Annotated in this window: 51 protein-coding genes and 1 rRNA gene (1 of these 52 running past the window's edge); 29 read left to right on the top strand and 23 right to left on the bottom strand. The window is 69.0% G+C overall.

Annotation, left to right across the window (positions count from 1 at the left end):
• The 7 genes from ACFVY3_RS16110 to ACFVY3_RS16080 form a co-directional block, all read right to left on the bottom strand.
• Positions 1–550: the 5' portion of an ABC transporter ATP-binding protein gene (locus tag ACFVY3_RS16110; RefSeq protein ID WP_400160482.1), read on the bottom strand. 1,046 nt of this gene lie to the left of the window's left edge; 550 of the gene's 1,596 nt are visible here — the first part of the coding sequence; its start codon is at positions 548–550; the stop codon falls past the left edge of the window.
• Positions 551–778: 228 nt separating this feature from the next.
• Entirely contained in the window at positions 779–1,891 is a 1,113-nt protein-coding gene (locus ACFVY3_RS16105; protein WP_290258855.1) for a BMP family protein, read from the bottom strand.
• Between the two features lie 332 nt (positions 1,892–2,223).
• Positions 2,224–3,249, bottom strand: coding sequence for an NADP-dependent oxidoreductase (locus ACFVY3_RS16100; protein ID WP_400160481.1), 1,026 nt, complete (start codon positions 3,247–3,249; stop codon positions 2,224–2,226).
• Positions 3,246–3,677 (bottom strand): organic hydroperoxide resistance protein, encoded by a 432-nt coding sequence (locus tag ACFVY3_RS16095; RefSeq protein ID WP_400160480.1) that lies wholly within the window; start codon positions 3,675–3,677, stop codon positions 3,246–3,248. The genes ACFVY3_RS16100 and ACFVY3_RS16095 overlap by 4 nt, the downstream gene beginning before the upstream one ends.
• Before the next feature lie 64 nt (positions 3,678–3,741).
• Positions 3,742–4,227, bottom strand: a complete 486-nt coding sequence (locus tag ACFVY3_RS16090; RefSeq protein WP_400160479.1) for a MarR family winged helix-turn-helix transcriptional regulator — start codon at positions 4,225–4,227, stop codon at positions 3,742–3,744.
• 199 nt (positions 4,228–4,426) lie between these two features.
• Complete coding sequence (locus tag ACFVY3_RS16085; protein WP_400160478.1) at positions 4,427–5,635, bottom strand: amidohydrolase; 1,209 nt, start codon at positions 5,633–5,635, stop codon at positions 4,427–4,429.
• A 130-nt stretch (positions 5,636–5,765) separates the two neighbouring features.
• Positions 5,766–6,920 carry a mannose-1-phosphate guanylyltransferase gene (locus tag ACFVY3_RS16080; protein WP_400160477.1) on the bottom strand — a complete coding sequence of 385 codons (1,155 nt, stop codon included), beginning with the start codon at positions 6,918–6,920 and terminating at the stop codon, positions 5,766–5,768.
• 257 nt (positions 6,921–7,177) lie between these two features.
• Here ACFVY3_RS16080 and sdhC point away from each other — a divergent pair, with 257 nt between their 5' ends.
• The 5 genes from sdhC (at position 7,178) to ACFVY3_RS16055 (ending at position 11,637) form a co-directional block, all read left to right on the top strand.
• On the top strand, positions 7,178–7,558 hold the full coding sequence (gene sdhC / locus ACFVY3_RS16075) for a succinate dehydrogenase, cytochrome b556 subunit (protein WP_290258849.1): 381 nt from the start codon (positions 7,178–7,180) through the stop codon (positions 7,556–7,558).
• 2 nt (positions 7,559–7,560) lie between these two features.
• On the top strand, positions 7,561–8,043 hold the full coding sequence (locus ACFVY3_RS16070) for a succinate dehydrogenase hydrophobic membrane anchor subunit (RefSeq protein ID WP_400160476.1): 483 nt from the start codon (positions 7,561–7,563) through the stop codon (positions 8,041–8,043).
• 117 nt (positions 8,044–8,160) lie between these two features.
• Complete coding sequence (gene sdhA / locus ACFVY3_RS16065) at positions 8,161–9,960, top strand: succinate dehydrogenase flavoprotein subunit (protein WP_290258847.1); 1,800 nt, start codon at positions 8,161–8,163, stop codon at positions 9,958–9,960.
• A gap of 1 nt (position 9,961) precedes the next feature.
• Positions 9,962–10,744, top strand: a complete 783-nt coding sequence (locus ACFVY3_RS16060; protein ID WP_290258846.1) for a succinate dehydrogenase iron-sulfur subunit — start codon at positions 9,962–9,964, stop codon at positions 10,742–10,744.
• Positions 10,745–10,866: 122 nt separating this feature from the next.
• The gene (locus ACFVY3_RS16055; protein WP_400160475.1) at positions 10,867–11,637 is read left to right on the top strand and encodes an alpha/beta hydrolase family protein; all 771 of its coding nucleotides are present in this window, start codon (positions 10,867–10,869) and stop codon (positions 11,635–11,637) included.
• Here the strand turns inward: ACFVY3_RS16055 and ACFVY3_RS16050 are convergent.
• The 10 genes from ACFVY3_RS16050 to glyA all read right to left on the bottom strand — a co-directional run bounded on the left by ACFVY3_RS16050 (position 11,594) and on the right by glyA (position 21,115).
• Complete coding sequence (locus tag ACFVY3_RS16050) at positions 11,594–12,748, bottom strand: YihY/virulence factor BrkB family protein (RefSeq protein WP_400160474.1); 1,155 nt, start codon at positions 12,746–12,748, stop codon at positions 11,594–11,596. The genes ACFVY3_RS16055 and ACFVY3_RS16050 overlap by 44 nt on opposite strands.
• Complete coding sequence (locus ACFVY3_RS16045; RefSeq protein WP_400160473.1) at positions 12,693–13,370, bottom strand: 2'-5' RNA ligase family protein; 678 nt, start codon at positions 13,368–13,370, stop codon at positions 12,693–12,695. The genes ACFVY3_RS16050 and ACFVY3_RS16045 overlap by 56 nt, the downstream gene beginning before the upstream one ends.
• Positions 13,371–13,374: 4 nt before the next feature.
• Positions 13,375–14,472, bottom strand: coding sequence for a tryptophan--tRNA ligase (trpS, locus tag ACFVY3_RS16040; protein WP_290258843.1), 1,098 nt, complete (start codon positions 14,470–14,472; stop codon positions 13,375–13,377).
• Between the two features lie 16 nt (positions 14,473–14,488).
• A complete protein-coding gene (locus ACFVY3_RS16035) occupies positions 14,489–15,322 on the bottom strand; it encodes an exodeoxyribonuclease III (protein ID WP_400160472.1) in 834 nt (277 codons plus the stop codon).
• A 10-nt stretch (positions 15,323–15,332) separates the two neighbouring features.
• A complete protein-coding gene (locus ACFVY3_RS16030; RefSeq protein ID WP_290258841.1) occupies positions 15,333–15,902 on the bottom strand; it encodes a hypothetical protein in 570 nt (189 codons plus the stop codon).
• A 111-nt stretch (positions 15,903–16,013) separates the two neighbouring features.
• Complete coding sequence (locus tag ACFVY3_RS16025) at positions 16,014–16,865, bottom strand: ABC transporter permease (protein WP_400160471.1); 852 nt, start codon at positions 16,863–16,865, stop codon at positions 16,014–16,016.
• Complete coding sequence (locus tag ACFVY3_RS16020) at positions 16,862–17,734, bottom strand: ABC transporter permease (RefSeq protein WP_400160495.1); 873 nt, start codon at positions 17,732–17,734, stop codon at positions 16,862–16,864. The genes ACFVY3_RS16025 and ACFVY3_RS16020 overlap by 4 nt, the downstream gene beginning before the upstream one ends.
• Before the next feature lie 40 nt (positions 17,735–17,774).
• Complete coding sequence (locus ACFVY3_RS16015; protein ID WP_290258869.1) at positions 17,775–18,650, bottom strand: ABC transporter ATP-binding protein; 876 nt, start codon at positions 18,648–18,650, stop codon at positions 17,775–17,777.
• Positions 18,651–18,902: 252 nt separating this feature from the next.
• A complete protein-coding gene (locus ACFVY3_RS16010; RefSeq protein ID WP_400160470.1) occupies positions 18,903–19,796 on the bottom strand; it encodes a bifunctional methylenetetrahydrofolate dehydrogenase/methenyltetrahydrofolate cyclohydrolase in 894 nt (297 codons plus the stop codon).
• Between the two features lie 17 nt (positions 19,797–19,813).
• The gene (gene glyA / locus ACFVY3_RS16005) at positions 19,814–21,115 is read right to left on the bottom strand and encodes a serine hydroxymethyltransferase (RefSeq protein WP_364136760.1); all 1,302 of its coding nucleotides are present in this window, start codon (positions 21,113–21,115) and stop codon (positions 19,814–19,816) included.
• A gap of 242 nt (positions 21,116–21,357) precedes the next feature.
• Here glyA and purU point away from each other — a divergent pair, with 242 nt between their 5' ends.
• The 12 genes from purU to ACFVY3_RS15945 all read left to right on the top strand — a co-directional run bounded on the left by purU (position 21,358) and on the right by ACFVY3_RS15945 (position 34,586).
• Entirely contained in the window at positions 21,358–22,218 is an 861-nt protein-coding gene (purU, locus tag ACFVY3_RS16000; protein WP_364136758.1) for a formyltetrahydrofolate deformylase, read from the top strand.
• A 54-nt stretch (positions 22,219–22,272) separates the two neighbouring features.
• Positions 22,273–22,710 (top strand): methyltransferase domain-containing protein, encoded by a 438-nt coding sequence (locus tag ACFVY3_RS15995; RefSeq protein ID WP_400160469.1) that lies wholly within the window; start codon positions 22,273–22,275, stop codon positions 22,708–22,710.
• Between the two features lie 64 nt (positions 22,711–22,774).
• The gene (locus ACFVY3_RS15990) at positions 22,775–23,293 is read left to right on the top strand and encodes a gamma carbonic anhydrase family protein (protein ID WP_400160468.1); all 519 of its coding nucleotides are present in this window, start codon (positions 22,775–22,777) and stop codon (positions 23,291–23,293) included.
• Positions 23,294–23,379: 86 nt separating this feature from the next.
• Positions 23,380–24,570 (top strand): ROK family transcriptional regulator, encoded by a 1,191-nt coding sequence (locus ACFVY3_RS15985; RefSeq protein ID WP_290258833.1) that lies wholly within the window; start codon positions 23,380–23,382, stop codon positions 24,568–24,570.
• A gap of 130 nt (positions 24,571–24,700) precedes the next feature.
• Positions 24,701–26,257: a multiple monosaccharide ABC transporter ATP-binding protein gene (gene mmsA / locus ACFVY3_RS15980; protein WP_290258832.1), complete on the top strand. Its 1,557-nt coding sequence runs from the start codon at positions 24,701–24,703 to the stop codon at positions 26,255–26,257.
• A gap of 43 nt (positions 26,258–26,300) precedes the next feature.
• Positions 26,301–27,569, top strand: a complete 1,269-nt coding sequence (mmsB, locus tag ACFVY3_RS15975; RefSeq protein WP_290258831.1) for a multiple monosaccharide ABC transporter permease — start codon at positions 26,301–26,303, stop codon at positions 27,567–27,569.
• Between the two features lie 63 nt (positions 27,570–27,632).
• Positions 27,633–28,733: a sugar-binding protein gene (locus tag ACFVY3_RS15970; protein WP_290258830.1), complete on the top strand. Its 1,101-nt coding sequence runs from the start codon at positions 27,633–27,635 to the stop codon at positions 28,731–28,733.
• Positions 28,734–28,987: 254 nt separating this feature from the next.
• Positions 28,988–30,064 (top strand): Gfo/Idh/MocA family protein, encoded by a 1,077-nt coding sequence (locus ACFVY3_RS15965; RefSeq protein WP_400160467.1) that lies wholly within the window; start codon positions 28,988–28,990, stop codon positions 30,062–30,064.
• A gap of 143 nt (positions 30,065–30,207) precedes the next feature.
• Positions 30,208–31,479, top strand: coding sequence for a hypothetical protein (locus tag ACFVY3_RS15960; RefSeq protein ID WP_400160466.1), 1,272 nt, complete (start codon positions 30,208–30,210; stop codon positions 31,477–31,479).
• Between the two features lie 535 nt (positions 31,480–32,014).
• A complete protein-coding gene (locus ACFVY3_RS15955) occupies positions 32,015–33,307 on the top strand; it encodes a serine/threonine-protein kinase (protein ID WP_400160465.1) in 1,293 nt (430 codons plus the stop codon).
• Complete coding sequence (locus tag ACFVY3_RS15950) at positions 33,304–33,840, top strand: mucin-associated surface protein (protein WP_400160464.1); 537 nt, start codon at positions 33,304–33,306, stop codon at positions 33,838–33,840. Before ACFVY3_RS15955 ends, ACFVY3_RS15950 begins: the two co-directional genes overlap by 4 nt.
• A 128-nt stretch (positions 33,841–33,968) precedes the next feature.
• Positions 33,969–34,586: an SRPBCC family protein gene (locus ACFVY3_RS15945; protein ID WP_400160463.1), complete on the top strand. Its 618-nt coding sequence runs from the start codon at positions 33,969–33,971 to the stop codon at positions 34,584–34,586.
• A 125-nt stretch (positions 34,587–34,711) separates the two neighbouring features.
• Here the strand turns inward: ACFVY3_RS15945 and ACFVY3_RS15940 are convergent, their stop codons facing one another.
• Positions 34,712–36,931, bottom strand: coding sequence for an NADP-dependent isocitrate dehydrogenase (locus ACFVY3_RS15940; protein ID WP_400160462.1), 2,220 nt, complete (start codon positions 36,929–36,931; stop codon positions 34,712–34,714).
• A gap of 261 nt (positions 36,932–37,192) precedes the next feature.
• Here ACFVY3_RS15940 and ACFVY3_RS15935 point away from each other — a divergent pair, with 261 nt between their 5' ends.
• The gene (locus ACFVY3_RS15935; RefSeq protein ID WP_400160461.1) at positions 37,193–38,191 is read left to right on the top strand and encodes a trypsin-like serine peptidase; all 999 of its coding nucleotides are present in this window, start codon (positions 37,193–37,195) and stop codon (positions 38,189–38,191) included.
• Positions 38,192–38,430: 239 nt separating this feature from the next.
• Here ACFVY3_RS15935 and purH read toward each other — a convergent pair whose 3' ends face one another.
• Positions 38,431–40,116, bottom strand: coding sequence for a bifunctional phosphoribosylaminoimidazolecarboxamide formyltransferase/IMP cyclohydrolase (gene purH, locus ACFVY3_RS15930; protein ID WP_290258822.1), 1,686 nt, complete (start codon positions 40,114–40,116; stop codon positions 38,431–38,433).
• Positions 40,117–40,305: 189 nt separating this feature from the next.
• Between purH and ACFVY3_RS15925 the strand changes: the two genes are divergently transcribed.
• A complete protein-coding gene (locus ACFVY3_RS15925; protein WP_400160460.1) occupies positions 40,306–41,658 on the top strand; it encodes an MFS transporter in 1,353 nt (450 codons plus the stop codon).
• A gap of 69 nt (positions 41,659–41,727) precedes the next feature.
• Here the strand turns inward: ACFVY3_RS15925 and purN are convergent, their stop codons facing one another.
• On the bottom strand, positions 41,728–42,300 hold the full coding sequence (purN, locus tag ACFVY3_RS15920) for a phosphoribosylglycinamide formyltransferase (RefSeq protein ID WP_400160459.1): 573 nt from the start codon (positions 42,298–42,300) through the stop codon (positions 41,728–41,730).
• A gap of 39 nt (positions 42,301–42,339) precedes the next feature.
• Between purN and ACFVY3_RS15915 the strand changes: the two genes are divergently transcribed.
• On the top strand, positions 42,340–42,732 hold the full coding sequence (locus ACFVY3_RS15915; protein WP_400160458.1) for a hypothetical protein: 393 nt from the start codon (positions 42,340–42,342) through the stop codon (positions 42,730–42,732).
• Between the two features lie 17 nt (positions 42,733–42,749).
• On the opposite strand, the gene ACFVY3_RS15910 is transcribed toward ACFVY3_RS15915, so the two are convergent.
• A complete protein-coding gene (locus ACFVY3_RS15910; RefSeq protein WP_364136726.1) occupies positions 42,750–44,093 on the bottom strand; it encodes a DUF6350 family protein in 1,344 nt (447 codons plus the stop codon).
• Between the two features lie 131 nt (positions 44,094–44,224).
• On the opposite strand from ACFVY3_RS15910, the gene ACFVY3_RS15905 reads away from it, so the two are divergent.
• The 8 genes from ACFVY3_RS15905 to ACFVY3_RS15870 all read left to right on the top strand — a co-directional run bounded on the left by ACFVY3_RS15905 (position 44,225) and on the right by ACFVY3_RS15870 (position 55,287).
• Complete coding sequence (locus tag ACFVY3_RS15905; RefSeq protein WP_400160457.1) at positions 44,225–44,692, top strand: DUF4383 domain-containing protein; 468 nt, start codon at positions 44,225–44,227, stop codon at positions 44,690–44,692.
• 186 nt (positions 44,693–44,878) lie between these two features.
• Positions 44,879–46,366: a flotillin family protein gene (locus ACFVY3_RS15900; RefSeq protein ID WP_400160456.1), complete on the top strand. Its 1,488-nt coding sequence runs from the start codon at positions 44,879–44,881 to the stop codon at positions 46,364–46,366.
• A gap of 9 nt (positions 46,367–46,375) precedes the next feature.
• On the top strand, positions 46,376–46,624 hold the full coding sequence (locus tag ACFVY3_RS15895; RefSeq protein WP_290258814.1) for a hypothetical protein: 249 nt from the start codon (positions 46,376–46,378) through the stop codon (positions 46,622–46,624).
• A gap of 81 nt (positions 46,625–46,705) precedes the next feature.
• A complete protein-coding gene (locus tag ACFVY3_RS15890; RefSeq protein WP_400160455.1) occupies positions 46,706–47,875 on the top strand; it encodes a glycosyltransferase family 4 protein in 1,170 nt (389 codons plus the stop codon).
• Positions 47,872–49,242, top strand: coding sequence for a UDP-glucose dehydrogenase family protein (locus ACFVY3_RS15885; protein WP_400160454.1), 1,371 nt, complete (start codon positions 47,872–47,874; stop codon positions 49,240–49,242). The genes ACFVY3_RS15890 and ACFVY3_RS15885 overlap by 4 nt, the downstream gene beginning before the upstream one ends.
• 90 nt (positions 49,243–49,332) lie before the next feature.
• Positions 49,333–51,120, top strand: coding sequence for a putative bifunctional diguanylate cyclase/phosphodiesterase (locus tag ACFVY3_RS15880; RefSeq protein ID WP_400160453.1), 1,788 nt, complete (start codon positions 49,333–49,335; stop codon positions 51,118–51,120).
• Positions 51,121–51,212: 92 nt separating this feature from the next.
• Positions 51,213–53,312, top strand: a complete 2,100-nt coding sequence (locus ACFVY3_RS15875) for an EAL domain-containing protein (protein WP_400160452.1) — start codon at positions 51,213–51,215, stop codon at positions 53,310–53,312.
• Between the two features lie 154 nt (positions 53,313–53,466).
• Entirely contained in the window at positions 53,467–55,287 is a 1,821-nt protein-coding gene (locus tag ACFVY3_RS15870) for a putative bifunctional diguanylate cyclase/phosphodiesterase (protein WP_400160451.1), read from the top strand.
• Positions 55,288–55,350: 63 nt separating this feature from the next.
• Here ACFVY3_RS15870 and ACFVY3_RS15865 read toward each other — a convergent pair whose 3' ends face one another.
• Positions 55,351–56,181: an SDR family NAD(P)-dependent oxidoreductase gene (locus ACFVY3_RS15865; RefSeq protein ID WP_400160494.1), complete on the bottom strand. Its 831-nt coding sequence runs from the start codon at positions 56,179–56,181 to the stop codon at positions 55,351–55,353.
• A 326-nt stretch (positions 56,182–56,507) separates the two neighbouring features.
• Here ACFVY3_RS15865 and ACFVY3_RS15860 point away from each other — a divergent pair, with 326 nt between their 5' ends.
• Complete coding sequence (locus ACFVY3_RS15860; RefSeq protein WP_400160450.1) at positions 56,508–57,458, top strand: family 16 glycosylhydrolase; 951 nt, start codon at positions 56,508–56,510, stop codon at positions 57,456–57,458.
• Between the two features lie 96 nt (positions 57,459–57,554).
• Here the strand turns inward: ACFVY3_RS15860 and rrf are convergent.
• Positions 57,555–57,671 (bottom strand): 5S ribosomal RNA (gene rrf, locus ACFVY3_RS15855).

The raw sequence follows: 57,671 nt of genomic DNA, 5'->3' as shown, positions 1-57,671 counted from the left end.
GCCGGATGATGTCCAGGAGTTCGTCCGTTTCCTGCGGGGTGAGCACGGCGGTGGGCTCGTCCAGGATCAGGACCTCGGCGTCGCGGACCAGGGCCTTGATAATCTCGACGCGCTGCTGGACGCCGACGGGGAGGTCCTCGACCATCGCGTCGGGGTCGACGTCGAAGCCGTACTGGTCCGAGATCTGCCGGATCTTCTCGCGGGTGGCGTCGAGGTTCAGCAGCCCGGCGGCCTTGGTGGTCTCGTTGCCGAGGGCCACGTTCTCGGCCACGGTGAAGACCGGGATGAGCATGAAGTGCTGGTGGACCATGCCGATGCCGGCGGCCATCGCCTCGCCCGGATCCTTGAAGACCACGGGCTTGTCGTCCACCAGGATCTCGCCCTCGGTCGGGTCGTAGAGACCGTAGAGGACGTTCATCAGGGTGGACTTGCCGGCGCCGTTTTCTCCCAGCAGGCAGTGCACCTGCCCGGGTTCGACGACCAGGTCAATGTGGTCATTGGCTACCAGGGATCCGAAGCGCTTCGTGATCCCCTTCAGTTCGAGTTTCAAAACCCCAACCAATCTGTCTGTGTAAATGGACTGCTCCGGCGCCGTGGTGGGCGGCAGCGCAGCGGGTGATCCCAGCCTAGTGTCACGGGTGGTTGCTGGGCAGGGTGGTGGCCGGGCGGGCTTCCCCAGAGGCGGCCCGGCGGGGTGCCGGGAGGTCCCGGCAAAACAGAACGCGCTGCCCTTCGGCCGGGTGACGGCGGAAGGGCACCCCGCCCCGCGGTGTGCTGCTTACTTGGTCGGGCTGGACTTCGACTCGACCTTGACGGTGCCGGAGATGATGTCCTTCTTCAGCTGGTCCAGCTCGCTCTTGAGGTCGGCCGGAACAGCGGAATCCAGGTCGTGGAACGGGGCCAGGGCCACGCCGCCGTTCTCCAGGGTGCCAATGTACGGGGCGGCGTCGAACTTGCCGTCCTTGTCGTCCTTGATGACGGATTCGACGGCGGTGGACATGGTCTTCTGCACGGAGGACAGGATCACGGACTTGTACTCGGCGGCGGTCAGGTAGCCGTCGGAGTCAACCCAGATGAGCTTGGCGTCCTTGCCCTTGGACTTGGCGTCCAGGATGGCGCTGCCGGCGCCGCCGCCGACCGGGCCGGCGACGGGCAGGACGATGTCCGCGCCCTGGTCCAGGAAGCCCTGGGTCAGGACCTTGCCCTTGTCGACCTGCTTGAAGTCACCGACGAAGGTGCCGTCCTGCTTGTCCTTGTCCCAGCCGAGGAGCTGGACGTTCTTGCTCTTCTTCTGGTTGTAGTACTTCACGCCGTCGGCGAAGCCGTCCATGAAGATGGTGACGGTGGGGATGTTGATGCCGCCGAAGGTGGCGACCTTGCCGGTCTTGGAAGTTCCGGCGGCCAGGTAGCCGGCCAGGAACGCGGCCTGGGCCGTGTCGTAGACGATCGGCTTGACGTTCTTCGGGAAGGTCGGGTCGTTGTAGTCGATGATCGCGAAGTGGTTGTTCGGGTTGGCCGTCGCGATGGACTTGGTGGCGTCGCCGAGGAGGAAGCCGACGGTCACGGTGAGCTTGCAGCCCTGCTGGACCATGGAGCGGAGGTTCGGGTCGTAGTCCGTGTCAGCCTTGGACTGGACGTGCTTCTCGTTGATGCCGAGGTCCTTGGCGGCGTTCTGCAGGCCCTCGTAGCCGGACTGGTTGAACGACTTGTCATCGAACCCGCCGGAGTCGGACACCATGCAGGCGGTGTAGTCGGACTTGGTGGCCGAACCTGAGGCGTTGGACGAGGACGGGGCGGCGCCGCAGCCGGTCAGCAGCAGGGCGGCCGCACCCGCGGTGGCGACGCCGGCCATGGAACCGCGCTTGAGAGTTGCGCGCAGTGAGTTCTTCAAAGTTCCTCCAGGAAGGGGTAGGCGATGCGACGGGTGTTCAATGACTGTCCGCTTACGGTGTTGCTCCCGAAACACTGTTGTCACTGAGGCGTTCGCAGCGCTGCGCCGAGGCGCACTGATGCCAGCTACTTTAGTGGCCTGCAACACGTCGAGTAACACAGTTCACAGCGGTTTCCCAGATTGTTGAGAAGTTGTTACCAACGCGCTCCCCTAGCCTGCCCCGTCCCTGCCCCACCCCCTGCCCACGGGGCGCAAAAGGCCCCGGACTGTGAGTCCGGGGCCTTTCGGAGCCGCAACCGGTGTGCGGGTCGGCTGTCTGCCTGGAGGCTTGCTTAGAGGCGGACGAGCATCTTGCCGGTGTTGGCGCCGTCGAGCAGGTCCATGAAGGCCTGCGGGGCGTTCTCCAGGCCGTCCACGATCGTCTCGTCGTAGCGGATGGTGCCGTCGGCAATCCAGCCGGAGACCTTCTCGACGAACTCGCCCATGTACTGCCAGTAGCCGCCCACCAGGAAGCCCTTGAGGGTCAGCTGCTTGCCGATGGCCAGCATCAGGTTCCGCGGGGCCGGGGTCGGCTCGGTGGAGTTGTACTGCGCGATGGCGCCGCACATGGCGACGCGGCCGCCGACGTTCATCACCGAGAGCGCGGCCTCGAGGTGCTCGCCGCCGACGTTGTCGAAGTAGACGTCGATGCCCTTCTCCCCCGCTGCGTCCTTGAGCAGGTCGCGGACCGGGCCATCGTGGTAGTTGAACGCGGCGTCGAAGCCAAGCTCGAGCAGGCGGGCGACCTTCTCCGGGGTGCCGGCGCTGCCGATGACCCGGGAGGCGCCCATGGCCTTGGCGATCTGGCCCACCAGGGAGCCGACCGCGCCGGCGGCACCGGAGACGAACACGGCGTCGCCGGGCTTGAAGTCGGCAACCTTCAGCAGGCCGGCGTAGGCGGTCAGGCCGGTCATGCCGAGGGCGCCGAGGAAGGCCGACGCCGGGGCGAGGTCCGTGCGGGCCGGCGAGGTGGCGCCGGCGTCCAGGACGGCGTATTCACGCCAACCGAGGCTGTGCACCACGGTGTCGCCGACCTTGCGGTCCTCGGAGCGGGAGGCGATGATCTCGCCCACGGCGCCGCCCTCCATGGCCGCGTCCAGGGCGAACGGCGCGGAGTAGGACTTCACATCGTTCATCCGGCCGCGCATGTACGGGTCCACGGAGATGAAGAGGTTGCGGACCAGCACCTGGCCGTCCTGCAGCTCCGGCAGGGCCGACTCGGCCAGGCGGAAGTTCTCCGGCACGGGACGGCCGTGCGGGCGGGACGCCAGCTGGATCTCGCGGGTGCTGGTGGGAAGGGTGGTGTTCTCGGTGCTCATGCGGCGACCTCCATGATGGTGATGTCTACGGTGATGTTGCCACGGGTGGCATTGGAGTAGGGGCAGACCTCGTGGGCCTTGGCCACGAGCGCCTCGGCGGTCTCGCGGTCGACGGCGGGCAGCGCGATCTCGAGTTCGGCGGCGATGCCGTAGCCGGCGCCGCCGTCCAGGGCGCCGAGGTGGATCTTCGCGGCGACGGCGGAATCGGTCAGGTCCGCCTTCTGCTGGCGGCCCACCAGGCGCAGGGCCGAGTGGAAGCAGGCGGCATAGCCGGCGGCGAAGAGCTGCTCCGGGTTGGTGCCCTCGCCGCTGCCGCCGAGCTCCAGCGGGCTGGCGAGCGTGACATTGAGCTTGCCGTCGTTGGTCTGGGCGTTGCCGTCGCGGCCTTCACCGGAGGCGAGGGCCTCCGCGGTGTACAGGGTTTTCATGGGGATCCAATCTGTCGGGGTGGGGAAAGTCTGTCGTGTGGGCCGCCGGGCGGCCCGGTCGCCGTCAGTGGCCGGCGTGCAGGGCGGCGGCCAACCGGGTCAGGGTCTCGCGGAGCTGGTCCAGCTCCGCGGCGGAGAGTCCGGCGGCGTCGGCCAGGCGTTGCGGAATACCGGCGGCGCGGGCGCCCAGGGCGGAACCGGCGTCGGTCAGGAAAACCTCGACGCGCCGCTCATCCTCGGCGGACCGGCGCCGTTCCACAAAGCCCAGCGCCTCGAGCCGCTTCAGCAACGGGGACAGCGTGCCCGAGTCCAGGCCGAGCTCCTCGCCGAGGTCGCGGACGCTGCGTGGCTGGTCCTCCCAGAGCACCATCATGGCCAGGTACTGCGGGTAGGTCAGGCCCAGCTCCTCCAACATCGGCCGGTAGGCCGCCGTCGCGGCGCGGGAGGCCGAGTACATGGCGAAGCACAATTGCCTGTCGAGGCGGGGCGCATCGAGGCGGGGCGCCTCGGGCCGGGTCACGGCGTCGGGGGTCTCTGCGGAAGCGGGCATGGTTCCACCCTACGGACATTTTCAGTTGTGCGCAACTCAGTTGTGCACAACCTAATGCATCGACCGTGGTGGCCTGCGGAAATCCCCCACGTTCGACGTCGTCGTGCGGCGTGTCCGCGGGATCCGACGGCGGGTCCCCGCGCCGGGCAGGCGAAGGTGGGGAATTCCGGCGGGGAAGCCAGACGGTGAGGCGGAGTCGCTACTGCTGCCCGATATCGCGCAGGGTGCGCAGGGCGGCGGCCGTAAGGACCCGGATGCCCAGGCCCAGGGCGCGCTCGTCCAGGATGTAGTCGCCGCGGTGCAGGTCGTACTCCTCGCCGCCGGGGGTCTTGGTGCCCAGCCGCATCATGGCCCCGGGCAGATCTGCCAGGAACCAGGCGAAGTCCTCCCCGCCCATGGACTGCGGGGTGAGCACCACGGAGCTCTCGCCGATCTCGGCGCGGGCGGAGGCCTCGATCAGTGCGGTCTCGTGCTCGGAGTTGACCACCGGCGGGACGCCGCGGGTGTGCTCGAGGTGAACGTCGACGCCATAGGGCGCGGCGATCTGCTGGACCACCTCGTCGAGGATCCGGCCGGCGCTGTGCCAGGCGTCCCGGTCCAGGCAGCGCATGGTGCCGGCCATGTAGCCGCTGGCCGGGATGGCGTTCGGGGCGGCGCCGGCGGAGATGTGGCCCCACACCACGGAGACGCCGCTGCGCACGTCCACCCGGCGGGACAGGACAGCGGGGACGTTGATAGCGATCTGGGCGAGGGCGAAGACCAGCTCCTCGGTCAGGTGCGGGCGGGAGGTGTGGCCGCCGCGGCCGGAGAGTTCGATCTTGATGGTGTCGGAGGCGGAGGTGATGGCGCCGATGCGGGTGCCGATCTTGCCCACCTCGATCCGCGGGTCACAGTGCAGCGCCAGGATCCGGGGAACGCCCTCGAGGACGCCCTGTTCGATGCAGGCATGGGCGCCGCCGGGCATGGTTTCCTCGGCCGGCTGGAAGATGATCCGGACCGTCCCGCCCAGCGGGGAGGCTTCGTGCATGCGCTGCAGCACCAGGGCAATGCCGAGCATGGTGGTGGTGTGCACGTCGTGGCCGCAGGCGTGCGTGACCCCGTGGTTCTTGGAGGCGAACTCCAGCCCGGTTTCCTCGATGATCGGCAGCGCGTCGATATCGCCGCGCAGCGCGGTGGCAATGGGTCCCTCCCCCACGTCCACGGTCAGGCCGGTGCCTTCCAGGCGGCGCGGCTTCAGTCCGGCGGCCTCCAGCCGGCTGGCGAGCTTGTCCGTGGTGCGGAATTCCTTGAAGGACAGCTCGGGGTGCGCGTGCAGGTCACGGCGGAAGTCGATCAATTCCGGCAGGAGGGGCTCCAGCCAGGGTTCCACGCGGGTGGTGGGCTCGGCCTCGGTAGTGTAATTGCGCACTCAATCACTGTAGCCACAGTCCAAAAAATAGCGGCATCCCGGACGGCGCATTACGCACCGCCGCCCGGGTACCCATCGGGTCCCGGGCGGCGGTGAAAGCGCAGGTCAGCGGCGTTTAAGCGCGGCGTGGCTAGAGGACGTCCGTGTCGCCGCTGGCCTTGAGGGCGTCGACGGCGGCCTTGACCCGCTGCGAGTGGGCCTTGGTGGTGACCAGCAGGGCGTCGGGGGTGTCCACGATCACGACGTCCTTGATGCCGATCAGGGCGATGACGCGCTTGGTGTCGGTGACCACCACGCCGCTGGCGTTTTCGGTGAAGACCCGGGCGCCGGCGCCGATCACGGTGACCTCGTCGACCTCCTTGGCGCTGTTGAGCCGGCCCACGGAGGCGAAGTCCCCGACGTCGTCCCAACGGAAGGTGCCGGGCACGACGGCGACGTCCCCGGCCTCGGCGGCGGGCTCGGCCACGGCGTAGTCGATGGCGATCTTGGGCAGAGTGGGCCAGACCCGGGCGGTGACCTCGTCACGCAGCGGGGTGTCCCACGCCTTGGCGATCTCCTGCAGGCCGGCGAACAGCTCCGGCTGGTTGGCCTCGAGGTGCTTGAGCATCAGGGACACGGGGGCGACGAACATGCCGGCGTTCCAGACGTATTCACCGCTGTCCACGTACTGCTGGGCGACGTCTTCGCTGGGCTTCTCGACGAACTCCACCACCGTGTGGGCGCTGGGGGCGTTCGGGACGCTGAGCTGCTCACCGGCGCGGATGTAGCCGAACCCGGTGGAGGGGTGCGTCGGCTTGATGCCGATCGTGACGATCTTGCCGTAGGCGGCCGTGTAGATAGCTTCCCGGACGGCATCCTGGAACAGCTCGTCGGGGCTGATGACCTGGTCCGCGGCGAAGGAGCCCATGATGGTGTCCGGGTCGCGTTCGTAGAGGATGGCGGCGGCCAAGCCGATCGCGGCGCCGGAATCCTTCGGCTCGCTCTCCAGCACCAGGTCGGCGTCGTGGATCTCCGGCAGCTGGCGGCAGACGGCCTCGCGGTGGGCGTTGCCGGTGACGACCAGCATCCGGCTGCCGGCCAGCGGCTCCAGGCGATCGTAGGTGGCGCGCAACAAGGTGCTGCCGGACCCGGTGAGGTCGTGCAGGAACTTCGGGGCCGCGGCGCGGGACAGCGGCCAGAGGCGTGTGCCGACACCCCCGGCCGGGATCACCGCGATGAAACGGTCCAGGGGCGAATCCGCGGCGGCATCATGCGGCTCGAGGCCGGTCACATTATCAGTAGTCATCACGGCCACTCTAACCGACACCCGCTCCACAGCCCCGGATCAAGGTCCTCAAATCGGCCCTTAACGCCAGCGAATGTGGCGTTCGTCTCAAAACCGGGCAAAAACCGCGGAAGCTCCCCGCCGTACCGCCGCCCTGAATTGAATAAGCTGACAGCGAAGCCTAGATTTAGGCTTGAGCTTACGAGTGCTCTCGCAGCAGGCGTTCCCCCCGCGTGGATCCCATGCCAGCGCCGCTGTGTTGCAGGGAGGTTTATTCAGTGCCGACAAAACCAGCTGGCACCTTGTACCGCGGCCGTGAAGGCATGTGGTCCTGGGTTGGACACCGCGTTACCGGTGTAGTGATCTTTTTCTTCTTGTTGGTCCACGTGCTGGACACGTCGTTGGTGCGTGTGTCCCCGGAGGCATACAACGCCGTGATCGGCTCTTACAAGAACCCCCTCATGGCCCTGGGTGAAACGGGCCTCGTCGCGGCGATCGTCTTCCACGCCTTCAACGGCCTCCGGATCATCGCCGTCGACTTCTGGAAGAAGGGCGCCAAGTACCAGCGCCAGATGCTGTGGACGGTTCTGGCCCTCTGGGTCATCGTCATGGTCGGCTTCTCCATCCGCCACCTGTCCCTCGCCCTCGGAGGTCACTAGCCATGAGTGCAACGCAGATCCAGACCCCGCGCTCCGGCAAGGTCGGCGCGGGCCGCGTCGCCCCGAAGTACAACCGCAACGGTTCCTCGAAGGGCAACTTCGAGATGCTGGCATGGCTGTTCATGCGGCTCTCCGGTGTCGTGCTGGTGGTCCTCATCTTCGGTCACCTGTTTGTGAACCTGATGGTCGGCGGAGGCATCCACGCCGTCGACTTCGGCTTCGTCGCCGGCAAGTGGGCCGACCCGTTCTGGCAGGTCTGGGACCTGGCGATGCTGTGGCTGGCCATGCTGCACGGCAGCAACGGCGTCCGCACCATCATCAATGACTACGCCGAGAAGGACGCCACGCGCCTGTGGCTGAAGATCGTGCTGTACGCGGCCGCCGCGGCGATCGTCATCCTCGGCACCCTGGTGATCTTCACCTTCAACCCCTGCCCCGTGGTCGACGGCGTGCAGCTGCCCGGCGGGTTCTGCCCCGCCCCGTAGCCGCCCCGGTCCCCGGCCGCTGAGTCCTGCCTGCCCGGCGGGCAGGAACAGCGGGCCCCACCGTCCTGGTCTCGCCGGCGGTGTTCACAGCGAATTTTGAGAGAAAGAGCATCTGGTATGCAGGTCCATAAGTACGACGTCGTCATCGTCGGCGCCGGTGGCGCGGGCATGCGCGCAGCGATCGAATCCGGTCAGCGCGCCCGAACAGCGGTACTGACCAAGCTTTACCCCACGCGCTCCCACACCGGCGCGGCACAGGGCGGCATGTGCGCCGCCCTGGCCAACGTCGAGGAAGACAACTGGGAATGGCACACCTTCGACACCATCAAGGGTGGCGACTACCTGGTTGACCAGGACGCCGCCGAGGTCATGGCGAAGGAAGCGATTGACGCCGTCCTGGACCTCGAGAAGATGGGCCTGCCGTTCAACCGCACGCCCGAAGGCCGGATCGACCAGCGCCGCTTCGGTGGCCACACCCGCGACCACGGCAAGGCCCCGGTCCGCCGCGCCTGCTACGCCGCCGACCGCACCGGCCACATGATCCTCCAGACCCTGTACCAAAACTGCGTCAAGCACAACGTTGAGTTCTACAACGAGTACTACGTACTGGACCTGCTGACGGTTGAGGAAGACGCGGTCCGCGAGGACGGCACCCCGTACAAGCAGAAGCGCGTTGCCGGCGTCGTCTCCTACGACCTGGCCTCCGGCGAACTGCACGTCTTCCAGGCAAAGTCGGTCGTGTTCGCCTCCGGCGGCGCCGGCAAGGTCTTCAAGACCACCTCCAACGCCCACACCCTCACCGGTGACGGCATGGGCATCGCGTTCCGCCGCGGTATCCCCCTGGAGGACATGGAGTTCTTCCAGTTCCACCCGACAGGCCTGGCCGGCCTGGGCATCCTGCTCTCCGAGGCGGCCCGCGGCGAGGGCGCGATCCTGCGCAACTCCGAGGGTGAGCGCTTCATGGAGCGCTACGCCCCCACCATCAAGGACCTGGCGCCCCGTGACATCGTGGCCCGTTCCATGGCCAACGAGGTCCGCGAGGGCCGCGGCTGCGGCCCGAACAAGGATTACGTCCTCCTCGACCTGACGCACCTGGAGCCGGCGCACATCGACGCCAAGCTCCCGGACATCACCGAGTTCGCCCGCACCTACCTGGGCGTGGAGCCGTACACCGAGCCGGTGCCGGTCTTCCCGACCGCGCACTACGCCATGGGCGGCATCCCCACGAACATCAGCGCCGAGGTCCTGCAGGACAACGACACGATCGTCCCGGGCCTCTACGCCGCCGGTGAGGTCGCCTGCGTGTCCGTCCACGGCTCCAACCGCCTGGGCACCAACTCGCTGCTGGACATCAACGTCTTCGGCAAGCGCGCCGGCGTCGCCGCCGCCGAGTACGCCAAGACCGCCGATTTCGTGGAACTGCCTGCGGATCCGGAGGCCTACACGCTGAACCTGCTGGAGCACGTGCGCACCGCCAACGGCACCGAAAAGGTGGCCCAGATCCGCAAGGAACTGCAGGACACCATGGACGCCAACATGCAGGTGTTCCGCACCGCCGATACGCTGAACCAGGTCCTGGCGGACATCGCGTCCTTCGAGGAGCGCTACCAGCGGATCAACGTTCAGGACAAGGGCAAGCGCTTCAACCTTGACCTGCTCGAGGCCGTGGAGCTGGGCTTCCTGCTGGAGCTTGCCAAGGTCATGACCGTGGCGGCCCTGCACCGCGAGGAGTCCCGCGGCGGACACTTCCGCGAGGACTTCCCCGAGCGCGACGACGAAAAATTCATGAAGCACTCCATGGCGTACAAGGATGAGCACGCTCCGGCGGACGGTTCCGCCGAGGCGATCGCCGGCATCCGGCTGGCTACCAAACCGGTGGTCTTCACGCGCTACGAGCCGATGGTGAGGAAGTACTAAGATGACCGCTGAACTCGCTGAGCCAGCCTCCAAGATCGAACTGCCCGCCGGCGTCGGCGGCGGCGGGGAAATCCCGTCCTTCGACGTGACGCTGCGCGTGCGCCGCTACAACCCCGAGGTCTCCGAGGAGGCCACCTGGGACGACTTCCAGGTCACCATGTACGGCACCGACCGCGTGCTGGACGCCCTGCACAAGATCAAGTGGGAGCAGGACGGCAGCGTCTCCTTCCGCCGGTCCTGCGCGCACGGCGTCTGCGGTTCCGATGCCATGCGCATCAACGGCCGCAACCGCCTGGCCTGCAAGACCCTGCTCAAGGACCTGGACACCACCAAGCCCATCACGGTCGAGCCGATCAAGGGCCTGCCGGTCGAAAAGGACCTGATCGTGGACATGGAGCCGTTCTTCCAGTCCTTCCGCGAGGTCATGCCGTTCCTGATCAACCGCGGCCACGAGCCCACCAAGGAACGCCTGCAGTCCGCCGAGGACCGCGAGCGGTTCGACGACACCACCAAGTGCATCCTGTGCGCCGCGTGCACCTCGTCCTGCCCGGTGTTCTGGACCGACGGCCAGTACTTCGGCCCGGCCGCGATCGTCAACGCGCACCGCTTCATCTTCGACTCCCGCGACGATGCCGGCGACATGCGCCTGGAGATCCTCAACGACAAGGAAGGCGTGTGGCGCTGCCGCACCACCTTCAACTGCACCGAGGCATGCCCCCGCGGCATCCAGGTCACGCAGGCCATCGCTGAGGTCAAGCAGGCCATCCTGTCCCGCAAGGTCTAAGCACCGCTGGGCCCTCCACGGGCACAGCACCACCACGACGGCGCCTTCCACCCTTGGGTGGGGGCGCCGTCGTCGTGTTCCCCTCCCACGCCCCACCCCACCGTCTCCGTCGAAAGGCCCCCGTGTCCCGCTCCGAAAAAGTCACCTTCGAAGGTTCCACCGGCGAACTGCTCTCCGGGGTCATCGACCTGCCCGAGGGCCCGGTGAAGGGCTGGGGCGTGTTCTCGCACGGCTTCACCCTGGGCAAGGACAGCCCGGCCGCCTCCCGGATGTGCAAGGCGCTGGCGGACAATGGGGTGGGCATGCTGCGCTTCGACAACCTGGGCCTGGGCGGCTCGGCGGGCGAATGGTCTGCCGGGTCCTTCAGCCACAAGGTGGCGGACACGGTCCGGGCTGCGGAGTTCATGCGCGCCTCCGGGCGGCCGGTGTCGCTGCTGGTGGGCCACTCCTTTGGCGGTGCCGCCGTGCTGGCGGCGGCCCACAGCATCCCGGAGCTGGATGCGGTGGCCACGGTGGGCGCGCCGTTCTCGCCCAAGCACGTGGCCCACGTCTTCGACGCGGCCCTGGACCGGATCCTCAGCGAGGGCAGCGCCGAGGTGGACCTGGGCGGCAAGCGGGTGGAGATCCGCCGGCACTTCGTGGAGGACCTGGAGAACGCGGACCTCACCGACTGCATCCGCCGGCTGCACAAGCCGCTGATGGTGCTGCACTCCCCCACGGACACCACGGTGGGCATCGAGAACGCCAGCAGCATCTTCCAGACCGCCCGGCACCCGCGGAACTTCGTCTCGCTGGAGGGCTCGGACCACCTGCTCACCGGAAAGGGGCAGGCGGCCCGGGCGGCGAAGATTATTTCGGCGTGGGCCGATCAGTACCTCGACGCCGGAAACTAGCCAGCGCCCGCCGCGTGCGCACGCGCGGCTCGGCGGGGGTCCGGCCGGGCTGGACCTGGCGGGCACCCCAGCCGAGGGTCTTGTCCGCCGGGCCGGCGGACCGGTCTGATTCGCGGACGGCGGACCAGGAGGCGGAGACCAGGTAGACCTGGCTGACCAGGTTGAACCAGACCAGCAGCCCGATGATGATGGCGAACGGGGCCAGGATCGGGTTGCGGCCCGAGCTGGCCAGCAGTTGGGTGCTGAAGAACTGCAGCACCGTGGTGCCGGCGGCGGCCATGATGGTGCCCTCCAGCAGCGCCCGCCGCGACAGGCGCACCCCGGCCGCCACCCGGAACATGATCAGGGCGGTCCCCCATGCCAGCAGCAGGGGCACCACGATGGTCACCGACGTGGTCAGCGGACCGGCCAGCAGCGGGTCCAGGTGCAGCAGGCGGGCAACCCAGTCGGCGGCCGTGCCGAACACCAGGGACGCGCCCGCGCTGACCACCAGGGCGGCACCGAGAAGCAGCAGGGTCCCGGCGTCGCGCAGGATCTGCAGCACGGGCAGGATGGGCCGCGGGCCCAGCTGCATCATGCCGCGGACGCCGTCGCGGACCCCGCTGATCCAGCCGAGCGCGGTGAACACCGTGACGGCGGCGGCAATCAGGGCGGTCCAGCCGAGGTTGGACGGGTTGAGCAGCTGATGCGGGTCCACCAGTCCCGGGCCGCCGTTGACCTTAAGCAGGCCGGGGGCGGCGCCGGCGACGCTGCGGATGACCTGTTCCAGCAGGGCGGGCTGGCCGTTGAGGATCAGCCCGGCGAGGGAGAATCCGGTGGCCAGCAGGCCGGTGATGGAGAAAAACATCCGGAAGCCGATGCCCGCGCTCAGGAGCGGGCCGCGCTGGAGGTTGTAGTGCATGAAGGCACGCTGCGGCCGGAAGGTGTTGATCTTCGCGAACAGCAGCGGCATGCCCGCCAGGACGTTGCCACCGGAGCGGCGGGCTTTGACCCAGTCCATCCGCTTGTGGATGACCTCCAGGCGCAGCCCGGGCAGGTCCGTGGGTGCGGGTGGGCTAGCGGGGGCCTTCTGGGGCGCCTTCGCCTCGGTGGTGGTCACGTTCGCTGCCAAAGTCCAGTTCTTCCCGTAGCTGCCAGATGCCGTTGTCATCGTGCTCGTAAAGACCCATGCTAGCCACCGGGAAGCTGGCCCTGTAATCCTTCAGCGCCGTTTCGGCCTCGTCAAGGCTTTCCGGGGCGACGTCGTGGGCCACGGTGACGTGCGGGTGGTAGGCGAAGGGCAGCTCGCGCTCCAGTGGGCCGCGCTGCAGCTGCCGGTGCAGGTCCACGCACTCGCCGAACCCCTCCTCCACCTTCAGGAACACCACCGGGGAGACGGGCCGGAACGATCCGGTGCCGGCGATGGTGACGGTGAAGGGCTCCTGCCGGCCGGCGACCTCGCGGACGTGCCGCCGGGTGGCCTCCCAGTCCCGGGTGGTGGTGGTGGTGACCAGCGTGATGTGTGCGGGCACCGTGGCGGCCAGCGGGTCCCCGAAGGAGGCCCGCCAGCGCCGCAGCTCCTCGGCGATCCTGGGCGGGAAGCCCAGGATCACGCCGATGCTGATGCCGTCCTCCGGAGCGTGCGTGTCCTGACCCGCGGGCGCGGCCGCCGAGGGGGCGGTGCCGCCGGTGTCCCGGGACATTCCCGTGGACGTGCCGGTTTCGCTCGCGGTGACGTTGCTGGCGGAGGACATTGCCCTAGATGTCTCCCCGTGCCCCGGCGTACGGCAGGAAGCCCACCTTGGCGTACACGTCCTTGAGGGTGGCCGCCGCGGCTTCCCGGGCCTTGTCCGCGCCGACCGCCAGGAGGCGGTCCAGCTCGGCCGGGTCGGCCAGGAGTTCGTTGGCGCGGTCGCGGATCGGGCTCAGGTGTGCCGTCACCACCTCCGCCAGGTCGACCTTCAGGTGGCCGTACATCTTGCCCTCGTAGGCCGCGGTGAGCTGCTCGATGGACTGCCCGGTGATGGCCGAGTAGATGGTCAGCAGGTTGGAGACGCCCGGCTTGTTCTCCCGGTCGAAGCGGATCTCGGTGCCGGTGTCGGTCACGGCGGACTTGATCCGCTTGGCGATCAACTTCGGCTCATCCAGCAGGTTGATCAGGCCGGCCGGGGACTCGGCCGACTTGGACATCTTCGCCGTCGGATTCTGCAGGTCGTAGATCTTCGCGGTCCCCTTCTGGATGAAGGGCTGCGGCACGGTGAAGGTCTCGCCGAAGCGGGAGTTGAAGCGCTGGGCAAGGTCGCGGCTGAGCTCGACGTGCTGGCGCTGGTCCTCACCGACGGGGACGCCGTGCGGCTTGTACAGCAGGATGTCCGCGGCCTGCAGGATCGGGTAGGTGAACAGGCCCACGCTGGCCTGGTCCGAGCCCTGCTTGAGCGCCTTGTCCTTGAACTGGGTCATCCGGGAGGCCTCGCCGAAGCCGGTGATGCAGTTCAGCACCCAGGCCAGCTGGGCGTGTTCGGGCACCTGGGACTGGACGAAGAGGGTGCACTTGTCGACGTCGACGCCGCCGGCGATGTACTGGGCGGCGGTCACCCGGGTGCGGCGGGCCAGCTCGGCCGGGTCCTGGGGCACGGTGATGGCGTGCAGGTCGGGGATGAAGAAGACGGCGTCGTATTCGTCCTGCATCCGGACCCAGTTCACCAGGGCGCCGAGGTAGTTGCCCAGGTGCAGCGAGTCGGCGGAGGGCTGCATTCCGGAGAGGATCCGCTGGCGGGTGCCGGGGGCAGCCGCCAGTGCGGCGTCGGTGGAGGGGGTGGCGTCGGGGATCAGCGACGCGGTGGCGGGAGAGGTCATGGGGAAAGCCTTAAAACTAGAGCCGGTAGTCCACTACCAGCGGGGCATGGTCGGAGAAGCGGGTATCCCAGGACGTCGCCCGGTCAACGACGGCCTGCACCGCTGCGGCGGCGAGGGCGGGGGTGGCGAGGTGGTAGTCAATCCGCCAGCCCGTGTCGTTGTCGAAGGCCTGTCCCCTTTGCGACCACCAAGTGTAGGGGCCGTTGACGGTACCCGCCAGGCCCCTGTGAACATCCTTCCAGCCGATTTCCTCGCCCATGAAGCGGTCGAAATAGGCACGCTCCTCGGGCAGGAAGCCGGCACGTTTGACGTTGCCCTTCCAGTTCTTGATGTCCAGCTCCGTGTGGCCCACGTTCAGGTCCCCCACGACCACGGCGTGGTCGCTGTGCTTGGCCAGCTCCGGCAGCCGGGTCAGCATGAGGTCCAGGAAGCGGAACTTATCGTCCTGCTTCGGGGTCCCGGCTTCGCCGGAGTGGACGTAGGCGCTGACCACGGTCAGCGTGGCGGGGTTCCCGGCGGCGTCGCGGACGATGTAGTCCGCCTCCACCCAGCGGCCCGCCGTCGAGAAGTAATCGTGGCCGATGTGTCCCCGGGTGGCCGTCGGCTCCGTGCGCGAGGCGATGGCGACGCCGGCGCGGCCCTTCGCCTCGGCTTCGGCGTGCAGGATGTGCCAGTCGTCGCCGAGCAGGTCCCGGACCACGGCGTCGGGCGCGCGGACCTCCTGCAGGCAGAGGATGTCCACCTCGCGCGCCGCCAGCCATTCCGCCATGCCCTTTTTGTAGGCGGCGCGAAGGCCGTTGACGTTGACCGTTGCGATGCGAAGGTGGTCCTTCTCCAATGCCGAGCTCACCCGATCCACTCTAGTCGATGATGGTTCCGCTCACCGGCTCGTCGGAGGAGCCGCCGGACTTGATCATGTCCCGGGCGTTGGTGGCGGTGATTTCGATCGTCTCGAGGGCGCGGCGGATGGTGTCCTGGTCCGAGGCCTCGCCCTTTGCCCGTTCCTGCTCGACGACGCGGACCTGCACCTGGACGATCTTGAAGGAGTGGTCCAGCTTCATGTCGCGGACCTCGTCGGCTTCCCGGCGCTCCCCGACGACGCGGGTGCCACCGTGGTCGGCGCTGCCAGCCGACGGCGCCCGGCCTACGGCGGAGTTGAAGGCGTTCTGCGCCTCGTTGAGCTTGGCCCCGGCGCGCTTGGCGGCCTTCTGAATGCTGAAGACCACGAAGGAGGCCAGCGCCAGCCAGAAGAAGGCGATGACGGCGACAACCCAGCCCACGACGTCGTTCTGGTTCGCCGCGAAGATCACGGCCACCAGGAAGGCGATGATGAACACCGTCATGCCGAGGCCGCCGATGCGGAACATCGGGTTCTTGCCGGCGGCGGCGAACGGGGACGTGGTGGAGGAAGGGTTGCCGAGGGATCGCATGGGTCCATTATCGCAAACGGCGCGCACCGCCCGTGGCGCTTCCACCCCCGGCGAACGGACCGACGTTGTCCCGGGCCGCCTGGGCCCACGGGGAGGCCGCCGCCGGCGCCGCTACTTCAGGAACAGCCTCCGCAGCCGGCCCGTGGTGAGGGCGACGCCGAGCACGATCATCACCAGGTAGTAGCCGATGTGCAGGGCCGTGGAGGCGTCGAAGGCGCCCACGCTGATCTGGCGGAGCAACTCCACCCCGTGCCAGAGCGGCATGGCCTGGATCAGCAACTGGATGGGTCCCGGGTAAACACTCAGCGGGTAGAAGGTGGCACTGAAGAGGAACATGGGCAGCATGATGAAGTTGATCCAGTCCATCTGCTGGAAGGTCTTCATGAAGCTGGTGATGCCCATGCCGAAGCTGGCGAAGCCGAACGCGATCAGCACCGAGGCCGGGATCATCAGGATGGCCCACGGGGTGGTGATCAGGCCCATCACGCCCATCACCGCGGTGAACCCGGTGGCGTACATGAGGCCGCGGAGCAGGGCCAGGAAGATCTCCCCCATCGCGACGTCGATCGGCCCCAGCGAGGTGTAGAGCATGCCCTGGTAGAGCTTGGCGAAGTTCATCTTGAAGAAGACGTTCCAGGTGGAGTCGTACACGGCGCCGTTCATGGCCGAGACCGCCAGCAGCGCCGGGGCGATGTACGCGGCGTAGGAGATCTCCTGGCCGCCGGGGCCCTGCACCGTGCCGACGATCGCGCCGAGGCCCACGCCCATGGAGATCAGGTACAGCACGGGCTCGAAGAAGCCCGAGAGCATCACCATCCAGTTGCTGCTCTTGGTGGCCATCAGCCCGCGGGCGACGACGGCGCGCACGTTGCGCGAGTACAGCGGACCGAAGCGGCGGGCGCGGGCGGCGTCGGTGACGCTGGGTGCGCCGTCGTGGTGTCCGGTGGTGGCGAACGTGCTCATGCACCCATCCTTGTGGCGAACTGGCGCCGGGTCAGGACCCAGCCGAGGACCGTGAGGCCGGCCAGGACAATCAGGTGGACGGCGCTCAGCCAGGCCGGCTCGGGGTAACCGTAGGTGACCACCCGGCCGAGCTCCGTGCCGTGCCAGATCGGGGAGATCCAGCCGACCCAGCGCACCCCCAGCGGCAGGGTGTCCAGCGGGAAGAAGGTGCCGGAGAACAGGAACAGCGGCATGACGATGAAGCGCATCACCATGGCGAACTGGCCCTTGTCCTCCTTGATCCGGGCCGCGTACGCCATCAGGGGCAGGCCGAAGGCGAGGCCGGCCAGGGTGGCGATGAGGATCGAGACCCAGCCCCAGCCGCTGGGTGAGGCGCCGAACAGGGTCACCACGCCGAAGTAGATGGCTGACTGCAGCAGGAACCGGACCGTCACGGCGATGATCTGCCCGGCGGCGATCTGTTCCGGGGTCAGCGGGGAGGCGTGCGGGCCGTAGTAGACCCGGCGCCACTTGAATCCGTCCATCACCGGGAAGGTGAACTCGTTTGCGGCGGTCATCACGGCGGCGGAGATCAGCAGGGCCGGGGCGATGAAGGTCAGGTAGCTGACGCCGCCGAAGGCCGCGGCGGAGTTCGAGTCGACCAGCGTTGCCAGCCCCACGCCCATGGCGAAGAGGTAGGCGACGGGCTGGCCCACGCCGTACATGACGATGGTCCAGCCGTAGCCCTTCATCACCCGCAGGACCTGCTCGGCGTAGTAGAACGCGCCCCAGCGGCGGGCCTTGGCCGCGGAGACCTCCGGCGCGTGGGCGCGTCCGGTCCCGGTCCGCGGCTCCGGGCTTGCCGCCGTCGTCTGTTCCGGCTCGGTCACGGCCGCGTCGCCGGTCAGCGGATTCCTAGTCAACGGATTCCTAGTCAACGAGGCTCCGGCCGGTCAGGCGCAGGAAGACGTCCTCCAGCGAGGAGCGGCGCACCAGCGAGGTGACGGGGCGGAGGCCGCGGGCGGAGACCTCTTCCAGGGCGGCCTCGCCGTCGTTGGCGTAGATCAGGACGCGGTCCGGGAGGGTTTCGACGCGTTCGCCGATGCCTTCCAGCTCAGCACCGACTGTGGCGTTGCGGGCGGAGCCGAAGCGCAGTTCGAGCACCTCGCGGGTGGAGTATTCGCGGATCAGGCTGGCCGGGGAGCCCTCGGCCATGATCCGGCCCTTGTCCACCACGATCAGCCGGTCGCAGAGCTGCTCCGCCTCGTCCATGTAGTGGGTGGTGAGGATCAGGGTGACGCCCTGTTCCTTGAGCCGGAACAGCCGGTCCCAGAGGATGTGGCGGGCCTGCGGGTCCAGGCCCGTGGTGGGTTCGTCCAGGAGCAGGATCTTGGGCTCATTGATCAGGGAGCGGGCAATCGTGAGGCGCCGCTTCATGCCGCCGGAGAGCGCGTCCACCTTCGCCTTGGCCTTGTCGGTCAGCTGCGCGAACTCCAGCAGTTCGTCGGCCTTGGGCTTGAGGTAGCTCATCGGCAGGCCGAAGTAGCGGCCGTAGACCAGCAGGTTGTCCCGGACCTTGAGCTCCTCGTCCAGGTTGTCCTGCTGCGGGACCACGCCCAGGTGCGCGCGGACCTCGGGGCCGTGTTGCTCCGGGTCCAGGCCCATGATCGTCAGGGAGCCGGAGGTGCGCTGGGAGACGCCGCCGATCATCCTCATGGTGGTGGACTTGCCGGCGCCGTTGGGGCCCAGCAGGCCGAAGGCCTCGCCGGCGGGCACGCGGAAGCTGATCCCGTCCACGGCGGTCATGTCGCCGTAGCTCTTGGTCAGGTTCTCGGCGGTGATGACGTACTGGGCGGGGCCGGATTCGGCGGCGCTTTCCACGGGCGATTCTTTTGCGGCGAGTTCAGGCACCCGAAACACGCTAGTCCATCCGGACAAACCATGAAAGAGTCTTTTCGTAAATTCTTGGGACTTTTCGGGCCGGGAAACCCAACTGACTCGCAGCTGGGGCCGTTATGGGTGCTGAAAACGGCCTGAGCTGCGAGTCAGTTGCGGTGGTTAGTCCTGGAGCTGGCGTTCGGCGGTCTCCACCACGTTGGCCAGCAGCATGGCGCGGGTCATCGGGCCGACTCCCCCGGGGTTCGGGGAAAGCCAGGCGGCGACGCCCGCCGCGGCGGGCTCCACGTCCCCGGTCACCACGGCCTTGCCGTTGCCGTCGTCGACGCGGCTGACGCCCACGTCCAGCACGATCGCACCGGGCTTAAGGTCCGCGGCCTTGATCATGTGCGGCTGGCCGGCGGCGGCGATGACGACGTCGGCCTGCCGGATTTCGTTTGGCAGGTCCACGGTGCCGGTGTGCGCGAGGATGACCGTGGCGTTAACGTCCTTGCGGGTCAGCAGCAGTCCCACGGGCCGGCCGATGGTGACGCCGCGGCCCACCACCAGGACGCGCTTGCCCTTGAGGTCGATGCCGTGGCGGGTCAGCAACTCAATGCAGCCCTTGGGCGTGCAGGGCAGCGGGGAGGTCATCGGCCCGGACACGTTGGCCACCAGGCGGCCAAGGTTCATCGGGTGCAGGCCGTCGGCATCCTTGTCCGGGTCCATCGCCTCGAGGATGACGTCCTGATCGATGTGCTTCGGCAGGGGCAGCTGGACGATGTAGCCCGTGCATTCCGGGTTCTCGTTCAGTTCCCGGACCACGGCCAGCAGTTCCTCCTGGGTGGTCTCCTCGGGCAGGTCGCGGCGGATCGAGGTGATGCCCACCTCGGCGCAGTCCTTGTGCTTGCCGCCGACGTACCAGGTGCTGCCCGGGTCGGAGCCGACGAGGATGGTGCCCAGTCCCGGGACGACGCCGCGGGCCTTGAGGGCTGCGACGCGTTCGGTCAGTTCGGCCTTGATGGCGGCCGCGGTGGCCTTACCGTCGAGGATGCGGGCGGTGCGGGTTTCGGTCATGTCGTTGGTCAACCGGATCACCACTGCTCGTGCTGCGGGTACAGCGGGAAGTCGGCGGCGAGCTTGTCCACGCGGGACTGGAGGGCCTCGACGTCGGCGCCGGTGCCTGCCTTGAGGGCGGTGGCGATGATGTCGGCGACCTCGGTGAATTCCTCTGCGCCGAAGCCGCGGGTGGCCAGGGCCGGGGTGCCGATCCGCAGGCCGGAGGTGACCATCGGCGGGCGCGGGTCGAACGGAACGGCGTTGCGGTTCACGGTGATGCCCACGGAGTGCAGCAGATCCTCGGCCTGCTGGCCGTCCAGCTGGGAGTTGCGCAGGTCCACCAGGACCAGGTGCACGTCGGTGCCGCCGGTGAGGACCGAGACGCCGGCCTCGGCGACGTCGGCGGCGTTCAGCCGGTCGGCGATGATCCGGGCGCCCTCAAGCACGCGCTCCTGGCGTTCCTTGAACTCCTCGCCCGCCGCGATCTTGAACGCCACGGCCTTGGCCGCGATGACGTGCATCAGCGGGCCGCCCTGCTGGCCGGGGAAGACGTTGGAGTTAATCTTCTTGGCCCACTCCTGCTTGGCCAGGATCACGCCGGAGCGCGGCCCGGCGAGGGTTTTGTGCACGGTGGAGGTAACGACGTCGGAATGCGGCACCGGGCTCGGGTGCAGGCCGGCGGCCACCAGCCCGGCGAAGTGCGCCATGTCGGTCCAGAGCAGGGCCCCGACCTCGTCGGCGATCGAGCGGAAGGCGGCGAAGTCGAGGTGGCGCGGGTAGGCGGACCAGCCGGCGATGATGACCTGCGGCTTCTCGGCGAGCGCCTGCTCGCGGAGCTTGTCCATGTCCACCCGGAAGGTGTCCTCCTCGACCTGGTAGGCCGCGACGTCGTACAGCTTGCCGGAGAAGTTCAGCTTCATGCCGTGGGTGAGGTGTCCGCCGTGGGCCAGGGACAGGCCCATGATCTTGTCGCCCGGGGTGATCATCGCGGAGAGGGCGGCGGCGTTGGCCTGCGCGCCGGAGTGCGGCTGGACGTTGGCGAACTCGGCGCCGAAGAGGGCCTTGACCCGGTCGATCGCGAGCTGCTCGGCGACGTCGACGTATTCGCAGCCGCCGTAGTAGCGGCGGCCCGGGTAACCCTCGGCGTACTTGTTGGTCAGCACGGAGCCCTGGGCTTCCATGACGGCGCGGGGGGCGAAGTTTTCGGAGGCGATCATTTCCAGGGTGCCGCGCTGGCGGCCGAGTTCCTGGTCCAGGACGGCGGCGATCTCGGGATCGAGTTCAGCGAGGGGCTGGTTGCTTACGGCTGCTGAAGAAAGGCGAAGGGAAGTAGTCACGAAGAACTCCTGGCTTGGCAACGGTCACTGCTGTGAGGTCAGGTTACCGGCTGGTCCGCGCTGGCGCCGCTAGATGACGGGCCCCACGGGAGGGCAGCACGGGGCTGCCAACCGGAAAAACATGACCCTCGGCCCAGGCGTACGATCCGTGGTCTGCGTGCGTGCCGCTCCCTGGTGGTAAGCCACCCAACGCCAGTTGCGACAGGTTAAGCCTATCCCAGCCGCGGGTAGGCTGTTCTATCGTGACTGACGACCAGCTGACTGCCTCCTATATCCTCACCCTCTCCTGCCCGGACCGGCCCGGCATCGTGCACGCGGTGGCCGGCGCCCTGCTGGTGGCGGGCTGCAATATTACGGACTCGCAGCAGTACGGCAGCGAGGGCACGGGCACCTTCTTCATGCGGGTGGAGGCGACGACGGCGGCCCCCGAATCGGAGCTGCTCGCCGCGCTGGAGCCGGTGGCCCAGGCCTTCGGCATGCAGTGGAGCCTGAACCCGGCCGGCCGGAAGCTGCGCACCCTGCTGATGGCCAGCACCTCGGCGCACTGCCTGAACGACCTGCTGTTCCTGCAGCGCTCCGGCACGCTGCCGATCGAAATCCCCGCGATCGTCTCCAACCACCGCGACCTCGCCGGCCTCGCCGAGTTCTACGGCATCCCCTTCCACTACATCCCCGTCACGAAGGACACCAAGGCCCAGGCCGAGGACGCCCTCCGCGCCCTGATGGCCGAGCACGACGTCGAACTGACCGTCCTGGCCCGCTACATGCAGATCCTCTCGGACGAGCTCTGCACCGAGCTGACCGGCAAGGCCATCAACATCCACCACTCGTTCCTGCCCTCCTTCAAGGGCGCCAAGCCGTACCACCAGGCGCACGCCCGCGGCGTGAAGCTGATCGGCGCCACCGCGCACTACGTCACCGCCGCCCTGGACGAGGGCCCGATCATCGAGCAGGAGGTCATCCGCGTGGACCACCGGCGCACCGCCGAGCAGTTCGTGCAGATGGGCCGCGACGTCGAGGGCCGCACCCTGGCCCAGGCCGTGCAGTGGCACGCCGAGCACCGGGTGCTGTTGGACGGCAACCGGACGGTCGTCTTCAGCTAGCCGTTTCCGGGAGGGCCCTTGCCGCCTGCGCGGCCGGGGCCCTTTACTGGAGCCATGACCACGCCCGTGACCGGACCCTGGACCATGTACGACAGGGCGCAGCGGCTGGACGACTTCGTGGCCCTGCTCAAGGAGGAGGGCCGGCACGCCGTGCTGGGCCTGGACTGCGGCACGGGCGCCGAGGGCCTCGCCTTCGTCCGTGCCGGGCTCCACTTCACCGGCGTGGACGCCTCCGAAGAGAACATCCACGCCGCCCGCGCCCACGGCCTCTCCGCCTCGGTTGCAACCGCCGCGGCCCTGCCGTTCGCGGACGCAGCCTTCCCGGCCGTCTGGGCCCCCGACGCCCTGGCCGGACTCGACGCCGAGGCATCGGACGGCGCCCTCCGCGAACTCCGGCGCGTGGCAGAACCCGGCGCACCGATCGCCGTCGTCCTCCCGCAGGGCGGCCCGGACGCCGGTGCCGGACCCGGCTTCACGGTTCTCCGCGCCTGACCCGTGCCTTATCCGTGCCTCCCGGCGCTCCCGCAGGTCCGGCCACTGTCCTAGGCTGGGGTCCATGACTCCCGTTTACGCTTTCGCCGGCGAGACCCCGGCCGTCCACGACTCCGCCTTCGTTGCCCCGAGCGCCTCGATCATCGGCAACGCCACCCTCGCCGAGGACTCCAGCGCCTTCTACGGCGTCACGGTCCGCGCGGACACAGCCGCTATCAGCGTCGGCGCCGGCAGCAACCTGCAGGACAACGTGGTGCTGCACGCGGACCCGGACTTCCCCTGCACGGTGGGCGCGGGCGTCAGCATCGGCCACGGCGCCGTGGTCCACGGCTGCACGGTCGAGGACGACTGCCTCATCGGCATGGGCGCCACGGTCCTCAACGGCGCCGTGATCGGCGCCGGCTCGCTCGTGGCGGCGGGCGCCGTCGTGCTCGAGGGCACCGTCATCCCGCCCCGGTCGCTGGTGGCGGGCGTTCCCGCCAAGGTGCGCCGGGAACTCACGGAGGAGGAGTTCGGCGGCGTCCGCCACAACGCCGCGCACTACCGCGAGCTCGCGCGGGCGCACCGCGAGCTGCACGGCTGATCCGCAAGGGGGTATTCGGGGGCGGGCGCGCCGCGGCTTGCGTTAACTTCTTGACTACAAACCCCTGATGGTGCACGCTTCTTTGCATGCCCTCACCAACGCGCTCAACGAGGAGCCGCACGAAAAACCCCGGGTCGCAGTCCGCGCTCCGCCATTTGAACCAGCAACGGATCATCGAATGCCTGCTCGCCGGCCCGTCCACGCAGGCTGAACTGGCCCGGCAGACCGGGCTCTCCACGGCCACGGTGTCCAACATCGTCAAGATCATGCAGGACGCCGGGCTCGCCTCCACCGAACCCACCACCAGCTCCGGACGCCGCGCCCTGAACGTCCGGCTCAACAGCCAGGGCGCCGTGGCCGTGGGCATCGACTTCGGCCGCCGGCACCTGCGCGTGGTACTGGCCTCCCTGAGCTACCACGTCCTGGCCGAGGAGGCGGTGCTCCTGCCGCTGGGCCACCACGCCGAGGACGGGATCGCCGCCGCCGTCGCCGTCCTTGACCGGCTGCTCGATACCAGCGGCGTCGAGCGCAGCGCCCTGGTGGGTGCCGGCGTCGGCATCCCCGGCCCCATCGACCGCCGTTCCGGCACCGTCGCGCAGGGCGCCATCCTGCCGGAATGGGTCGGCATCAACATCCTGGAACGCCTCGAAGAAGCCCTGGATCTGCCGATTTTCGTCGACAACGACGCCAACCTCGGCGCCCTGTCCGAGGTGACGTGGGGACCGCACAGCGGCACCAGTAACCTGCTCTTCCTCAAGATCGGTTCGGGCATCGGCGCGGGCCTGATCATCAACGGCATGCCCTACTACGGCAACGTCGGGATCACCGGCGAAATCGGCCACGCCACCATCCACGAACACGGCCTGGTCTGCCGCTGCGGCAACCGCGGTTGCCTGGAAACCGTCGCCTCCACCACCACCATGCTGGAGCTGCTCAGCCGCGGCGACGACCGGCCCATGACCAGCGAGGACATTGTCCGCAAGGCCCTCGCCAAGGACTCCGCCACCCTGCGCGTGGTGGACGACGCCGGCCTCGCCGCCGGGCGTGCGCTGGGCAACGTGGCGAACCTGATCAACCCCGAGGTGATCGTCGTCGGCGGGCCGCTGGCGGGCCTCGGCGAGCTCCTGCTGGACCCCATCCGGCGGGGCCTGATCCGGCACGCCGTGCCCGTGATCGGCGAGACCACCACCCTCACCATGTCCTCCCTGGGCGACCGCGCCGAGGCCCTCGGGGCCACCGCGCTGGTCTTCCAGCAGGCCGGAATCCGGCGCAACTAGCTCCACCGTTATCCGTCCGTTGCGTTAAAGACTTGACGACAACGACGTGATCCAGTTTACTTTTCCATCAGACGGCCCTGCGGTTTGCAGGGGCGGACAACGAAGTCATGCATTGGAGGCGTAAGGGCAGATGACGTCCCTCGACACGCACAGCGATCCCGTAATTCTCGAGATGCGCTCCATCACCAAAGAGTTCCCCGGCGTTAAAGCTTTGGCCGAGGTGAACCTGCGGGTGAAGGCCGGCGAAATCCACGCCATCTGCGGTGAAAACGGCGCCGGCAAATCCACCCTGATGAAGGTCCTTTCGGGCGTTTACCCCCACGGCAGCTACACCGGCGACATCGTCTACCAGAACGAAGTCCAGGAGTTCAAGGACATCCGGGCCAGCGAGCACGCCGGCATCGTGATCATCCACCAGGAACTGGCGCTGATCCCCGAACTGTCCATCATGGAAAACATCTTCCTGGGCAACGAACCCACCAAGCGCGGCGTGATCGACTGGGCCGAGGCCCGGCTCCGCTCCACCGAACTGCTCGCCCGCGTGGGCCTGCGCGAGGATCCGGACACCCCGGTCAAGGAGATCGGCGTCGGCAAGCAGCAGCTGGTCGAGATCGCCAAGGCGCTGAACAAGAAGGTCAAGCTCCTCATCCTCGACGAGCCCACCGCAGCCCTGAACGAGTCCGACTCCCAGCACCTGCTGGACCTGATCCTGGGCCTCAAGGGCCGCGGCATCACGTCGATCATCATTTCCCACAAGCTCAACGAGATCGAGCAGATCGCGGACTCCATCACCATCATCCGCGACGGCAAATCGATTGAGACCCTCGATGTGAAGGCCGACGGCGTCGACGAGGACCGCATCATCAAGGGCATGGTGGGCCGGACCCTGGAGTCCCGCTTCCCGGACCACACCCCGAACATCGGCGAGACCTTCTTCGAGGTCAAGAACTGGACCGTGGGCCACCCGCAGATCCAGGACCGCCTGGTCTGCAAGAACTCCAGCTTCTACGTCCGCCGCGGCGAGATCGTCGGCTTCGCCGGCCTCATGGGTGCCGGCCGCACCGAACTGGCCCGTTCCCTCTTCGGCCGCTCCTACGGCCGTTTCATCTCCGGCCACGTCTACAAGGACGGCAAGGAAATCCAGCTCAAGACGGTCAAGGCGGCCATCAACGCCGGCCTCGGCTACGTCACGGAGGACCGCAAGTCCCTGGGCCTGAACCTCCTCGACGACATCAAGGCCACCACCGTCTCGGCGGCGCTGAAGAAGATCAGCAAGCACAACGTGGTCGACGCCGACCAGGAGTTCACGGTCGCGGAGCAGTACCGCAAGTCGCTGCGCACCAAGACCCCGTCGGTGGAGGAAGGCGTCGCGAAGCTCTCCGGCGGCAACCAGCAGAAGGTCGTCCTGGCCAAGTGGATGTTCACCGACCCGGACCTGCTGATCCTCGATGAGCCCACCCGCGGCATCGACGTCGGCGCCAAGTACGAGATCTACGGCATCATCCAGCAGCTGGCCAACCAGGGCAAGGGCGTGATCGTCATTTCCTCGGAACTGCCGGAGCTGTTGGGCCTCTCCGACCGCATCTACACCATCTTCGAAGGCGCCATCACCGGCGTGCTGACCAAAGAGGAAGCCAGCCAGGAAAGCCTGATGAAGCTGATGACCTCCGCCCGCAAGACTGCCTGACCCCGGGCGATCCAGAACAATCCGGACTACAAGGACTGACACAATGAACGCGCTCAAGAAGCTCTTTGGCGGCAACACCCGCCAATTCGGCATGATCTTCGCCCTGGTTGCGCTGATCGTCTTCTTCCAGATTTTCACCGAGGGCCGCACGCTCACCCCGGGCAACGTCATCAACCTCTTCAACGGCAACTCCTACATCCTGATCCTCGCGATCGGCATGGTGCTGGTCATCATCGCCGGCCACATTGACCTCTCCGTCGGCTCCGTGGCCGCGTTCGTGGGTGTCAGTGTGGCCCTGATGATCCGCGACTGGGGCATCCCGTGGTACCTCGGCATCCTCTTCGGCCTGCTCCTGGGCGCGCTGATCGGCGCCTGGCAGGGCTTCTGGACCGCCTACGTCGGCATCCCGGCCTTCATCGTGACGCTTGCCGGCATGCTCCTGTTCCGCGGCTTCAACCAGTACGTCGGCAAGTCAAACACCATCCCGGTGCCCAACGACTTCCAGTACATCGGCTCCGGCTACCTGCCCGAGGTCGGCCCCAGCACCGGCTACAACAACCTGACCGTGCTGCTCGGCCTGCTCGGCGTCGCCTACGTCGTCTTCAGCGAACTGCGCGCCCGCCGCAAGGCCAAGTCCCTGGGCGCCGATGTGACCGAGAGCTGGGTGACCATCACCAAGCTGGTCCTGATCTGCGCGGCCATCCTCTACGCGACGTACCTCTTCGCCACCGGCCGCCCGGGCACCTCGTTCCCCATCCCCGGCCTGATCCTGGCCGTCCTGGTCCTGCTCTACGGCTTCATCTCCTCGAAGACGGTCATCGGCCGCCACGTCTACGCCGTCGGCGGCAACCGCCACGCGGCCGAACTCTCCGGCGTCCAGTCCAAGAAGGTCAACTTCCTGGTCATGATGAACATGTCCATCCTGGCCGGCCTGGCCGGCATGATCTTCGTCGGCCGCTCCACCGCCTCCGGCCCGTTCGACGGCGTCGGCTGGGAGCTGGACGCGATCGCGGCAGTCTTCATCGGCGGCGCGGCCGTGACCGGCGGCGTCGGCACCGTGATCGGCTCGATCGTCGGTGGCCTGGTGATGGCGGTCCTGAACAACGGCCTGCAGCTGCTCGGCGTCGGCGCCGACCTGACCCAGATCATCAAGGGCCTGGTCCTGCTGATCGCCGTCGCCTTCGACGTCTACAACAAGTCGCAGGGCAAGAAATCGATCATCGGCATGATGATGAAGAACTTCGGCCGCAGCAACGAGATCAAGGCCGACGAGACCACTTCCACCAAAGAGGTCATCGCCAAGGAATCCTGACCGGATCCCTTCCCAGTTACCACCGAGTCTCCACACACCACCAAAAAGAAAGTGAACCAAGCAATGCAAATGATTGGTAAAGCAGGAAAGGCAGCAGCAATCGCTGCTATTGCGGCACTGGCGCTGACAGCCTGCGGCCGTGCCGACAGCGGATCTTCCGGTTCCGCGAGCAGCGGCGGCGAGGCGTTCCCCAAGAACTCTCCGATCGGCGTCGCCCTCCCGCAGAAGACCAGTGAGAACTGGGTCCTGGCGGAGAAGCTGTTCAACGATGGCCTCAACGGTGCAGGCTTCAAGGCTGATGTTCAGTTCGCCAACGGTGGCGTTTCCGAGCAGCAGAACCAGATCAGCGCCATGGTCACCAAGGGTGACAAGGTCATCATCGTCGGTGCCATCGACGGTGCGCAGCTGGGTACCCAGCTGAAGCAGGCCAAGGACGCCGGCGCGACCATCATCGCGTACGACCGTCTGCTGCTGAACACCGAGAACGTCGACTACTACGTTGCCTACGACAACTTCAAGGTTGGCGTGCTGCAGGGCCAGGCCCTGCTGGACGGCATGAAGGCCAAGAAGCCGACGGGCCCGTACAACATCGAACTGTTCGCCGGTTCCCCGGATGACGCCAACGCGAAGGTCTTCTTCGACGGCGCCATGAGCGTGCTGAAGCCGAAGCTGGACGACGGCACCCTCAAGGTCGTTTCCGGCCAGACCTCCTTCGAGCAGGCCGTGACCCAGGGCTGGAAGGCTGAGAACGCCCAGCGTCGTGCCGACACCCTGCTCAGCGGCAGCTACGGCAGCGCCACGCTGGACGGCGTCCTGTCCCCGAACGACACGCTGGCCCGCGCGGTCCTGACCTCGGTCAAGGCTGCAGGCAAGCCGCTGCCGGTTATCACGGGTCAGGACTCCGAGGTTGAATCCGTCAAGTCGATCATGGCCGGTGAGCAGTACTCCACCATCAATAAGGACACCCGCAAGCTCGTTGAGCACGCGATCACCATGGTCAAGGACATCCAGGCCGGCAAGAAGCCTGAGATCAACGACGACAAGTCCTACAACAACAAGGTCAAGACCGTTCCGGCCTTCCTGCTGGAGCCGGTCATCGTGACCAAGGAGAACGTCAAGACCGCTTACGTTGACGATCCGGTACTCGGACCGATCACCAAGTAGTCTTCCGCTTCACACTTCAGGGCCCCGGCTCCCCCGCAGTTCGCTGCGGGAGGGTCGGGGCCCTGGTGCGTCCGGGGTCGGCACCGGTTTTCGCGGCGGTTCCCGTTTTCCGCGGCGCTTCCGGACGGGCGCGGCCCGGGTCCGGGGTGCGGGTGTCCGGAACGGGCGCGCTGGTGCGTGGGTGCGGCGGTGGCGGGTGGGGTGGGTGCGGCTTTGGGGCTCGACGACGGCGCCCCGGGTGAGAGGATGGCAGCATGAACGCCCCGATCGCCAGGCCCTGGCTCTTTGACCAACCCGACCAGGATCCCCGGACCGCCACCGGAGCCCGGTTGCGGTGGGGCGTCATCGCCACCGGCGGGATCGCGGCCACCGTCACCCGGGACCTGGAGCTGCTCGCGGACGCCCAGCTGTACGCGGTGTCCTCCCGCAGCCAGGCCGCCGCGGACGCCTTCGCCGCGGACTACGGTTTCGCCCGCGCCTACGGGGACCGGGACGGGGTTCCGGGCTACGAGCACCTGCTGGCCGACGACGCCGTCGACGTCGTCTACGTCGCCACCCCGCACGCCCAGCACCACGCTATCGCCAAGGCCGCCCTCCTGGCCGGCAAGCACGTCCTCTGCGAGAAGGCCCTCACCGTCAATGCCCGCGAGGCGGCCGAGCTGATCGACCTGTCCCGCGCCAACGGACTGTTTTTGATGGAGGCCATGTGGAGCCGGTTCCTGCCGGCGATGCAGCGGGCCTTCGAGATCGCCGCGTCGGGCGAGATCGGCGGGGTCCAGTGGGTCGGCGCGGACCTGGGTTTCCCGGCCCCCTACTCCCCCACCTCCCGGCTCTGGGCACCCCGGGACGGCGGCGGCGCCCTGCTGGATATCACCATCTACCCGCTGCTCTGGGCGCTGGGCACGCTGGGCTTCCCACAGACGGTCACCGCCACCGGTTTCGTCAACGACGACGGCGTCGACGCCCAGAACGCCCTGACGCTCGGCTACCACCACGGGGCGCAGGCACAGCTGTCCTCCTCCCTCCTGGCGCACGGGCCGCGCACCGCCACCGTCGCCGGGAACAAAGGGTTCCTGCAAAGCCTGGGATCCATCAACAACCCCCGGGAGCTGCTGGTCCGGGTGGGCTTCGACGACCCGCGGACGGAACAGTTCACCACGGTGGGCCGCGGCTATAGCTACGAGCTGCGCGAGGTCACCCGCTGCATCCAGCAGGGGCTGACCGAGAGCCCGGTGATGCCGCTGCAGGACTCCCTCGACACCATGCGATTGTTCGATGGCGTCCGCGCCCAGCTGGGGGTCAGCTACCCCAACGACGTGCAGGTCCGCTGACGCCGGACCCTGGCCGACGCCGGCCGGCGGACCAGGAACCCGGAATCCGGGACTAATAGTGTCCTCCCGCTCTGGACGCGCCACTACCCCTGGATCTACGCTATAGGCCAATCATCGAGCCTTTCCGGGGAGGGGTGTTGCGCATGCGTGAAGCGGCGGGCCCTTCCCCCCTGCGCCTCCGGCTCCGGCGGCTGCTCCTGGCCCTGCTCGCGGTGTGTGCCTGGCTGACGCTGAGCGCCGCCGCTGCCAGCGCAGACGAACCGGCCGCCATCACCGCCGCCGGCCACCTGGAAACCTCGCTGGGCACCATGATCCAACTGCCCATGACCGACGAGGCGCTTGAGGCCGCCGCGACACCCGCCCCGGATCCGACGCCGACGGCCACGGCTCCTGCCGTCGAGGCGACGCCGGTGTCTCCGGCACCCGCGCCCGCCGAATCGGCCCCTCCGGTCAGCAACCCCCAGCCGGACCCGGCCCCCGCTCCCGTCACCGCCCCGGAGCCGACCGTACAAGATCCACCAGTGCAGGAACCTGCCCCGGCTCCCGATCCCACTCCCGCCGTCCCGGCACCCGTGCAGCCCGCAGACCCCGTCGTCGTGCCCGTTCCCGTGGTCACACCCCCGGTTCCGGTGCCGCCCGTGGCCACCCCGGCGCCGCCACCCACGCCCGCCCCGGCCCCCACCACCCCGGCGCCGACACCCTCAGCCACGGCTCCGGCTCCTGCTCCCACTCCGGTGGTCACCGTTCCCGTGGTAAGTGTCCCGGCGCCGCCCGTTCCGGTGTTGCCCGTCATCGACCCCCTGGCCGGATCCACAGGCACCACCCCTGCCACCCAGACGCCCGCGCAGTCGGCCCCGGCAGCCTCTCCCCAGGCCGCCGAGGCCGCTTCCCCGGCCCGGCCCGCCGCCTCCGGCCAGCCCACCGGTCCCGCCAGCCCGGCCCCCGCGGTAACTGTCGCCGCCGTCGACACGGCGCTCTCCTGCAGTCCGGCCCCCGTGGTCGCGCGCCCGAACGTCGGCAGCATCACCAGTTACGCTGCCACACACCCGTCGTTCACCCCGGCACTGGTCCTGCCTGAGCCGAATCTGCCCGCGCCAGCGCCCGGCACCGCGCCGGCAGGGTCGGCGGGCACCGCCGCGCCCGCAGGAGACAGCGCCCCCGCAGCGCCCGCCGGCAACACCGACCTGCCGCACCCCTGGGGCGGGGGAACCGGCTTCCCGGCTCCCACCGCGCTCCCACCCGCCCCCGGCTCGGGGTCCGGCGGCGGCCCCACCGCCGGAAGCGCGGCCGGAACCGCCGCCTGGCTGCCTGATGCCTTCCTCGTCGTACCGCCGCAGGGCTTCGAGCCCATCAGCGGCCCGCTCCAGCACGCCTACCGCGCCGTCACCGCGGATCCCGGCTCTTCTCCCGACTAGCTGGACCGTCCTCTGCAGCATCGCTGTGCAGAGAACCGTCCCGCGGGCCGCCCCTTGCGCCCGCCACCAGCTCGTCAGGAGAAGTTTCCATGTGCCTCACCCCCCGCCGGACCCCGGCACCCGTTTCCCGCTTCACCCAGCGTCCCGCCGTCGCGCCACGCCGCCAGCAGGTCCCGCGCCGCCGCAGCCGCGTCCTCCCGGCCACTGCGGAACGCCCGCCGTGACACCGGCCGCCCCGCGCAGGTTCTCGTGAGCGCCGGGGCGTGGTCGTTGGGTCCGCTGGGGGATCCAACGGCCCCGCAGGCCCCGGCGGAACCCTTCAATCCCATGCCAGCAAGGCGCCGTCGCCGCACAGCTCAGTCGTCCGCGGCGGTGCCCCTGTCAGAAAGGTCCAGACCAGGAACAAGCGCACAGCACCAGTCATGTACCAGCACCACCATGGGGGCCATTCCGTCCCCGCGCCGAACCGCGATACCCATACCCGTATCATTTCCTTAGGACGCCACCGCGGCGTCGGAAGCAACAGGGGGTACCCGTGGACACGTCGCCCAACGAGGTCACGGCCGAGATTCTCAGCGGCCGCTACCGACTGGGAGAGGTCATCGGCCGGGGCGGAATGGCTTCGGTCTACACCGCCAGGGACGAGAACCTGGGCCGCGACGTAGCGCTGAAGCTCTTCGCACCCCAGGCCTCCGACGCCGACGAACTCCGCCGGCAGCAGGCCGAAATCGAGCTACTGGCCACCCTCAACCACCCCGGCCTGGTCACCCTCTTCGACGCCGGCACCGACACCCGCCTCCCGGACGAGCCCCGCCCGTTCCTGACCATGGAACTGGTGGACGGACAGGACCTCCGCACCCGCATCCGGCACAGCCCGCTCCCCCTGGACGAGGTGGCCGTGATCGGCGCCGGCCTGGCCGACGCCCTCGCCTACGTCCACTCCCTCGGCATCATCCACCGGGACCTCAAACCCGCCAACGTCCTGCTGGTCCGGACCCGGCCGGGCGAGCCGCTCCGGCCCAAGCTGACCGACTTCGGCATCGCCCGGATCGCCGACGGGACCCGCCTCACCGCCACCGGGACGATGGTGGGCACCGCCGCCTACCTCAGCCCCGAACAGGCCCGCGGCGCGGACATGGGCCCGGCGAGCGACATCTACTCCCTGGGCCTGGTGCTTCTGGAGTGCATCAAGGGCACCGTGGAATACCCGGGAAGCGCCGTCGAATCGGCGGTCGCCCGGCTGCACCGGGCCCCCGCCATCCCCGACGACGTCCCCGCCGCCTGGGCCAGCCTCATCCGTGCCATGACGGCACTGGACCCGCTGGAACGCCCGGCCGCCGCCGACCTCGAGCCCGTCCTGCGCCAGGCCTTGGTCTCCCCGGATCACCTGCCCGGCCCGCTGGCCGAGCAGCAGACCCGCGTGCTGCCCGCGCCCCCTGCCCGGCCGCCCAGGTCAGCGAGGGGTCCGGCCCGGGGCTGGTCGCGGAATGCGGGCAAGGGTGCGGCCGCGGGTTCAGACGCAGCCTCGACGGCGCGGACTACGACGCCGGGTACCGCCGCGCTGCCGCCCATCCCGTCGACTGCCGCACTGCCCACCTCCCGGCCGGGTCTCTCAGCAGTGGCGGGCCGGGGCGCCGCCCGGCGGCCGCTGGGCCGGCGGGCCAAGCTCCTGCTGGGCCTCGCCGTCGTCGTGCTGCTCGCGGTTGCCGCCGCCGTGGTGCTCTCCCTGACCGCGGCGCCCGCCGCACCGCCGCCGGTCCCGTACCCGGCAGTGACGGGCGACATCGGTGAGCACCTGAAACAGCTGCAGGAAAGCGTGAACCCATGACCGGACTGTCTTTCACTGGCGCGCGCCGCGTGAACCGCCGTGTCGCCGGCGCCGCGTTGGCCCTGATCGTCGGGGCAGGCGCGCTGGCGGGCTGCGCCTCCGTCGCCCCCGACCTGGACGCCGCCGCAGCCGGCCAGCTGCAGTCGCGCGTCCTCGCCGTCACCCAGGCCGCGGCCGCCGACGATTCCCCAGGCGCCCTGAAACAGCTGGATGAACTGACCACCGCCCTGGACACCGCCGCCGCGGACGGCAAGGTCTCCTTCAAGCGGCACCAGAGCATCAAATCCTCCATCGACGCCGTCCGGAACGACCTGAACACCCGGATCGCCCAGCAGCAGGCCGCCAAGGATGCAGCCGCCAAGGCCGCGGAAGAGGAGAAGGCCGCGCAGGCCGCCCGCGACGCGGCGGCCAAGGCGGCCGCGGACCAAGCCGCCGCAGACCAGGCCGCCGCCCAGCAGGCACAGCAACAGGCTGCCCAGCAGGCACAGCAGCAGGGACCCGGTAAGGCCAAGGGCGGCAAGAAGGGCGGCTAGGGCCGCCGGACTTTGCCGACGCCGGACCGGCCTTCGTGCGCGGACTTTGCCGGATGCCCCGTTGCGGATAGCTTGTGAATCAGGCCGCAGAGAGCCGGGCTTTATCCGACCAGAGGAGTACAGAGCGCATGGCAACAGTGCAGGAATCCATCGACGTCAACGTCCCCGTCAAGCAGGCCTACAACCAGTGGACCCAGTTCGAGGATTTTCCCCAGTTCATGACGGGCGTCGACAGCGTCCGGCAGCTCGATGACACCACCGTCCACTTCGAGACCAGCATCAGGGGCGTCCAGCGCGCCTACGATGCCCGGATCACGGCGCAGGAACCGGACCGGCTGGTGGCGTGGGAGAGCATCGACGCCCCGCGAAACGCCGGCACGGTGCGCTTCACCGAGCTCACGCCGGGCTCCGTGCGGGTCGACGTGGAGCTCAGCTGGGAGCCCGAGGGTGCCGTGGAGAAGCTCGGCGCAGCCGCCGGGCTCGACTCCCGGCAGGTGGCCGCAGACCTGGAGCGGTTCAAGAAGTTCATCGAGGACCGGGACTTCGAGACCGGCGCCTGGCGGGAACGCGTCAACAATGGGGAGGTCGACTCCGGGCTGACCCCGGTGACGGACCCGGACTACGACGTGATCGGCACGGGCGCTCCGCAGAACACCGACCCGGACCTGGCCACGGAGCCGGCGACCGGCCCCGCAGCGTACGCGGACGACGCCACCGCCGCAGGCGGACGCCGCGCCGACGACTAGCGGCGGACGACTAACGGCGGACGACCAGCAGCGGGCGACCAGTAGCGGGCGCGAAAAACAACAGCTTAAACGCCGACGGCGCACCGGACACCCGGTGCGCCGTCGGCGTTTATCGCCTCAGGTGCCTAGCCCAGCAGGGACAGGGCCTTGCTGAAGGTGGCGGAGGGACGCATCACGGCAGAGGCCTTGGCCTCGTCCGGGCGGTAGTAGCCGCCGAGGTCCACCGGGGAACCCTGGACGGCCAGCAGCTCGCCGACGATGGCTTCCTCGTCGGTGTTGAGGGTTTTGGAGACCTCGGCGAAGGCCTGGGCGAGTTCGGCGTCGTCGCTCTGGCGTGCCAGCTCGTCGGCCCAGAACTTGGCCAGGTAGAAGTGGCTGCCGCGGTTGTCCAGCTCGCCGGCCTTGCGCTTCGGGGACTTGTCCTCGAGCAGGAAGGTGCCGGTGGCGCGGTCCAGGGTGTCCGCGAGGATCTGGGCGCGGGCGTTGCCGGTGGTGGTGGCCAGGTGCTCGAAGCTCACGGCCAGGGCCAGGAACTCGCCCAGGCTGTCCCAGCGCAGGTGGTTTTCCTTGAGCAGCTGCTGGACGTGCTTCGGGGCGGAACCGCCGGCGCCGGTCTCGAACAGGCCGCCGCCGTTGATCAGCGGAACGATCGAGAGCATCTTGGCGCTGGTGCCCAGTTCGAGGATCGGGAACAGGTCCGTGAGGTAGTCACGGAGCACGTTGCCGGTGACGGAGATGGTGTCCTCGCCCTTGCGGATGCGCTCCAGGGTGAAGGCGGTGGCCTCCTCCGGGGACATGATCTCGATCTGCAGGCCCTCGGTGTCGTGGTCCTTGAGGTATTCCTCGACCTTGGCGATCATCCGTGCGTCGTGCGCGCGGGTCTTGTCCAGCCAGAACACGGCCGGGGTCGCGGAGGCGCGGGCGCGGGTGACGGCCAGCTTGACCCAGTCGCGGATCGGCACGTCCTTGGTCTGGCAGGCGCGCCAGATGTCGCCCGGGGAGACCTGGTGTTCGATCAGGACGGTGCCCTCGTCGTCGACCACCTGGACGGTGCCGGCGGCGGTGATCTCGAAGGTCTTGTCGTGGCTGCCGTACTCCTCGGCGGCCTGGGCCATCAGGCCGACGTTCGGGACGGTGCCCATGGTGGTGGGGTCGAAGGCGCCGTGGGCGCGGCAGTCATCGATGACCACCTGGTAAATGCCGGCGTAGCTGCTGTCCGGCAGGACGGCGAGGGTGTCCGCCTCCTGGCCGTCGCGGCCCCACATGTGGCCGGAGCTACGGATCATCGCCGGCATGGAGGCGTCCACGATCACGTCGGAGGGGACGTGCAGGTTGGTGATGCCCTTGTCCGAGTCGACCATGGCCAGCTCGGGGCCCTCGTTGAGGCCCTTGGTGATGGCGGCCTCGACGTCGCCGCGGATCTCCTCGGGGAGGTCCTCCAGGCCGTTGAGGATGGAGGCCAAGCCGTTGTTCGGGCTAAGGCCGGCGGCGGCGATCTGCTCGCCGTAGGTGGCGAAGAGGTCGGCGAAGTAGGCCTTGACCACGTGGCCGAAGATGATCGGGTCGGAGACCTTCATCATGGTGGCCTTGAGGTGAGCGGAGAAGAGCACGCCCTCTTCCTTGGCGCGGGCCACCTGGGCCTTGAGGAACTCGTCCAGGGCGGCGGCGCGCATCACGGTGCCGTCGATGACCTCGCCGGCCAGGACCGGGAAGGCACGCTTCAGGACCTTGACGGTGCCGTCTTCCTTGACCAGCTGGATCTTGAGGTTGGTATCGGCCGGGATCACCACGGACTTCTCGTTGGAGCGGAAGTCGTCGGCCTCCATGTGGGCCACGTTGGTCTTGGATTCAGGGGTCCAGGCACCCATGCTGTGCGGGTTCTGGCGCGCGTAGTTCTTCACCGACAGCGGCGCGCGGCGGTCCGAGTTGCCCTCGCGCAGCACCGGGTTCACGGCGGAGCCCTTGATCTTGTCGTACCGGGAGCGGATGTCCGTCTCCTCGTCCGAGGCCGGGTTGTCCGGGTAGTCCGGGAGGGCGTAGCCCTGGCCCTGGAGCTCGGCGATGGCGGCCTTCAGCTGCGGCACGGAGGCGCTGATATTCGGCAGCTTGATGATGTTGGCTTCAGGCTTCTTGGCGAGTTCGCCGAGTTCGGCGAGCGCGTCGCCGATGCGCTGGTCCTCGGTGAGGTAGTCGCCGAAGACGGCGATGATGCGGCCGGCAAGCGAAATGTCGCGGGTCTCTACCTCCACACCGGCCGTCGAGGCGTAGGCCTCAATGATCGGCAAGAACGAATAGGTAGCCAGCATCGGCGCTTCGTCGGTGTGGGTATAGATAATCTTGGCCATGCTTGGGCGTCTCCCTGAAAGTCTGCGGAAATCTTTGTTATCTCAACGGCTCTAACTTACCCGAGGTGGCGGCCTCGGCGCTTGTTCGGGACGGCCGGCGGCAGTCAGGTGAAGCGGGCACGACGGCGGGTAGCGGCCGAAAATCGATATGACAAGTTTTGACAACATGCTTTACAGGTTCGTCATAGTGCCGTAGGTTCGATGCCATCACCGCGGCCCGTCCCCGAGGGCCGCACCGCACCCGCACGCAAAAGGATCCCCATGCGCACACGCAAATCCCTGGGCACCAGCCTGCTCAGCCTCTCCGCCGCAGCCCTGCTCGCCGTCGTCGCCGCCGGCAGCGCCACCGCCTCCCCCGGCGGCGCCGGACGCGCGGAGGGCACTCCGGACGTGGCCAGCCACACCGTGACCGAGGCCGCCGCCGCGGACTACTGGACGCCCGAACGGATGCGCAACGCGATCCCCGGCGACGTGCTGGCCACTAAGGCCGTGAACCGCGGCGCCGCGAAGGCCGACGCGGGCAAGCCCGTTGAGGTGGGTGCGCCGGCGAAGGTGGAGGGAACCACCCCGACGCTGCAGTCCAAGCAGGTCCAGACCAAGGCCAACGCCAGCGAGAACCCCGTCCCGCACATCGGCAAGGTCTTCTTCACCCTGGCCGGCGCCAACTACGTCTGCTCCGGCAACTCGGTGACCTCGGCGAACAAGAGCACGGTGTCCACCGCCGGACACTGCGTCAACGAGGGCCCGGGCGCCTTCGCCACCAACTTCACCTTCGTCCCGGCCTACCTCAACGGCTCGGCACCCTACGGGAAGTGGACGGCCAAGGCCCTCTACACCCCCACCCAGTGGAGCTCCGGCGGCGACATGACCTACGACACCGGCTTCGCCGTGATGAACACCCTCAACGGGAAGACCCTCTCCGACGTCGTCGGCGCCTCCGGTGTGCAGTTCAACGCCGCCCGCGGCCTGAGCTACAAGTCCTTCGGCTACCCGGCCGCCGCCCCGTTCAACGGCGAATCGCTCAAGAGCTGCAGCGGCACCGCCAAGAACGATCCCTACAACCCGCAGTTCAACACCCAGGGCATCCCGTGCAACATGACCGGCGGCTCCTCCGGCGGCCCGTGGTTCATCGGCACCAGCTCCTCGGGCTACCAGAACTCGATCAACAGCTACGGCTACGGCAGCAACTCCACCACCATGTACGGCCCGTACTGGGGCTCGGTCATCCAGCAGGCTTACAGCACCGCCGCAGCCTCCTAGGCACCCACTCCCCAACTATCCGCGCCCCAGGGAAAGGAAAACAGGGCAACGCGGGGTTCCACCGCCGGCCATCCCCCTCGACAGGCCGGCACCGGGACCCCGCGTTCCCGCGTCCGGCGTCGTTCCCCGGCATAACAAACAGCGGCCGTGCCCTTCCCGTCGGGGAAGGGCACGGCCGCTGTTCTTATGCCGGGTCTTATCCAGGGTCCAGGGCCGCCCGGTCTCCCGGGCGGGAATTCCTAGTGGAAGAAGTGGCGGGCGCCGGTGAAGTACATCGTGATGCCGGCGGCGTTGGCCGCGGCGATGACTTCCTCGTCCCGGACGGAGCCGCCGGGCTGGACGACGGCGCGGACGCCGGCGTCGATCAGGATCTGCAGTCCGTCGGCGAACGGGAAGAACGCGTCGGACGCCGCGACGGCACCGCGGGCCCGCTCCGGGGCGTTGGTGGCATCGGCATTGGACGCCCCGCCGGCGCCGTCGACATCCGACTCCACGGAGACGCCCAGGGTGTTGGCCCGTTCGACGGCGAGGCGGCAGGAGTCGAGCCGGTTGACCTGTCCCATGCCGATGCCCACGGCGGCGCCGTCGGCGGCCAGCAGGATGGCGTTGGACTTGGCCGCGCGGCATGCGGTCCAGGCGAAGGCGAGATCGGCGAGGGTCCTCTCGTCGGCGGCCTCACCGGCGGCGAGGGTCCAGTTGGCGGGGTTGTCTCCGTCGGCGTCGACCTTGTCCGTGGCCTGGACCAGCATGCCGCCGGAGACCTGGCGGAACTCGGTCGGGTAGCGGCCGTAGCCCTCGGGCAGGGTCAGCAGGCGGATGTTCTTCTTCTTGGAGAGGATTTCCACCGCCTCATCCTCGAAGCCTGGGGCGATGACAACCTCGGTGAAGATGCCGGCCACGGTCCGGGCCATGCCCGCGGTGACGGTGCGGTTGGCCGCGATCACGCCGCCGAAGGCGGAGACCGGGTCGCAGGCGTGGGCCTTGGCGTGGGCGTCGGCGATCGGGTCCGCGGCGTCGGCGGAGCCCACGGCCACGCCGCACGGGTTGGCGTGCTTGATGACCGCGACGGCGGGCTGGTCGAAGTCGAACGCGGCGCGCAGGGCGGCGTCGGCGTCGACGAAGTTGTTGTAGCTCATGGCCTTGCCGTGCAGCTGGTCGGCCTGCGCGATGCCGGCCGGGGCGGCCTTGTCCACGTAGAGGGCGGCCTGCTGGTGCGGGTTCTCGCCATAGCGCAGCACCTCGGACCGTTCCAGCGCCAGGCCGGCGTACGCGGGCCAGTCGATGACGCCGTCGCCGTCCTCGTCCAGGAACTGGCTGGCGGTCCAGGTGGCGACGGCGGTGTCGTACGCCGCGGTGTGCGCGAAGGCCTTCGCGGCCAGCCGGCGGCGGGTCTTCAGGTCGAAGCCGCCGGCGGCGGCAGCTTCCACGACCGAACCGTAGGCGGCCGGATCAACCACGATCGTGACGGCGGCGTGGTTCTTCGCGGCCGAGCGCACCATGGCGGGGCCCCCGATGTCGATCTGCTCGACGACGTCGTCCTGCGCGGCACCGGACTTCACGGTCTCCACGAACGGGTAGAGGTTCACGACGACGAGGTCGAAGGGCTCGATGGCCATGTCCTCGAGGGTCTTCATGTGGGCGGGAACGCGGCGGTCGGCGAGGATGCCGCCGTGAACGCGCGGGTGCAGCGTCTTGACGCGGCCGTCCAGCATTTCCGGGGAGCCGGTGACTTCCTCGACTTCCTGCACGGGAATCCCGGCAGCCGCGATCTTCTTGGCGGTGGAGCCGGTGGAGACGATCCGGACGCCGGCGTTGTGCAGGCCCTGGGCGAGCTCCTCCAGGCCGGTCTTGTCGTAGACCGAGATGAGGGCCCGGCGAATGGGGACACGGTCGATGGACACACGCTCATGCTGCGTAAAGCTCACAAAAGTCTCCGTCTTATATCGCGGCGCGGCCGCGGCGGGTGGGGATGCGGCCAGTTTATCGCGTCGCCCCGGACTTCCCCCTCCCGGAGCCGCCGTCCGGGCCGAGTGTGAAGCGGCCCCGCGTGCCGGGGACGGCGACCTCCCCGGCCGTCGGTCCGGGCACGTAGAGTTTCCTGCAGGAGGCCAGATATGAACACATACACCACGGTGCCCAGCGGCGAACAGGTGGTCCAGGAACTGCCGTGGCGGTGGAGGGTCCAGGGCCGCATTTTCCTGATCGGCGGGCTGGGTTTCATGTTCGACGCCTGGGACGTCACTCTCAACGGGATCCTCATCCCGCTGCTGTCCAAGCACTGGTCACTCGGCCCCGGGGACGCCGCGTGGATCGGCACCTCCAACCTGATCGGCATGGCCCTCGGCGCCTTCGTCTGGGGCACCATCGCGGACACCATCGGCCGGAAGAAGGCCTTCTCGGCCACGCTGCTGATCTTCTCCGTCTTCACGGTGCTCGGCGCCTTCTCCCCCGACTTCACCTGGTTCGTGGTGTTCCGCTTCCTGGCCGGGTTCGGCCTGGGCGGCTGCATCCCGGTGGACTACGCGCTGGTGGGTGAGTTCACGCCGCGGAAGCAGCGCGGCAGGGTCCTCACCGCGATGGACGGCTGGTGGCCGGTGGGGGCCGCGCTGTGCGGCTTCGTCTCCGCCGGGCTGGTGGCAGCGTTCGCGGATTGGCGCCTGACCATGCTGATCATGGTGCTGCCTGCGCTGCTGGTGGTCTGGGTCCGCCGCAGCGTCCCGGAGTCGCCGCTGTTCCTGATCCGGAAGGGCCGCCGCGAGGAGGCGGCCGCCGTGATCGATTCCCTGGTGGCGGCCACCGGCGGGCAGGCCCGGGCGTACAGCCTGCCCGAGCCGCAGGACGTCCCCCGGCTCTCCGCCGGCAGCGCCTGGACCCAGCTGCGGGCGCTGTGGCGCTACGACTGGAAGATCACCACCGCGGCCTGGGCCCTGTTCTTCTCGATCCTGCTGGTCTACTACCTGTCCCTGACCTGGATGCCGCGGATCCTGATCGGCGCCGGATTTGAGGAGTACAAGGCGTTCCTGACCACGGCCTCGATGGCCGCCGTCGGGCTGCTGGGCGTGGTGGTGGCGGCCCTGCTGGTGGAGCGGACGGGACGCAAATGGATCCTGGCGGTCACCGGCCCGCTCTCGGCCCTCATCCTGGTGGTGGTCGCCGTCGTCGTGGACATCCCCACGGCCGCCGTGTTCTGGCTGCTGCTGTTCGGGTTCGTGGTGCAGGTGGCCATCCCGGTGCTGTACGCCTACGTCTCCGAGCTATACCCGACCGAGCTGCGCGGCACCGGCTTCGGCTGGGCCTCGACCTTCTCCCGGATAGGTGCCGGCTTCGGGCCGCTGCTGTTCGCGGCGGTGCTCTGGCCGCAGCTGGGACTGGCCACCTCGTTCGCCCTGGCCGGCGGGCTGGTGCTGGTCGCGGTGCTGTGGATGGCGTTCTTCGCCCCGGAGACCAAGCAGCGCCGGCTGGACTGACGCCCGCACCTCCCCAACTAGCTCGCAGCTGGGACCGTTTTGAGGCGCCAAAACGACCGATGCTGCGAGTTAGTTCGGCCCGGCGGCGGCGAGGTCGCGGAGGGTGGACACCAGCAGGCGCCGTTCCACGGTCTTGATCCGCTCGTGCAGGGTCTCCTCGGTGTCCCCGTCCTCCACGGTGACTGCCTCCTGGGCGATGATCGGGCCGGTGTCCACGCCGGCGTCGGCCCAGTGCACCGTGCAGCCGGTGACCTTGACCCCGTACGCGAGGGCGTCGCGGACCCCGTGCGCGCCGGGGAAGGCAGGCAGCAGCGCGGGGTGGGTGTTGAGGTATTTGCCGTCGAACGCGGCGATGAAGTCGGCGCTGACGATCCGCATGAACCCGGAGGAGACGACGACGTCGGGCCGGAACGCGGCGACGGCCTCGGTCAGGGCCGTGTTCCAGGCCGCGCGGTCCGGGTAGGCCTTGAAGTCCACCACGAAGGTGGGGATCCCCGCGGCGGCCGAGCGCTCCACTCCGTAGGTCCCGGGACGGTCCGCGCCGACCGCGACAAGCTCCACGTCCAGGTCACCGGCCCGGACAGCGTCGATGACGGCCTGCAGGTTCGAACCGGTGCCGGAAACAAGGACTACGATGCGCATTGACTTAGCTTAGGCGGCCGCTCGCGTACGCTGGAAACCATGAGTTTTCCCCAGGGCGGTAAGGCCGAGTCGCGGCTGCGAACATTGAACCTCTTCCGCGCTTTTATCGTCGTGGTCCTGGGCTCGTTCTTCGTCTTCCAGCTCGACGTCGCCTACCTGTGGCTGGCCGCGCTGCTCACCCTCTGCGCGGTGGTGCTCGGCGTCGTCCTGCTGGTGCGGGCCCTGAAACTCCGGGAGTCCCGGATGGTGCTCTTCGGGACGATCTCCGGGCTGGTGGTTTCCACCGTAATGGTGCTGATGCTGCTGGTCAGTTCAGTGTTCTACACCCAGATCCGCGACTACCAGCAGTGCGCGCGGCACGCCCTGACCGAGCAGGCGGCCTCCACCTGCCGGGTGACGTTGGAGAAATCCCTGCCGGCCCCGCTCCGCTAGGACACCCGCGTCCGGGCTCAGTTGCTCCGGGCTGACGAGGACGAAGAGGCGGTCGACGCCGAGAGGTCAGCTTCCTGCAGCCGCTGCCGGCGTTCCAGCCACGGCCCCGCGGCGTAGCCGATGACGACGCCGGCGCCCACCTCGGAGGCGACGAACAGCGCCGTCACCACCGGGTCCGGCCCGATGTCCGTCAGCCGCCCGATCCCGGCAGAACCGCGGGCCAGCCACGCCAGCCCGGCCGCGAGCGCCCCGGCCACGACGCCGATCAGCGCGCCGAGGACCAGCGTGGAGAAGGTGGCGGTGAACCAGCGGGCCTTGACCTTGATGGAGAGCCATTCGTCGAAGTGGTTCTCCCCCTCGCGCAGGAACCACCAGCCGGCCAGGGCTCCGGCCAGGACGGGGACCACCAGCGCCACGAGGGCGTAGTCCAGGGGGCCGGAGGGCAGGGCCGCGAACACGGGGATGGACGGCAGCGGCCCGACGGCGGTGGCCAGCGGCCCGGCCTGGGAGCCGATACCGAGGGCGAAGCCTGCCCCGGAGGCCCACGCGAGGGCGAAGACCACCATGTTGGGCAGGTAGCCCAGCTGCGCGATGGTCAGGGCAGCCCCGCCCACCGGCCCGGCATTCAGGCCCTCGTAGACGTCGATGATCAGGTTCCAGTGGATCAGCAGGTCCACGGCCAGCAGCGCCGCGGCCATCGCCAGGGTGGCCATCACGGCGACGAACCCGGCCTTGATGGCGGAGCCCAGGTAGGAACCGGCCCAGCGAGAGTGCTGGCTGGTGCGGCTGATCCAGGCCACGGCGTCGACGCCGATCAGCCGGCTCCAGGACCCGGCCTCGCGGCGCGCGCCCACGACCATGCCGAGGGCGTAGGGAATCAGCGGGACGGCGGAGGCGGCCCAGAGGCTCACCCCCACCTCGGCGGTGCGGCAGAGGAAGCCGGTGGCGAACCCGAACGCGGCGTAGGTCAGCCAGGACCCGACGAGTGCCTGCCAGAGCTGGTCCGTGTAGGAGGCCCGGGCCAGCCGGCGGCCGGCCCGCCAGGCGAGCAGGAACGGGATGAGGGTCAGGCCCAGCGGGATCAGGGTGAGGGTGCCGGAGTCCGGGCGGGCGGCGGCGTCGGCCCCGACCCCGTTCAGCAGCAGCGGGACGCCGTGGATCAGCAGCCAGGCCTGCCCGGCCAGTCGGGCCAGGAACTCGAAACCGCTCTCGCGGAAACCGTCGCCGGCCCAGACGGCCACGATCGGCGCGATCACCACCAGCGCGGAGATCACCGCGGCTTGTGCGGACTCGAGTGCCCCCTGCAGCCATAACGGCATCGGAAGGCCACGGTCCCCGGTCTGATCAGCGCGCAGTTTCATCGTGATCCATCGTGCCACGCGGCGGCCTCCGAGCCGGGATCCGACAGGCGTCGGGGGCCGGATTCCCGGCGCTTTTTTGGCCCCTCCGCCGTAAAATTGAACTGTCCGCAATCAGTGGTTGGAGGCAGAAAATGACTACCGCATCCCCACATGCACACGGCGTCCATTTCGGACGGACAGACGTCCAGAACGTCGGCATGGGTGTGGGTATTGTCCTCATGGCCGTGGGTGTCCTGGGATTCATCCCTGGCATCACCACGCACTACGGCGAACTCCGGTTCCTCGGACCGGATTCGAACGCCATGTTCCTCAATCTGTTCCAGGTGTCGATGCTGCTGAACATCGTCCAGTTCGCGATCGGCGGGACCGGTTACATCATGTCCCGCAACAGCATGGGAGCCCGGAATTACCTCATGGGATTTGGCCTGTTGTACATCATCTTCGCCGTCTACGGGCTGATCGTGGGCGTCGGCTCGGCGGCCAATTTCCTGGCCTTCAACACCATGGATAACTGGACCCACATGGTGCTGGGCGTGGCAATGATTGGCGCCGGCTGGCTGCTCTCACGGCACCTGGCCGAAGACGCAGATACCCGGTAAACCACCACCGGGAAAGGGAGCCGCGAATGAGGAGCGAGTTCAACTAATCCGATAAGTCGTAGTACCCGCTGGTGCGGGCCCGGGCAGCGTCCCGAAGCCCGCACCAGCCTTCTTTTGCCCAAATGCTGGACTTACCCGGCGCCGTCACCCCAGACTGGCCTGACGCACCGTCGCGAAAGGTTGGCCATGCCTGATCTCACGTCCCTCATCCCGTTCTTCGCCGTCGTCGCGGGGGTGATCGTCGTCGTCGCCCTCGTCTGGGTGGCGGTGAAGCTGATGTGGAAGGTGGCGGAGCCGAATGAGGCGCTCATCATCTCCGGCCTGACCCGGGGGACGCTGGAAACCCGGGACGGCATGGACTTCAAGATCGTCACCGGCAAGGGCGCGCTGGTGGTGCCCGGCCTCCAGACGGTCCGGGCGCTCTCCCTGACCCTGAACGAGACCGAACTGAAGGTCTCCTGCGTGACCTCCCAGGGCATCCAGGTGATCGTGGAGGGCGTGGTGATCTACAAGATCGGCGACGCACCGCCCTTCATCGCCAACGCGGCCCGCCGCTTCCTCGGCCAGCAGCCGAAGATGCAGAGCCAGGTCTACAACGTCTTCGAGGGCCACCTGCGCTCGATCATCGGCAGCATGACCGTGGAGGAGATCATCCGCGAGCGGGACAAGCTGGGCTCCCAGGTCCGCAGCGCCAGCGGCGTGGAGATGGAGAAGCTGGGCCTGGTGGTGGACTCGCTGCAGATCAAGGACCTGCAGGACCCCACCGGCTACATCCAGAACATCGCCAAGCCGCACATCGCCCAGGTCAAGATGGAGGCCCGGATCGCCGAGGCCACCCGCAACCGGGAGGCCGCGGAACGGGAGGCCGAGGCCGCCGCGCAGATCGCGGACGCCCAGAGCCTCTCCGCCATCAAGCAATCCGAGGCGCAGGCCAACGCCGAACGCGCCCGCGCCAACGCCGCCCAGGCCGGGCCACTCGCTGACGCCACCGCCCGGCAGCAGGTGGTGGTGCAGGAGACCGAGGTGGCCAAGCTGGAGGCCGACCGGGAGGAGCAGAAGCTGCAGACCACCATCCGCAAACCCGCGGACGCGAAGGCCTACGCCAAACGGACCGAGGCGGAGGGCCAGAAGTCCGCGGACATCAGCGCCGCCGAGGCCCTGGCCCGCCGCACCGAACTCGAGGCCCAGGCCAACGCCCGGCGCACCGAGCTGCAGGCGCAGGCCAACGCCAACGCCGCGGCCGCCGCCGCAGGCGCCACCCGGGTGACCGGCGAGGCGGAGGCAGCGGCCACGAAGGCCCGCGGTGACGCGGCGGCGTCGGCCATCAAGGCCAAGGCCCTCGCCGAGGCAGAGGGCATCAAGGCCCGGGGCGAGGCCCTGGGCACCAACCAGGACGCGGTCATCTCCCAGCAACTCGCGGAGAACATGCCCGGCATTGTCGCCGCGGCCGCGGAGCCGTTCGCGCACGTCGGGCAGCTGACGGTGCTCAACGGCGGCGAAGGCCTGAACCGGATGGTCGGTGGCATCCTCGCCCAGGTGGGCGACTACCTCCCGGCGCTGCGGAGCTCGCTGAAGAACGGCCGCGACGGCGCCCGGGCGGACGGCACCCGGGCGGACGGTACACCGGGACCGCAGGGCCGCACCGCCCCGAAGCAGCCGACCCCGGGCAGCTAGGAACGCCGAATGCCCAGGAACGTCGACCGGAGCCTCACCGGGCGGATCGGCCGGGTCTCCGGCCGGGTAGGCCCGGGGACGCTCGGTGAGGTGATGCTGCCGTTCCGCGGCGGCATCAGCGCCTTCCACGCCCACCCCTTCGACAAGGAAAGCAGCTTCGCGGTGGGCGAGGAGGTCCTGGTGATCTACTACGAGCCTCCCCAGACGGTCTACGTGGACGAACTCCCCGACGTGCTCCGCGGCGGCAGCCGGCCCTGATCCCCGCCTGTTAACCCAGTCTTCCCCCGCACGCCACGCCCGCCACCCCGGGCCGTCAGCCGCGGCACCCACGGTGGAGGGGTGAGGATCGCACTCGTCGCCGAATCATTCCTGCCCCAGATGAACGGGGTCACCCACTCCATCCTGCGGGTCCTGGAGCATCTCCAGTCCCGCGGTGACGAGGTGCTGGTGATCTGCCCCTCCGGACAGGACACCGGCGTCCCGAACGAGGTCTACGGGGCCCGGATCCACCGGCTCCCCGCGCTCCCCCTGGCCGGCTACACCAACGTTCGGGTGGCGATGGGAGGCGTGGCCCGGGTCAAGCGAATCCTTGCCGGCTACGCGCCCGACGTCGTCCACCTCGCCTCCCCCTTCGTGCTGGGCTGGCGGGCGGTGCAGGCAGCCCACCAGCTCGGCATCCCCACCGTGGCCATCTACCAGACCGAGGTCCCAGGCTACGCGGCCCGCTACGGCGTCCCCTACCTGGAGAACTGGGCGTGGAACCGGGTGGAGCAGATCCACCTGCTGGCCACCCGGACCCTGGTTCCCTCGACCTTCGCGCTGCAGCAGTTCCGCGGGCGGGGCATCCCCAGGGTCAGCATGTGGCGCCGGGGCGTGGACACCGCACGGTTCCACCCGGCCAAGCGCGACGACGGCTGGCGGGCGGCCATCGCCCCGGCCGGCGAGCGCATCATCGGGTACGTGGGCCGGCTCGCGGCCGAGAAGCAGGTGGAGGACCTGGCAGTGCTGGCGGACCTCCCCGGCACCCGGCTGGTGATCGTGGGCGACGGCCCGCAGCGGGCCTCCCTCGAGGCGGCGCTGCCGGGCGCCCTGTTCACCGGGTTCCTGGGCGGCGAGGACCTCGCCCGGACCGTGGCGTCCTTCGATCTGTTCGTCCACCCCGGCGAATTCGAAACCTTCTGCCAGACCATCCAGGAGGCCATGGCGTCCGGCGTGCCGGTGGTCGCCACCGGCCGCGGCGGCCCGCTGGACCTGGTGGAGAACTCCCGCACCGGTTGGCTGTACGAGCCAGGGGACCTCGCCGGGCTGCGCGCCCGGGTGGCGGACCTGGCCGGCGACGGCGCCAAGCGCCGGGCCTTCGCAGAGGCCGCCCACGCGGCGGTCCAGGGCCGGACCTGGCACGCCCTCGGCGAGGAACTCGTCACCCATTACCGCGACGTCTCCACCGGCGTACCGGCACCCGCCGGCGCCGCCTCCACCACCCGCCCCGGAAGAGGAGCAACCCTGTGAAAATTTCCGTGATTGGCTGCGGCTACCTCGGCGCCGTGCACGCCGCCACCCTCGCCTCGATGGGCCACAGCGTGGTGGGGATCGACGTCGACGCCGCCAAGGTCGCCCAGCTGCACCGCGGCACCGCGCCCTTCCACGAGCCGGGGCTGGACGAGCTGCTGCGGGACGGGCGGGCCAACGGCCGGCTCACGTTCTCCACCAGCTTCGCCGACGCCGCCGGGGCACAGCTGCATTTCCTCTGCGTCGGCACCCCGCAGTCGAAGACCTCCGACGGCGCCGACCTCAGCTACCTGGTCGCCGCCACCGAGGCCCTGCAGCCGTTCCTCGCCCCGGGCTCCGCCGTCGTCGGCAAGTCCACCGTCCCGGTGGGCACCGTGGAGATGCTCGGCGGCGTGCTGGCGGGCCGGCCGGACGTGCTGCTGGGCTGGAACCCGGAATTCCTGCGCCAGGGCACCGCGGTCAAGGACTCCCTGGTCCCGGACCGGCTGGTGTACGGCGTCCCCGGCGGCGCGGACGCGGCGGAGCAGCCGGACAGCGCGGCGGCCGCCGTCGCCGCGGCCCTGGACGCGGTCTACGCCCCGCTGCTGACGGCCGGGATCCCCCGGCTGGTCTGCACCTTCGCCACGGCCGAGCTGATCAAGTCCGCCGCCAACGCCTACCTGGCCACGAAACTGAGCTTCATTAACGCCATGGCAGAACTCTGCGAGGCCGCCGGCGGGGACATCACCGAGCTGGGCACCGCGATGGGCCTGGACCCTCGGATCGGCGGCCGGTACCTGCACGCGGGCCTGGGCTTCGGCGGCGGCTGCCTGCCCAAGGACATCCGCTCGCTCCGCGTCCAGGCCCGGGAGCTGGGCGTGGACTCGGTGGACGACTGGATGGCCACGGTGGACGGGATCAACCGCAACCAGCGCTCCCGGACGGTGGCCGCGGCCCGGGAGCTGTGCGGCGGCAGCGTGGCCGGACGCCGGGTCACGGTGCTTGGGGCGGCGTTCAAACCGGACACCGACGACATCCGGGATTCCCCCGCCCTGGACGTCGCCCGACGGCTCGCCGACGACGGCGCCCACGTCACCGTCACCGACCCCGCGGCGGTCAACAACGCCTGGCTGCACCACCCGCAGCTGCGCTTCGAGGCCGGCACGGACGCGGCCCTCGACGGCGCCGAGCTGGTGCTGCTGCTGACCGAATGGGAGCGGTACCGGGGCCTGGACCCGCGGGCTGCCGGGGACCGGGTCCGCCGCCGGGTCCTGCTGGATGCCCGGAACGCGCTCGACGCCGGGGCCTGGACCGCGGCCGGCTGGACGGTGCGGGGGCTCGGCCGTGCCAGGGCCGGGTCTGCACACGGCGCCGCGCTGCCCCGCTGACGGCCGGGACCGTCGTCGGCCCCTATGATCACTGAGGGGAGGAACTACTTTGCACCAACGTCGGTCTCACAGTCGCGCGGTCTCGGCCGCATGACCATTTCAACGCGCTCCGAGGAGGACGCCCGGCTCCGCGAGGCCATGTCGCTGCTCGCGGCCACCCTCGAATCGACGGCGGACGGGATCCTGGTGGTCAGCGGCGACGGCCGGATCAGCTCCGTCAACAACCAGTTCCTCTCCATGTGGGGCGTCCCCCGGGCCCTGGTGGACACCGGCGATGACGAGGCCGTGATGGGCTTCGTCCTGGGCCAGCTCTCGGACCCGCAGGCATTCCTGGCCAAGGTCACCGCCCTCTACGCGGACCCCGAGGCCGAGAGCCACGACGTGCTGTCTTTCCGCGACGGCCGGACCTTCGAACGCTACTCACGCCCGCAGAAGGTGGGCGACCGGGTGGCCGGCCGGGTCTGGAGCTTCCGCGACGTCAGCCAGGCACGCCGCGACCAGGAACGCATCACCCAGGCCATGGCGGACCTCGCCGCGCAGGCCGGCCAGCTGCGCTCCCTGGCCTTCAACGACCCGCTGACCGGGCTTTCCAACCGCCAGCTCTTCAACGACCAGCTGGCCCACGCCCTGGCCGGCCCGTGCGGCACGGCCGTCGATGTGCTGCTCCTGGATCTGGACGACTTCAAGGAAGTCAACGACATCCACGGCCACCACGCCGGGGACCAGATGCTGATCGAGGTGGGGCGCCGGCTCCGCGCCTGCGTCCGCCCCTCCGACGTTGTAGCACGGCTGGGCGGGGACGAGTTCGTGGTGCTGATGGTGGGATCGCTCGACGCCGACGCCGCGGCGGCCCGGATCGTCGGGTCCCTGAAGGAGCCGCTCTGGGTGGACGGGTCCATGCTGCGGCCCAGCCTCAGCCTGGGCCTGGCCTCGATCAGCGCCGATGCCTACGACGCGTCCGAGCTGCTGCGCCGGGCGGACATCGCCATGTACGCGGCGAAGGCGGCCGGCAAGAACCGCTACCTGCGCTTCCAGCCGGAGATGATGACCGCGCTGCTCGAACGCGCGGACCTCGAGGCCGGGCTGCGCGCCGCCGTCGAACGCGGCGAAATCACCGTCCACTACCAGCCGATTGTCGCTTCCCGCCTTGGCCGCGTGGTCAAGGTCGAGGCGCTGGCCCGCTGGGAGCGCAATGGGGTCCTGGTGCCGCCGCAGCAGTTCATCCCCGCCGCCGAACGCAGCGGCCTGGTGGTGGAGATCGGCACCGAGGTGCTGCTGCGCGGCTGCACGGAACTGCAGCCTTGGCTGGCCGCGGACCCGGCCCGGTCCCTGGCGGTAAATGTCTCCGGCGTGCAGCTGCAGCAGGGCAACGTCCCGGAGCTGCTGCTCTCCACCGCTGCCGCGTGCGGGGTGGACCCGCGGCAGCTGGTGGTGGAGGTGACCGAGAGCGTCTTCTTCGACGACGATTGCCAGGTCCACCGCCAGCTGGTGGAGCTGCGCGGCGCCGGCGTCCGGGTGGCCTTGGACGATTTCGGCACTGGCTACTCCTCCCTGGGCCGCTTGCAGGATCTGCCTGTGGACACCCTGAAGATCGACAAGTCCTTCGTCCAGATGATCCGTACCGGCACCGAGCACCTGCCCATCCTCAACTGCATGATCAGCATGGCCCACGGCCTGGGCCTGACCGTCACCGCGGAGGGCGTCGAGACCCTGCAGCAGGCCCGGTACCTGGTGGAGCGGGGATGCGATTCACTGCAGGGCTATATGCTCTCCACCCCGCAGCCGGCGGCGGATCTGCCCGCGGCCCTGGCCCTGGCGGAGGCGGCCGCGGCCGCCCTGCGCGGCGACACCGCGGCCCGGAGGTCCCCGTTACTGTGATTTGGCTCTCATGGCCCTATGATGCTTGAAAGTTGTCGGCCACCGCGCGGCCGGCGGCACTTGACATCAAAAGCCTGGGGGCTGGCATCACCGTGGAACATGGACTCGCAGAGACCCTGCTGACGCAGGGTCCGGATGCGCTGCTGCTGCTGACCACCTCGGGGCTGATCTCCTACGTCAATCCCGCCGCCGAACGGCTCTTCGGCTACGAGGCCTGCGACCTCGTGGGCGAGGAACACACCCGCCTCCTGGCCAAGGACGACCGCGGCGGATTCCTGCGCATCCTCGGCCAGCTGGGCGGCGACAGGACCTTCGGCATCAAGCCGTTCCCCGGGACCGGGCTGCACCGCAACGGGAGCGAGATCCAGTTGGAGCTCACGTGTTCACTGGTCAGCACCGGGACCCGGACCTCTGTGGCCGTGGCGGTCCGGGAAACCACCTACCGGGACACCGACGCCGGGCGGCGGCACGCCATTTCCATGCTGGACGCGACACTGGAGACGACGGCGGACGGCATCGTGGTGGTCTCCAACTCCGGCCAGATCACCGGCGTCAACGAACAATACCTGAGCCTCTGGGGCATGCCGCGGGAGATCCTGGCCGAGAACGACGCCTACGCGTTGGTGAAGTTCATCGCCACGAAACTGCAGCACCCGGACTGCTTTAAGGCCAAGGTGGCCGAGCTCTACGCCAACCATGAGCTGCACAGCCAGGACGTGCTGGAATTCCAGGACGGCCGCACGGTGGAGCTGGACTCGCGCCCGCAGACGGTGGCCGGGGAGGTGGTGGGACGGATCTGGAACTTCCGGGACGTCACGTCCAGGACCGTGGCGGAGGACCAGGCCCGGCGCGCGCTGGAGGAACTGGCCCAGCAGGCAGACCAGCTTAAGGCCCTGGCCTTCCAGGACCCGCTGACGGGCCTGGCCAACCGCATGCTTTTCAACGAGCGGGCCTCCGCCGCGCTGGACTCCCCCGGCTCCGTGGCCGTGCTGCTGCTGGACCTGGACGACTTCAAGGAAGTCAACGACATCCTGGGCCACCACGCGGGCGACCAGATGCTGGTCGAGATCTCCCGCCGGCTGCAGAACTGCGTGGGCCCGCACGGGACGGTGGCCCGCCTGGGCGGGGACGAATTCGTGGTGCTGCTGGAAGGCTGCGGGGACTCCGACGCCGTCGCGCAGCGGATCGTGAAGACCCTCAACGCCCCGGTCACGATCGAGGGCGCCTTGCTGCGACCCAGCCTGAGCCTGGGCGTGGCCAAGCGCGGCGAGGACAAAGTATCCTCCGCCGAACTCCTGCGCCGGGCCGACGTCGCCATGTACGCGGCGAAGGAGGCCGGGAAAAACTGCTACGTGCACTTCCAGCCGGAGATGCTGGCCACCCTGATGGAACGCACCCAGCTAACCGCGGGGCTGCGCCAGGCGGTGGAACTGGGCCAGATCAAGGTGTTCTTCCAGCCGGTGGTCTCCGCCAACCGGCGTGAGGTGGTGCAGTTCGAGGCGCTGGCCCGCTGGGAGCGCGACGGCGTCATCATGGCACCGGACACCTTCATCCAGACCGCAGAACGCAGCGGCCTGATCCGGGACATCGGGGCGGAGGTGCTGCGGCAGAGTTGCGCCGAACTGCAGCCCTGGCTGGCCGAGGATCCGGGCCGGACCCTGGCCGTCAACGTCTCCGGGGTGCAGCTGCAGCACAAGGACTTCGCCGAACGGGTGCTGGACATCGCCGCCTGGAACAACGTGGACCCGCACCAGCTGGTCCTGGAGGTCACCGAGAGCGTCTTCTTCGACCCGGCCTCGCACGTGATCGCCCAGCTCAGCCACCTCCGCGCCGCAGGCATCCGCGTGGCACTGGATGACTTCGGCACCGGCTACTCCTCGCTGGGGCGGCTGCAGGAACTGCCGGTGGACGCGGTGAAGATCGACAAGTCGTTCGTCTCCATGCTCCGCACCGGCGAAGAGCGGCTGCCCATCCTGACCTCGATGATCCACATGGCGCACAGCCTGGGCCTGCGGGTCACCGCGGAAGGCATCGAGACGCCCGCCCAGGGCCGGTACCTGATCGAGCATGAGTGCGACGCCCTGCAGGGCTACCTGTTCTCCCGGCCCGCGCCCGGGGTGCAGCGCGGGGCGGCGCTGGCCCAGTCTGTGGAGGCCATCGAGGCGCTGCTGGAACCGCTCGTCGCGTACTAAGGACGGCCTGCCACGGCCCCTTGTCCGGTACTCCGGACGACACATTCGGGGGCTTTGGAAATAAGTGCCGCGGCGCGGGGCTGGTATGCCGGCTGGCGCATATGATGGGGCGGATATTCATCGAAACACTTGCTTCCGGGGGGACAGCACCACTATGGACTCAGCATTCGCACACACCGTGTTGGACCACATCCCGGACGCGTTGCTGCTGCTTGCCCCCGACGGCTCCGTCACCTTCCTGAACCGCGCCGCGGAGCGGCTCTTCGGCTACCCCCGGGCCCAGTTGCTGGGCGCTGATTACAGCCTGCTGCTGGCCGAGGCGGCCCGTGAGGGCCTGCACGCCACCGTGTCCGGGGTGCTCGGCGCAGCGCACGACGGCGGCGCCGCCGCCGGCGGCGGCGCCAACGGTTCGGCCCCGGCGTTCGCCGGCGGGGGCCGCCGGGCGGACGCCTCCGAGTTCCCGGTGGAGTTCACCGTCGCCGCGCTTCCCGGCGGAGGCCCGGCCGCCGTCGCCCTCTCCGCCCGCGCCGCCGCACCGCGAGCAACCACGGCCTGGCCCGAACCGCTGGCGCCGGGCCGGGCCGTTGCCGGCCGCCCGGGCACGCTGGAGTCCCAACTGGTGCCCGGCACCACCGGGGTCCTGCCGCGGCTCACACCGGTGGAACATGACGACCAACTGAAAGCCGCCGTTCTCCGCGACACCCTGACCGGCCTGCCCAACGGCACCTTGTTCAACGAGCGCCTGGCCGCGGCACTGCGCCGCGAGGACTCCGTGGACGTCGTGATCATCAACGTGGACGACTTCCGCACCTACAACGACATGCTGGGCCGCTCCGCCGCGGACGAACTGCTGGTGGAGGTCGCCAGCCGGCTGCGGAACTGCATCCGACCGCACGACACCGTGGCCCGCCTCGGCGGCGACGAGTTCGTTGTGCTGCTCACGGACTGCCACAGCATCTCCGCGGTGGCCAAGCGGATCTCCGACTCCCTGTACGCCCCGGCACGGATCGGCGGGTCCACGGTCCGGCCGGCGGCGAGCATGGGCCTGGCGTCCCGGACGGCGCAGACGCAGGACGGGGCGGAGCTGCTGCGGCAGGCCGACTCGGCCCTGAGCGCGGCGAAGGCCGCCGGGAAGAACACCTGGCTGGAATTCCGGCCGGAGATGCTTGCGACGCCCACGCACCAGTCTGGCGGCGAGACCGGGCTGCGCCAAGCGGTGGAGCTGGGCCAGATCTCGGTGCACTACCAGCCGGTGGTCTCCCCCGGCCTCGGCGCCGTGGTCCAGTTCGAGGCGTTCGCCCGCTGGGAGCGGCACGGCAAGCTGGTGCCGCCCAACCAGTTCCTGCCGGTGGCCGAGCAGAGCGGCCTGATCCGGGAGATCGGCGACGAGGTGATGCGCCGGGCCTGCGCCGAGATCCGCCCCTGGCTGGCTGGCGACGCCGCCTACAGCGTGGCCGTGAACGTCTCAGGCCTGCAGTTCCAGCAGCGCGACTTCGCCGGCGACGTGCTCGGCATTGCCGCCTCCACCGGGGTGAACCCGCGCCAGCTGATGCTCGAGTTGACCGAGAGCGTGTTCTTCGACGCCGACTCGGACGTCATCCGCCAGCTGCACCAGCTGCGCGAGGCGGGCGTCCGGATCGCCATGGACGACTTCGGCACCGGCTACTCCTCGCTGGGCCGGCTCCGGGAGCTGCCGCTGGACCAGGTCAAGATCGACCGCTCCTTTGTGGCCATGATCAAGACCGGCAAGGAGCACCTGCCGTTCTTCCGGACCATGATCAACGCCGCGCAGGCCCTGGGCCTGAAGGTCACGGCCGAGGGCATCGAGACCCCCGCGCAGGCCAAGTACCTGATGGACCTCGGATGCGACGCGCTGCAGGGCTACCTGTTCGCCAAGCCGGCACCGGCCAGTGACCTGGCCGGCACCATGGGCAGCGCCCTGGACGCCATCGACACCGTCGAGGCGGCCGGGTAGACCTCTCCGGTTCGGCTCAGACCACTTCCGGTTTAGGCCCGCCGCCCGGGTCAGTCGCCCGGGTCAGTTGCCCTTCGGGGCCACCATGGCCTCGCTGCGGTCCCACAGCTGCCGCGCAAGCACGCCGTCGTACGCCAGCTTGTTGGCCTTGGAGAGCGCCCGCTTGGCGTAGTACCCGCCGGAGGTCCAGTCCGTGCCCGGGGTGCCGTTGGCGAGCCAGACGAGCGTGTCCGCGCCCTGCTCCGGTGTCAGCATGAAGCGCTTCAGAAAGCTCGTGTACGCGACGCGCATGGGGCTGGTGGACTCGGCCGCGAAGTTGGTGGCGACGCCGCCGGGGTGGAACGCCGCCGTCGAGATCCCGGCCTCGTGGTAGCGGCGGTGCAGTTCGCTGGTGAAGAGAATGTTGGCGAGCTTGGCGTTACCGTAGGCCCGGTTGGTGGAGTACTTGCGCGCCGCGTCCAGGTCGTCGATGTCGAAGCGGGCGAAGATTGAGTTGGCCACGCTGGAGGTGTTGATGACCTTGGTGCGGCTGGCGGTCAGCACGTCCAGCAGCTCGGTGGTGAGCAGGAACGGGGCCAGGTGGTTGACCTGGAAGGTCTTCTCGTGGCCGTCCACGGTGAGCTGACGGTTTCCCATGATGCCGCCGGCGTTGTTGGCCAGCACGTCGATCCGCGGGTACTTCTCCTTCAGCTCCGCGGCGAGCCGGCGGACCTGGGCCAGCTCGGCAAAGTCGGCCACGAAGTGGTCGGCACCTATTTCCCCGGCAATCTGCGCCGTTTTCGCGGCGGAACGCCCCACGACGACGACGTTCTCGCCTTGCGCAGCCAGGGTTCGGGCCGCGGACGCGCCGATCCCGTCGCTGGCGCCGGTGATGATGATGGTCCGTGCACTCAAGGTGGCCTCCCGTGGCTGCTGCTGTCTGGTGTTACTCAAGAGTAGTCAACGCGCGGGACTTCTGGGCTGTTCCGGGGCAGGTAGTCCGGGCGGTGGATCCAAGAGGTCCACCGACCGGGGCAAGTAGTCGGTACGCCTGACGTAGGGCCGATCCGCTCATAGCCTGAAGGCTAGTGGGAGTACCGGGCCCGCCCGGACACGAGAGAAGGGATCATCGTGCGCTCAGCCCTCACATTGCTCGGTCTGACTGGGGGGACACCGGTCGTCAGGGCAAACCGTCACCGGCAGCTGTCTGTCGCTGCCCTCACCCTCGAGAGGGTGGTCCCATGAAGCACCGCTCAGTCCCCTGGATCGTCTGCCTGGTCGCCGCCGCCGTGCTTTCCAGCAGCGCCCTGCCCACCGCCGCGCCGGGTCCCGCCGCGGCTCCGCCGCCGGAGGTCTCCAGCGACGCCGGAGCGAACGCGCCCGCGCCCATGAGCGGCGCGCTCGGCGGCGGACCGGACGCGCCCCAGGCCGTCGGCGCGGCGCCGGCCGTGGTGCCGCCCGCCCCCGCAGCTATCAAGGCTCCCGCGGCGGATTCCATGGCCGCCCCGGCAGTGGCCGCTCCCCCTCCCCCGAACCCGGTGGGTGTGCCCGGAAGCTGGAACCTGGTCTTCAACGACGACTTCAACTCCCTGAACACCGCGGCCTGGACGCCGTACTGGTTCGACGACTGTGACCTCAAGTCCGTCAAGAACAACGTGAAGACCTGTTCCAGCAATGTCCGGATCGCCAACGGCGAGGCCGTGCTGCAGCTCAGCGACGTCTCCTCGGGGGCGCTGCTCTCCACCAACCCGAACGACGGCGTGGCCGGGCACACCGGCTTCCAGTTCACCACCGGCTACGCAGAGGCACGGATCTTCTTCCCGGGCACCTGTGAGACCAGCATCAGGAACTGGGGCGCCTGGTGGACCGCCGGCCAGGCCTATCCCGCTACCGGGGAGATCGACATCGCCGAACCGCTCGCCGGCGACATGTGGAGCGTGTACCACTCTGCGGCGTGGAAGAAGAGCCGAATCGTTCCCGGGTGCTGGGCGGGCGGTTATCACACCTACGGGGTGCTGCGTAAGCCGGGTGCCAACGAGGTGTACTACGACGGCGTACTGGTCCACTCCTACGCCACCAGCGACAACGTCAGCCCGCACTACCTGCTGCTGAACATCGGGGTGTGGCGCGGTGCGAGGATTCTCGGTGAGGCCGGGGCGATGAGGGTGGACTACGTCCGGGTGTGGGAGTAGCCGGCGCCCTGTCTGAGCCCTGTCTGGACCTTGCCTTGGTGGTTAAAGTGGGAGAGCCTCCAACCGTGTGGTTGGAGGCTCTCGACCTAAATGATGTTCCGGCGGTGACCTACTCTCCCACACCCTCCCGGGTGCAGTACCATCGGCGCTGTGGGTCTTAGCTTCCGGGTTCGGAATGGGACCGGGCGTTTCCCCCACGCTATGACCGCCGTA

Source organism: Arthrobacter sp. BPSS-3 (assembly GCF_044628475.1).
Taxonomy (GTDB): Bacteria; Actinomycetota; Actinomycetes; order Actinomycetales; family Micrococcaceae; genus Arthrobacter.
This window is presented reverse-complemented; position numbering and strand designations above follow the sequence as displayed.

Coding starts and splice junctions, on each gene's coding strand:
- ACFVY3_RS16015 (WP_290258869.1), bottom strand. CDS start 18,650: ATGACCGCCGTGGACGGGATCAGCTTCCGCGTGCCCGCCGGCGAGGCC.
- ACFVY3_RS16060 (WP_290258846.1), top strand. CDS start 9,962: ATGACCGCTGAACTCGCTGAGCCAGCCTCCAAGATCGAACTGCCCGCC.
- ACFVY3_RS15985 (WP_290258833.1), top strand. CDS start 23,380: ATGCCCTCACCAACGCGCTCAACGAGGAGCCGCACGAAAAACCCCGGG.
- ACFVY3_RS15860 (WP_400160450.1), top strand. CDS start 56,508: ATGAAGCACCGCTCAGTCCCCTGGATCGTCTGCCTGGTCGCCGCCGCC.
- ACFVY3_RS15910 (WP_364136726.1), bottom strand. CDS start 44,093: ATGAAACTGCGCGCTGATCAGACCGGGGACCGTGGCCTTCCGATGCCG.
- sdhA (WP_290258847.1), top strand. CDS start 8,161: ATGCAGGTCCATAAGTACGACGTCGTCATCGTCGGCGCCGGTGGCGCG.
- ACFVY3_RS15925 (WP_400160460.1), top strand. CDS start 40,306: ATGAACACATACACCACGGTGCCCAGCGGCGAACAGGTGGTCCAGGAA.
- ACFVY3_RS15995 (WP_400160469.1), top strand. CDS start 22,273: ATGACCACGCCCGTGACCGGACCCTGGACCATGTACGACAGGGCGCAG.
- trpS (WP_290258843.1), bottom strand. CDS start 14,472: ATGACCTCTCCCGCCACCGCGTCGCTGATCCCCGACGCCACCCCCTCC.
- ACFVY3_RS16095 (WP_400160480.1), bottom strand. CDS start 3,677: ATGAAAACCCTGTACACCGCGGAGGCCCTCGCCTCCGGTGAAGGCCGC.
- ACFVY3_RS15900 (WP_400160456.1), top strand. CDS start 44,879: ATGCCTGATCTCACGTCCCTCATCCCGTTCTTCGCCGTCGTCGCGGGG.
- ACFVY3_RS15880 (WP_400160453.1), top strand. CDS start 49,333: ATGACCATTTCAACGCGCTCCGAGGAGGACGCCCGGCTCCGCGAGGCC.
- purN (WP_400160459.1), bottom strand. CDS start 42,300: ATGCGCATCGTAGTCCTTGTTTCCGGCACCGGTTCGAACCTGCAGGCC.
- ACFVY3_RS15945 (WP_400160463.1), top strand. CDS start 33,969: ATGGCAACAGTGCAGGAATCCATCGACGTCAACGTCCCCGTCAAGCAG.
- ACFVY3_RS15950 (WP_400160464.1), top strand. CDS start 33,304: ATGACCGGACTGTCTTTCACTGGCGCGCGCCGCGTGAACCGCCGTGTC.
- ACFVY3_RS15990 (WP_400160468.1), top strand. CDS start 22,775: ATGACTCCCGTTTACGCTTTCGCCGGCGAGACCCCGGCCGTCCACGAC.
- ACFVY3_RS16045 (WP_400160473.1), bottom strand. CDS start 13,370: ATGTCCTCCGCCAGCAACGTCACCGCGAGCGAAACCGGCACGTCCACG.
- ACFVY3_RS15970 (WP_290258830.1), top strand. CDS start 27,633: ATGCAAATGATTGGTAAAGCAGGAAAGGCAGCAGCAATCGCTGCTATT.
- ACFVY3_RS16010 (WP_400160470.1), bottom strand. CDS start 19,796: ATGACCGAAACCCGCACCGCCCGCATCCTCGACGGTAAGGCCACCGCG.
- ACFVY3_RS16025 (WP_400160471.1), bottom strand. CDS start 16,865: ATGAGCACGTTCGCCACCACCGGACACCACGACGGCGCACCCAGCGTC.
- ACFVY3_RS15940 (WP_400160462.1), bottom strand. CDS start 36,931: ATGGCCAAGATTATCTATACCCACACCGACGAAGCGCCGATGCTGGCT.
- ACFVY3_RS15895 (WP_290258814.1), top strand. CDS start 46,376: ATGCCCAGGAACGTCGACCGGAGCCTCACCGGGCGGATCGGCCGGGTC.
- ACFVY3_RS16080 (WP_400160477.1), bottom strand. CDS start 6,920: ATGACTACTGATAATGTGACCGGCCTCGAGCCGCATGATGCCGCCGCG.
- ACFVY3_RS15915 (WP_400160458.1), top strand. CDS start 42,340: ATGAGTTTTCCCCAGGGCGGTAAGGCCGAGTCGCGGCTGCGAACATTG.
- mmsA (WP_290258832.1), top strand. CDS start 24,701: ATGACGTCCCTCGACACGCACAGCGATCCCGTAATTCTCGAGATGCGC.
- ACFVY3_RS15870 (WP_400160451.1), top strand. CDS start 53,467: ATGGACTCAGCATTCGCACACACCGTGTTGGACCACATCCCGGACGCG.
- ACFVY3_RS15935 (WP_400160461.1), top strand. CDS start 37,193: ATGCGCACACGCAAATCCCTGGGCACCAGCCTGCTCAGCCTCTCCGCC.
- ACFVY3_RS15965 (WP_400160467.1), top strand. CDS start 28,988: ATGAACGCCCCGATCGCCAGGCCCTGGCTCTTTGACCAACCCGACCAG.
- mmsB (WP_290258831.1), top strand. CDS start 26,301: ATGAACGCGCTCAAGAAGCTCTTTGGCGGCAACACCCGCCAATTCGGC.
- ACFVY3_RS16090 (WP_400160479.1), bottom strand. CDS start 4,227: ATGCCCGCTTCCGCAGAGACCCCCGACGCCGTGACCCGGCCCGAGGCG.
- ACFVY3_RS15905 (WP_400160457.1), top strand. CDS start 44,225: ATGACTACCGCATCCCCACATGCACACGGCGTCCATTTCGGACGGACA.
- ACFVY3_RS15960 (WP_400160466.1), top strand. CDS start 30,208: ATGCGTGAAGCGGCGGGCCCTTCCCCCCTGCGCCTCCGGCTCCGGCGG.
- ACFVY3_RS16070 (WP_400160476.1), top strand. CDS start 7,561: ATGAGTGCAACGCAGATCCAGACCCCGCGCTCCGGCAAGGTCGGCGCG.
- ACFVY3_RS16100 (WP_400160481.1), bottom strand. CDS start 3,249: ATGAGCACCGAGAACACCACCCTTCCCACCAGCACCCGCGAGATCCAG.
- ACFVY3_RS16030 (WP_290258841.1), bottom strand. CDS start 15,902: ATGCGATCCCTCGGCAACCCTTCCTCCACCACGTCCCCGTTCGCCGCC.